Annotated in this window: 54 protein-coding genes (2 of these 54 running past the window's edge); 19 read left to right on the top strand and 35 right to left on the bottom strand. The window is 67.4% G+C overall.

The genetic code is table 11. The features are described 5' to 3' along the window. A protein-coding gene (locus ACI1V7_RS12015; protein ID WP_404531988.1) for a FimV/HubP-related protein crosses the window boundary here: on the bottom strand, nt 1-535 show its 5' portion. Its footprint begins 851 nt before the window's first position; only the first 535 of its 1,386 coding nucleotides appear in the window; its start codon is at nt 533-535; the stop codon falls past the left edge of the window. A gap of 96 nt (nt 536-631) precedes the next feature. Between ACI1V7_RS12015 and fumC the strand changes: the two genes are divergently transcribed. The 3 genes from fumC to ACI1V7_RS12000 all read left to right on the top strand — a co-directional run bounded on the left by fumC (nt 632) and on the right by ACI1V7_RS12000 (nt 2,846). After that, nucleotides 632-2,026 (top strand): class II fumarate hydratase, encoded by a 1,395-nt coding sequence (fumC, locus tag ACI1V7_RS12010; protein WP_404531987.1) that lies wholly within the window; start codon nt 632-634, stop codon nt 2,024-2,026. Between the two features lie 172 nt (nt 2,027-2,198). Then, nucleotides 2,199-2,411: an RNA-binding S4 domain-containing protein gene (locus tag ACI1V7_RS12005; RefSeq protein ID WP_290411786.1), complete on the top strand. Its 213-nt coding sequence runs from the start codon at nt 2,199-2,201 to the stop codon at nt 2,409-2,411. 147 nt (nt 2,412-2,558) lie between these two features. After that, on the top strand, nt 2,559-2,846 hold the full coding sequence (locus ACI1V7_RS12000; protein WP_314546806.1) for a DUF883 family protein: 288 nt from the start codon (nt 2,559-2,561) through the stop codon (nt 2,844-2,846). 40 nt (nt 2,847-2,886) lie between these two features. Here ACI1V7_RS12000 and bufB read toward each other — a convergent pair whose 3' ends face one another. The 7 genes from bufB to ACI1V7_RS11965 all read right to left on the bottom strand — a co-directional run bounded on the left by bufB (nt 2,887) and on the right by ACI1V7_RS11965 (nt 8,996). Beyond that, on the bottom strand, nt 2,887-4,572 hold the full coding sequence (gene bufB / locus ACI1V7_RS11995; RefSeq protein ID WP_404531986.1) for an MNIO family bufferin maturase: 1,686 nt from the start codon (nt 4,570-4,572) through the stop codon (nt 2,887-2,889). 4 nt (nt 4,573-4,576) lie between these two features. Beyond that, on the bottom strand, nt 4,577-4,861 hold the full coding sequence (locus ACI1V7_RS11990; RefSeq protein WP_404531985.1) for a BufA1 family periplasmic bufferin-type metallophore: 285 nt from the start codon (nt 4,859-4,861) through the stop codon (nt 4,577-4,579). A 341-nt stretch (nt 4,862-5,202) separates the two neighbouring features. Then, nucleotides 5,203-5,403: a YjfB family protein gene (locus ACI1V7_RS11985; RefSeq protein ID WP_404531984.1), complete on the bottom strand. Its 201-nt coding sequence runs from the start codon at nt 5,401-5,403 to the stop codon at nt 5,203-5,205. 66 nt (nt 5,404-5,469) lie between these two features. Continuing rightward, nucleotides 5,470-5,979 carry a molybdopterin-guanine dinucleotide biosynthesis protein B gene (mobB, locus tag ACI1V7_RS11980; protein WP_404532523.1) on the bottom strand — a complete coding sequence of 170 codons (510 nt, stop codon included), beginning with the start codon at nt 5,977-5,979 and terminating at the stop codon, nt 5,470-5,472. A gap of 73 nt (nt 5,980-6,052) precedes the next feature. Further along, nucleotides 6,053-6,814, bottom strand: a complete 762-nt coding sequence (locus ACI1V7_RS11975; protein ID WP_404531983.1) for a general secretion pathway protein GspB — start codon at nt 6,812-6,814, stop codon at nt 6,053-6,055. 15 nt (nt 6,815-6,829) lie between these two features. After that, nucleotides 6,830-8,458: an AAA family ATPase gene (locus ACI1V7_RS11970; protein WP_404531982.1), complete on the bottom strand. Its 1,629-nt coding sequence runs from the start codon at nt 8,456-8,458 to the stop codon at nt 6,830-6,832. 16 nt (nt 8,459-8,474) lie between these two features. After that, entirely contained in the window at nt 8,475-8,996 is a 522-nt protein-coding gene (locus ACI1V7_RS11965; protein ID WP_404531981.1) for a hypothetical protein, read from the bottom strand. A gap of 213 nt (nt 8,997-9,209) precedes the next feature. Here ACI1V7_RS11965 and ACI1V7_RS11960 point away from each other — a divergent pair, with 213 nt between their 5' ends. The 10 genes from ACI1V7_RS11960 to ACI1V7_RS11915 all read left to right on the top strand — a co-directional run bounded on the left by ACI1V7_RS11960 (nt 9,210) and on the right by ACI1V7_RS11915 (nt 21,004). Continuing rightward, nucleotides 9,210-11,180 (top strand): CocE/NonD family hydrolase, encoded by a 1,971-nt coding sequence (locus tag ACI1V7_RS11960; RefSeq protein WP_404531980.1) that lies wholly within the window; start codon nt 9,210-9,212, stop codon nt 11,178-11,180. Nucleotides 11,181-11,416: 236 nt separating this feature from the next. Then, complete coding sequence (htpX, locus tag ACI1V7_RS11955) at nt 11,417-12,289, top strand: protease HtpX (RefSeq protein WP_404531979.1); 873 nt, start codon at nt 11,417-11,419, stop codon at nt 12,287-12,289. A gap of 204 nt (nt 12,290-12,493) precedes the next feature. Continuing rightward, on the top strand, nt 12,494-13,405 hold the full coding sequence (locus ACI1V7_RS11950; protein ID WP_404531978.1) for a glucosamine kinase nucleotide-binding domain-containing protein: 912 nt from the start codon (nt 12,494-12,496) through the stop codon (nt 13,403-13,405). Between the two features lie 23 nt (nt 13,406-13,428). Beyond that, nucleotides 13,429-14,532: an N-acetylglucosamine-6-phosphate deacetylase gene (gene nagA / locus ACI1V7_RS11945; protein WP_404531977.1), complete on the top strand. Its 1,104-nt coding sequence runs from the start codon at nt 13,429-13,431 to the stop codon at nt 14,530-14,532. Nucleotides 14,533-14,551: 19 nt separating this feature from the next. Beyond that, nucleotides 14,552-15,562 (top strand): SIS domain-containing protein, encoded by a 1,011-nt coding sequence (locus ACI1V7_RS11940; protein ID WP_404532522.1) that lies wholly within the window; start codon nt 14,552-14,554, stop codon nt 15,560-15,562. Between the two features lie 21 nt (nt 15,563-15,583). Beyond that, nucleotides 15,584-17,083, top strand: coding sequence for a beta-N-acetylhexosaminidase (nagZ, locus tag ACI1V7_RS11935; protein WP_404531976.1), 1,500 nt, complete (start codon nt 15,584-15,586; stop codon nt 17,081-17,083). Between the two features lie 302 nt (nt 17,084-17,385). Next, on the top strand, nt 17,386-18,687 hold the full coding sequence (locus ACI1V7_RS11930) for a tetratricopeptide repeat protein (protein WP_404531975.1): 1,302 nt from the start codon (nt 17,386-17,388) through the stop codon (nt 18,685-18,687). A gap of 142 nt (nt 18,688-18,829) precedes the next feature. Further along, nucleotides 18,830-19,897: a flavodoxin family protein gene (locus ACI1V7_RS11925; protein ID WP_404531974.1), complete on the top strand. Its 1,068-nt coding sequence runs from the start codon at nt 18,830-18,832 to the stop codon at nt 19,895-19,897. A gap of 77 nt (nt 19,898-19,974) precedes the next feature. Further along, nucleotides 19,975-20,715 carry a GntR family transcriptional regulator gene (locus ACI1V7_RS11920; RefSeq protein WP_404531973.1) on the top strand — a complete coding sequence of 247 codons (741 nt, stop codon included), beginning with the start codon at nt 19,975-19,977 and terminating at the stop codon, nt 20,713-20,715. A 19-nt stretch (nt 20,716-20,734) separates the two neighbouring features. Further along, entirely contained in the window at nt 20,735-21,004 is a 270-nt protein-coding gene (locus ACI1V7_RS11915; RefSeq protein ID WP_404531972.1) for a hypothetical protein, read from the top strand. A 75-nt stretch (nt 21,005-21,079) separates the two neighbouring features. Here the strand turns inward: ACI1V7_RS11915 and ACI1V7_RS11910 are convergent, their stop codons facing one another. The 10 genes from ACI1V7_RS11910 to rpsP all read right to left on the bottom strand — a co-directional run bounded on the left by ACI1V7_RS11910 (nt 21,080) and on the right by rpsP (nt 29,918). Continuing rightward, nucleotides 21,080-21,871: an SDR family oxidoreductase gene (locus ACI1V7_RS11910; protein ID WP_404531971.1), complete on the bottom strand. Its 792-nt coding sequence runs from the start codon at nt 21,869-21,871 to the stop codon at nt 21,080-21,082. Nucleotides 21,872-22,000: 129 nt separating this feature from the next. Further along, on the bottom strand, nt 22,001-24,745 hold the full coding sequence (locus ACI1V7_RS11905; RefSeq protein ID WP_404531970.1) for a M16 family metallopeptidase: 2,745 nt from the start codon (nt 24,743-24,745) through the stop codon (nt 22,001-22,003). Nucleotides 24,746-24,877: 132 nt separating this feature from the next. Next, nucleotides 24,878-25,327, bottom strand: a complete 450-nt coding sequence (locus ACI1V7_RS11900; RefSeq protein WP_404531969.1) for a CBS domain-containing protein — start codon at nt 25,325-25,327, stop codon at nt 24,878-24,880. An 81-nt stretch (nt 25,328-25,408) separates the two neighbouring features. Beyond that, nucleotides 25,409-25,762 carry a DUF3579 domain-containing protein gene (locus tag ACI1V7_RS11895; protein ID WP_404531968.1) on the bottom strand — a complete coding sequence of 118 codons (354 nt, stop codon included), beginning with the start codon at nt 25,760-25,762 and terminating at the stop codon, nt 25,409-25,411. A gap of 134 nt (nt 25,763-25,896) precedes the next feature. Beyond that, entirely contained in the window at nt 25,897-26,856 is a 960-nt protein-coding gene (locus ACI1V7_RS11890; RefSeq protein WP_404531967.1) for a CobD/CbiB family protein, read from the bottom strand. A 205-nt stretch (nt 26,857-27,061) separates the two neighbouring features. Then, nucleotides 27,062-27,727, bottom strand: a complete 666-nt coding sequence (locus ACI1V7_RS11885) for a CoA pyrophosphatase (RefSeq protein WP_404531966.1) — start codon at nt 27,725-27,727, stop codon at nt 27,062-27,064. A gap of 60 nt (nt 27,728-27,787) precedes the next feature. Then, nucleotides 27,788-28,171: a 50S ribosomal protein L19 gene (gene rplS, locus ACI1V7_RS11880; RefSeq protein WP_290412440.1), complete on the bottom strand. Its 384-nt coding sequence runs from the start codon at nt 28,169-28,171 to the stop codon at nt 27,788-27,790. A 90-nt stretch (nt 28,172-28,261) separates the two neighbouring features. Further along, entirely contained in the window at nt 28,262-29,041 is a 780-nt protein-coding gene (trmD, locus tag ACI1V7_RS11875) for a tRNA (guanosine(37)-N1)-methyltransferase TrmD (RefSeq protein WP_404531965.1), read from the bottom strand. Nucleotides 29,042-29,083: 42 nt separating this feature from the next. Beyond that, nucleotides 29,084-29,650 carry a ribosome maturation factor RimM gene (rimM, locus tag ACI1V7_RS11870; protein ID WP_404531964.1) on the bottom strand — a complete coding sequence of 189 codons (567 nt, stop codon included), beginning with the start codon at nt 29,648-29,650 and terminating at the stop codon, nt 29,084-29,086. A gap of 19 nt (nt 29,651-29,669) precedes the next feature. Beyond that, nucleotides 29,670-29,918, bottom strand: coding sequence for a 30S ribosomal protein S16 (gene rpsP / locus ACI1V7_RS11865; RefSeq protein WP_290412437.1), 249 nt, complete (start codon nt 29,916-29,918; stop codon nt 29,670-29,672). Between the two features lie 252 nt (nt 29,919-30,170). On the opposite strand from rpsP, the gene ACI1V7_RS11860 reads away from it, so the two are divergent. After that, a complete protein-coding gene (locus ACI1V7_RS11860) occupies nt 30,171-30,590 on the top strand; it encodes a TM2 domain-containing protein (RefSeq protein WP_404531963.1) in 420 nt (139 codons plus the stop codon). 102 nt (nt 30,591-30,692) lie between these two features. Here ACI1V7_RS11860 and ACI1V7_RS11855 read toward each other — a convergent pair whose 3' ends face one another. From ACI1V7_RS11855 to ACI1V7_RS11820, 8 genes are all read right to left on the bottom strand, one after another. Continuing rightward, entirely contained in the window at nt 30,693-32,483 is a 1,791-nt protein-coding gene (locus ACI1V7_RS11855) for an acyl-CoA dehydrogenase (protein WP_404531962.1), read from the bottom strand. Nucleotides 32,484-32,668: 185 nt separating this feature from the next. After that, complete coding sequence (locus ACI1V7_RS11850) at nt 32,669-33,601, bottom strand: electron transfer flavoprotein subunit alpha/FixB family protein (protein WP_404531961.1); 933 nt, start codon at nt 33,599-33,601, stop codon at nt 32,669-32,671. Between the two features lie 24 nt (nt 33,602-33,625). After that, the gene (locus ACI1V7_RS11845) at nt 33,626-34,375 is read right to left on the bottom strand and encodes an electron transfer flavoprotein subunit beta/FixA family protein (RefSeq protein WP_290412433.1); all 750 of its coding nucleotides are present in this window, start codon (nt 34,373-34,375) and stop codon (nt 33,626-33,628) included. A gap of 218 nt (nt 34,376-34,593) precedes the next feature. After that, entirely contained in the window at nt 34,594-34,821 is a 228-nt protein-coding gene (locus tag ACI1V7_RS11840; protein WP_036238555.1) for a sulfurtransferase TusA family protein, read from the bottom strand. A 228-nt stretch (nt 34,822-35,049) separates the two neighbouring features. Further along, entirely contained in the window at nt 35,050-37,665 is a 2,616-nt protein-coding gene (gene alaS / locus ACI1V7_RS11835) for an alanine--tRNA ligase (protein ID WP_404531960.1), read from the bottom strand. 142 nt (nt 37,666-37,807) lie between these two features. Beyond that, on the bottom strand, nt 37,808-38,032 hold the full coding sequence (locus ACI1V7_RS11830) for a hypothetical protein (protein WP_404531959.1): 225 nt from the start codon (nt 38,030-38,032) through the stop codon (nt 37,808-37,810). Nucleotides 38,033-38,072: 40 nt separating this feature from the next. After that, complete coding sequence (gene ugpQ, locus ACI1V7_RS11825; RefSeq protein ID WP_404531958.1) at nt 38,073-38,837, bottom strand: glycerophosphodiester phosphodiesterase; 765 nt, start codon at nt 38,835-38,837, stop codon at nt 38,073-38,075. A 12-nt stretch (nt 38,838-38,849) separates the two neighbouring features. Beyond that, the gene (locus ACI1V7_RS11820) at nt 38,850-39,149 is read right to left on the bottom strand and encodes a DUF1294 domain-containing protein (protein ID WP_404531957.1); all 300 of its coding nucleotides are present in this window, start codon (nt 39,147-39,149) and stop codon (nt 38,850-38,852) included. 690 nt (nt 39,150-39,839) lie between these two features. Between ACI1V7_RS11820 and ACI1V7_RS11815 the strand changes: the two genes are divergently transcribed. After that, nucleotides 39,840-40,271 carry a DUF3597 domain-containing protein gene (locus tag ACI1V7_RS11815; RefSeq protein ID WP_404532521.1) on the top strand — a complete coding sequence of 144 codons (432 nt, stop codon included), beginning with the start codon at nt 39,840-39,842 and terminating at the stop codon, nt 40,269-40,271. A 127-nt stretch (nt 40,272-40,398) separates the two neighbouring features. Here the strand turns inward: ACI1V7_RS11815 and ACI1V7_RS11810 are convergent, their stop codons facing one another. Then, the gene (locus tag ACI1V7_RS11810; RefSeq protein WP_404531955.1) at nt 40,399-41,448 is read right to left on the bottom strand and encodes a serine endopeptidase; all 1,050 of its coding nucleotides are present in this window, start codon (nt 41,446-41,448) and stop codon (nt 40,399-40,401) included. A gap of 120 nt (nt 41,449-41,568) precedes the next feature. Continuing rightward, nucleotides 41,569-42,591, bottom strand: a complete 1,023-nt coding sequence (gene trpS / locus ACI1V7_RS11805) for a tryptophan--tRNA ligase (RefSeq protein WP_404531953.1) — start codon at nt 42,589-42,591, stop codon at nt 41,569-41,571. A gap of 294 nt (nt 42,592-42,885) precedes the next feature. Here trpS and ACI1V7_RS11800 point away from each other — a divergent pair, with 294 nt between their 5' ends. Continuing rightward, nucleotides 42,886-45,213, top strand: coding sequence for a family 1 glycosylhydrolase (locus ACI1V7_RS11800; RefSeq protein ID WP_404531952.1), 2,328 nt, complete (start codon nt 42,886-42,888; stop codon nt 45,211-45,213). Nucleotides 45,214-45,312: 99 nt separating this feature from the next. Here the strand turns inward: ACI1V7_RS11800 and ACI1V7_RS11795 are convergent, their stop codons facing one another. Further along, complete coding sequence (locus tag ACI1V7_RS11795) at nt 45,313-46,377, bottom strand: acyltransferase family protein (protein ID WP_404531951.1); 1,065 nt, start codon at nt 46,375-46,377, stop codon at nt 45,313-45,315. Between the two features lie 241 nt (nt 46,378-46,618). Here ACI1V7_RS11795 and ACI1V7_RS11790 point away from each other — a divergent pair, with 241 nt between their 5' ends. Together ACI1V7_RS11790 and ACI1V7_RS11785 are read left to right on the top strand one after the other, a co-directional pair. Continuing rightward, a complete protein-coding gene (locus ACI1V7_RS11790) occupies nt 46,619-48,382 on the top strand; it encodes a cation:proton antiporter domain-containing protein (RefSeq protein WP_404531950.1) in 1,764 nt (587 codons plus the stop codon). A gap of 37 nt (nt 48,383-48,419) precedes the next feature. After that, nucleotides 48,420-49,640: a CaiB/BaiF CoA transferase family protein gene (locus tag ACI1V7_RS11785; protein ID WP_404531949.1), complete on the top strand. Its 1,221-nt coding sequence runs from the start codon at nt 48,420-48,422 to the stop codon at nt 49,638-49,640. A gap of 138 nt (nt 49,641-49,778) precedes the next feature. On the opposite strand, the gene ACI1V7_RS11780 is transcribed toward ACI1V7_RS11785, so the two are convergent. The 6 genes from ACI1V7_RS11780 to ACI1V7_RS11755 form a co-directional block, all read right to left on the bottom strand. Then, nucleotides 49,779-50,096 (bottom strand): hypothetical protein, encoded by a 318-nt coding sequence (locus tag ACI1V7_RS11780; protein ID WP_404531948.1) that lies wholly within the window; start codon nt 50,094-50,096, stop codon nt 49,779-49,781. Between the two features lie 160 nt (nt 50,097-50,256). Further along, complete coding sequence (locus ACI1V7_RS11775; RefSeq protein ID WP_404531947.1) at nt 50,257-51,483, bottom strand: MFS transporter; 1,227 nt, start codon at nt 51,481-51,483, stop codon at nt 50,257-50,259. Nucleotides 51,484-51,615: 132 nt separating this feature from the next. After that, on the bottom strand, nt 51,616-52,497 hold the full coding sequence (locus ACI1V7_RS11770) for a hypothetical protein (RefSeq protein WP_404531946.1): 882 nt from the start codon (nt 52,495-52,497) through the stop codon (nt 51,616-51,618). Nucleotides 52,498-52,514: 17 nt separating this feature from the next. Then, nucleotides 52,515-53,297, bottom strand: a complete 783-nt coding sequence (locus ACI1V7_RS11765) for a hypothetical protein (RefSeq protein ID WP_314541303.1) — start codon at nt 53,295-53,297, stop codon at nt 52,515-52,517. Next, on the bottom strand, nt 53,294-53,818 hold the full coding sequence (locus ACI1V7_RS11760; protein WP_404531945.1) for a hypothetical protein: 525 nt from the start codon (nt 53,816-53,818) through the stop codon (nt 53,294-53,296). Before ACI1V7_RS11760 ends, ACI1V7_RS11765 begins: the two co-directional genes overlap by 4 nt. Nucleotides 53,819-53,870: 52 nt before the next feature. Further along, entirely contained in the window at nt 53,871-54,161 is a 291-nt protein-coding gene (locus ACI1V7_RS11755; protein ID WP_404531944.1) for a DnaJ domain-containing protein, read from the bottom strand. Nucleotides 54,162-54,387: 226 nt separating this feature from the next. Here ACI1V7_RS11755 and ACI1V7_RS11750 point away from each other — a divergent pair, with 226 nt between their 5' ends. Next, on the top strand, nt 54,388-55,989 hold the 5' portion of the coding sequence (locus ACI1V7_RS11750; protein WP_404531943.1) for a glutamine--tRNA ligase/YqeY domain fusion protein. Its footprint extends 150 nt past the window's final position; only the first 1,602 of its 1,752 coding nucleotides appear in the window; its start codon is at nt 54,388-54,390; its stop codon lies off the right edge, out of view.

Raw genomic sequence — 55,989 nt, 5'->3', positions numbered from 1 at the left:
CCGCTTCCGCCGCGGTTGCCGGGACAGGAACAGGAGCAGCGACAGGGACCGCGGGCCGCGCCGCCGTCGGCGGCAGGACGATGGGCGCGGGGGCCGGTGCCGGCGCGGGCGGCGGGGCCGGATTCGGATCGGGCGTCAGCCACAGCGTCACGAGGCGCACCGCGCGCTGGCCCTTGTCGATGAGTTCCACGTACAGGTGCAGGTGGTCGGCGTCGACGGGGCGCAGCGTGGTCGCATGCAGGAACTGGCGGCCATCGCGGCGCATCACCGACAGGGTCAGGCCGGACAGCGCCGGCGGCACGGCGATGCCGGCGCCGCGGTACACCTCCGGGCTGGCCAGGCGCACCTGCACGGGCGCCGACGTATCGTCGATCATCGTCAGTTCGACGTCGGCGACGAGCTGCTGGCCGATGTGTGACGCGACCCGGGCGTCGCCCAGCTCGGCGGCACCGGCGGATGCGGGAAGGATACCCGCGACGGCGACGGCGACGGCGGTCAGGAGGGTGGAGATCGAGCGGCGGGGGCGGCGGGCCATGGGCATGCAAAAAGTAGGGGCTTCACCGTCATTAACGGCTGTTGCGGTACACTCTTTAACGACATTTCTGCCAACTCCGCAAAACAGGACACGTCTATGGAAAACAGGATCGAGAAGGACAGTTTTGGACCGATCGAAGTACCGAGCGGTCAACTCTGGGGCGCGCAAACCCAGCGCTCGCTGCACCACTTCCACATCTCCAGCGAGAAGATGGCGCCGGAGCTGGTGGCCGCGCTGGCCCAGGTCAAGCGCGCCGCCGCCGCCGTCAACCGCTCGCTGCACAAGCTCCCGCAGGACAAGGCCGACGCCATCATCAAGGCCGCCGACGAAGTGCTCGAAGGCCGTCATCCGGGCGAATTCCCGCTGTCCGTGTGGCAGACCGGCTCGGGCACCCAGAGCAATATGAACATGAACGAGGTGCTGGCCAACCGCGCCTCCGAGATCCTCGGCGGCGAACGGGGCGAGGCGCGCCTGCTGCACCCGAACGACCACGTGAACATGGGCCAGTCGTCGAACGACATGTTCCCCACCGCGATGCACGTGGCGGCCGCCATCGCCGTCGCCAAGGACGTGCTGCCGGCGCTGGCCCGCCTGCGCGGCACGCTGGAGATCAAGTCGCGCGACTTCGCCGACATCGTCAAGATCGGCCGCACCCACCTGCAGGACGCGACGCCGCTGACGCTGGGCCAGGAATTCTCCGGCTACGTGGCCCAGCTGGAATTCTCCGAGCACGCGATCAAGGCCGCCCTGCCCGGCCTGCTGCTGCTGGCCGCCGGCGGCACCGCCGTGGGCACGGGCCTGAACGCGCATCCGGAATTCGCCAACCGCATCGCCGCCGAGATCTCCTCGCGCACCGGCCTGCAGTTCAAGTCGGCGCCCAACAAGTTCATGGCGCTGGCCGGCCACGACGCCATCGTCGCGGCGCACGGCGCCTTCAAGACGCTGGCCACGGCCCTCATGAAGATTGCCAATGACGTGCGCTGGATGGCGTCCGGCCCGCGCTCGGGCCTGGGCGAGATCACGATTCCCGAGAACGAACCGGGCAGCTCGATCATGCCGGGCAAGGTCAATCCGACCCAGTGCGAGGCGCTGACGATGCTGTGCTGCCAGGTGTTCGGCAACGACGTCGCCATCACCGTCGGCGGCGCCCAGGGCAATTTCGAGCTGAACGTGTTCAAGCCGATGATCGCCCATAACTTCCTGCAGAGCGCGCGCCTGCTGGCCGACGGCATGCGTTCCTTCGACGAGCACTGCGCCAAGGGCATCGAGCCGAACCGCAAGCGCATCGGCGAGCTGATGGAACAGTCGCTGATGCTGGTGACCGCGCTGGCCCCGCATATCGGGTATGATCGCGCCGCGCAAATCGCCAAGACGGCCCAGCACAACGGCCTGACGCTGCGCCAGGCCGCGCTGCAGTCCGGCTTCGTCGACGAGGCGCAGTTCGACCAGTGGATCGTGCCGATCGAGATGACCCGGCCCGAACAGGCCTGAGGCCAGATCGCCCTGCCCCGTCGTCCCCGCGCAGGCGGGGGCCCAAGTTCTGCATGCATGTCGATGGCAGATGCTGAATTGGGTCCCCGCCTGCGCGGGGACGACGCATTTTCCGCCTGCCCAAATGGGCAGGCTCAACAGTACGCCGCCCGATAAAAACCAGGGATACAATATGCAAAAGACAACATTTGAACTGACATCGGAGTTCATCGAACTCAACCAGCTGCTCAAGCTCGCGGGCGTGGTCGATAGCGGCGGCGCCGGCAAGCACGTGGTCGCGAGCGGCGCGGTGTCGGTCGACGGCAAGAAGGAATTGCGCAAGACGGCCAAGATCCGCGCCGGCCAGGTCGTGACGCTGGGCGACATCCGGATCGACGTGCGCTGATGGCTGCGCTTGCGGCTTGTCCGATGCGCCCGGTGGGGGCGCCGGACTAGCCGTCCCCGGCTGGAAATTGCCGGTTTGCGCGCAGACAAACTTGGGCAGACCTCCTTCTTTATATTGAATACGTAACATTCGCCAAAGGTGAAGAAGATGGATACCCCGGACTACAGCCCAACGACGCAGCAACGACTGATCGGCGACCTGCGTCTCGTCATCGAGAACGCGGAAGAACTGCTCAAGAACACCGATCACTACACCGGCATGGTGTACCAGAACGCCCGCGCGAAGCTGGCCACGGCGCTCACCGCAGCAAACGAGGAACTGGCCCGTTTCGAGGAGGATCAGCTGAACCGCATGATGGAAGCGACGCGCGCCGCAAACGAACTGCACCACGACGACAGCGGCGAAGCACGCATCCTGCGCGCCTTCTACCACTGAGCACCCTGCCGGCGCCGCGCTCGCGGCGCCGTTCTTCCTCCTAGATTTCCCCGTCCACGATCGCCGTCACGCAGCCGGGCGCCAGCCAGCGCCGCAGGGCCGCGCCCACGTCGAATCCCTCGTCCATCCCGAACGCCGCGTCCAGCGCCTGGCCGAACGTGCCGCCGTGCCGCAGGCAGGCGAGCGCCGCGTGCTCGGCCGCAGCGAGGGGCACCACTTCCACGTGCCAGCCGCGCCGCCGCACCAGTGCGTGGCCGGCGCACTGCAGCGCGGCCGGCATGTCAGTCGCGCCGTCCTGGTGCGCCAGCCACACGGCCGGCGTCGCCCAGGGCGAGGCGTGCAGGCGCAGCGCGGGATGCAGGCGTGCACGGCTGGCCTCGAAGCGGACCGGATCGAGCCCCTCCACGGCCGGCGCCGCATCCGCATCCGCTTCCTTATTGTCGTCGGCAGCGGGCGCGTAATGCGCCTCGTGCACCAGCCATTCGAGGCGCGCCACGTCCGGCAGGTAAGGATGATCGGCGGCCGGTGCGAATCCGTCCAGGAAGGCCGGCAGCGTGGCGCCGAAACGGTTGAGGTCGGGATCGAGCGACGGGTGGGCGCGGCCGTAGACACGCGCCAGTCCCGCGAAAAAGTCGTCGCCGACCAGTCGGCGCAGCACGGGATAGGCATTCGACAGCGCGCGCTGCCAGTTGGCCGCCAGGTTGCCGCGGTAGATGCCGAGCCGGTCCGGGTCGCCCTTCAGCCAGGGGGCGATGGCGGCATCCCGGGCACGGTCGAACAGCGCGGCGCCGAACGCGTGCTGGACCGTGGCCAGGTCGGCGGCGGCAGGGACGCGGATCGGAACGGTTTGCCGCACCGCTGCGTGGCCGTCCACGGACAAGGCCGGCGCCCCGCCGTCCCGTGCGATCAGCCGCGCCGTTTCCGCTTCTTCCAGCAGCACGTCCAGCGCCGGGATGTCCGTATCCCACTCGACCAGCGTCGGCACCGCGCCGAAGCGCGCCAGCGCCGCGCGGTACAGCGCCCAGACGGGCGCGGCGACGCGGTCGCCATGGTGGTCGATCAGCAGCGATCCCGTGTCCAGGTGGCCGCCCAGGTGCAGCTCGCCAACGCTGCCCGGCGGCAGCGCGGCCAGGGCGGCCAGGGCAGCCAGCGCATCCTCGCCGTGGTTGCGCTGATTGACGTACAGGTTGTTCACGTCGAGCAGGATGCCGCAACCCGTGCGACGCACCAGTTCGGCCAGGAATTCCGCCTCGCTGACGGCATCGACGGTGAACCGCAGGTAGGTGGAGACATTCTCGACGAGGATGCGGCGCCCCAGCGCGTCCTGCACGTGCGCGACGCGGCCGGCCACGAGGGCCAGCGCCGCATCGTCGAGCTGCAGCGGCAGCAGGTCGTTCAGCTGGCGGTCCCCGAGCGCGCCCCAGCTCAGGTGTTCCGAGACGAGGGCCGGCTCGACCGCGCGCACCAGGTCGGCCACGCGGCGCAGGTGTTCTTCGGAAAAGCCGGCGGCCGAGCCGAGCCCGAGGCCGACGCCGTGCAGGCTGACGGGATAGTCGCGCCGCAACGTGTCGAGCACGTGCCAGTCGCGGCCCGACCGCGCCAGGTAATTCTCGGTATGGACTTCGATGAAGCCGACGCCGGGACGCCGGTCGAGGAAGGCGCGGTAGTGCGGTGCGCGCAGGCCGATGCCCACGCCGCTCGCCGCGGGATGGGGGGCCTGCGCCATGGGATTACTTGTCCTGCCTGGGCTGCTGGGCCTTCGGTTCGGTCAGTTTTCCGCCCGCTTTTTCGCAACTGCCCTTGGGCACCATCTTCCATTCGGCCGGATCGTTGTCGACGGCGGCCTGGCCCGCGCAGCCGTGCACGGACGTGCCGCAATCGTTCTGGCCGGCCTTGGCGATGCCAAAGCATTTTTCCTGGTCGGCGGCGGCCGTCCCCATCTGGCCCGATGCCGACGCATTGGCGGCGCACACGCCCGCGAGCGCCGCGGCCACCAGGGCTTGACGTTTGTTCATGTAGATCTCCATTCAGGCACGCGTCAATATACGCCAGCCGATTCTAGCGAATGCGGGGCGGATATTGAAGGGGAAAAGCGGCGATAGTGAAAAACGGAAACGGAAAGTGGAACGAAATGCGTACGCCGGCGGGGGCGGCCTTTGTGCGCCGTGGCGGCCAATGATGGAACATGGGCCGGGCACGGCATGGCGGGGCTCGAGCGGACTATATTGTGATGGCCTGCCCAACGCGCCGGGTACGTCAGCCGATAACGCGCGGGCCGCCGGTCCGTTGACAGCGACCGGTCGAAAATCTCCGTCGACGAACCGGGTCCTGGTCAGATGGTCACGCAGGCCGGGATTCAGGCCGTCGTATTGACGTGGTTGCCCAGGTGCGGCGGCAGGTTCGGTGCGGGCGCGGACGCCTGGACGGCTTCCAGCAGCTGGGCGGCGGACGATGCCTGGATGTCCTGTGCTTTCTTGAGCATGGTCATGCCGACTTCCTGACGCAGGCCGGTATCGGCGAGGCTGGTGGCGAGTTTGGCGATACCCATTGCATCCATGGTCTTCTCCTGTGTGGTCGGCCCGGTATGGGCTATCTACCATTAACGGCAACGCATCATTTAACTTTAGGCCGATCTTGCCGCCAGGCCGAGATAGGCCTTCATCCAGTCCAGCACGCCCTCCGGGTCGTCGAGGTCGAGCCAGGCGACGTGCGGCGCCAGCGCATTCGGCGCGGGCGCGCTCGAGGCCACGGCGACGATGTGCGGGTCGTCCGGGTACACGGGCGGCTTGCCGACCTCGGGACGGTAGACCTCCAGCTTGGGCAGCGGCTCCCATTTGTAGCCCTCGACGAGGGTCAGGTCGGCGGGCGACAGGCGTCGCAGGTGCTCGGCCAGCGGCGGCTCCTCGCTGCCGCGCAGCTCGCGCATGATCGCCGTGCGGTACGGCGAGGCGATCATCACCTCGGCCGCGCCGGCAGTGCGCATGCGCGCGCTGTCCTTGTGCGGCGGCTCCAGCACGATGTCGTGGTGGCTGTGCTTGATGACGTTGACGCGCACCCCCTCGCCCGCCAGGCGGCCGACGAGGAATTCCAGCAGCGTCGTCTTGCCGCTGCCGGACCAGCCGATCACGCCCATCACCTTGCCGCCAGCCGCCTCCTGCAGGCGCTCCGGGGTCGACGGGGCCGGCGCCGCCTTGCCGTCGACGCGATCAGTACGGGACACGGTAGCGGGTCCCACGGTAGTTCATGACGGCCGTCTTCGGCAGCAGTTTTTCCAGCACCAGGCCGGGCGCGACTTCCTCGCCTTCGCGGCGCAGCACCTTGTCGACGATCAGCAGGCGGTCGGCCGGATTGGCCGAGTACATATAGCCGCCGAAGGCCGGGCGCGGCACCTCGCTGCGCAGCGGCTCGGGCAGCTGCTGCAGGAACGGCAGGCTGTCTTCGGGCGCCGCTGTGGGGACAGCCGCGCGCGGCGCCGGCTGGGCGGCGGCCGGGGACGGCGCCGGCGACACGGGGGCTGCCGTTGCCGGCGTCCGTGCCGTTGCCGTCGCCGCGGGCGCCGCAACCGGTGCGGCAGGCGGCGGTGCGGTTGGTGCGGCAGGCGGCGGTGCCGATGGTGCGGCAGATGGTGCGGCAGGCGGTGCCGGTGGCGCGCTCACGTCGAGCGTCGGGGATGCGGCCGGCGGCGTCTTGGCGATGGGTGCGGCCGGCGCGGCCGGCGCCACGGCAGCGGCGGGTGCCGGCGTGGCAGCGGGAGCGGAGGCAGGAGCAGGAGCGGAGCCCGCACGCCAGAACAGCAGCGCGCCCGCCGCCACGACCAGCGCGCCCGCGCACAGGCCGAGCAACAGCGGCTTGCGCGCCGTCGCACGGGCCGGGGCGGCCTGCGCGGCCTGCGGCGCGTGGATCGTCGGCGCGTCGCCGAGCTGGCGTTCGGCCTGGGCCTTCTTCAAGGCTTCGAGGATGTATGACATGGGATCCTTCTTGTTCTACTTTTCAGCTTTCTTGTCCACGGCAGCGAGCAGGCGCGGTTCGTCCACGCCGCCCAGCTGGTTCAGGCGCATCCAGGTACGCGGGCCGGTCACGCCGTCCGCCTTGAGGTTCTGTTTTTCCTGGAAGGCGCGCAGCAGGCGCCGGGTGGCGGCGTCGAACGGCTGGCCACCCGGCGGCGCCGGATGCTTGTCCAGGCTTGCCAGCTGTGCCGCGATCCAGTCGACGTCGGCGCCCGTGTCGCCCGGATGGACCTCGTCGCGGAACGCGCGCGGCGCCTTCCACAGCGTGGTGAAGGCGCCGTCGAACCGCGTGGCCAGCGCGCCCAGGCTCACCTTCTGGCGCTGGCCGTTGATGGCCAGCGTGGCGCCCTGCCCGTCCATGCCCGTCAGCACGGCATAGCCGACACGCTGGCCGTCGTGCAGCGCGACGATGGCGGGCCGGTCCAGCAGGCGCAGTTCGTACAGGCCGCCGCGGCCCTGGTAGCAGCGCAGCCCCAGGCGCGGCGCACCGGCGCACGGGGTGCCGGCCGGCAGCTTCTGGCCCCACAATTCTCCCAGTTCGCGCAGCGCTTCTTCCTCCGTGGCCAGCTCGAGCGGCTTCGAAGGCGCCGCCGGTGCCGCCATGGGCGCCGGCGCAGGTGCGGGTGCACGCGCCGGCAGGCCAGCCGCGGCGACCTGCGCGGCCGGCGCCGGCGCCACGCGCGGCACCGCCTGCCAGGCCGCGGCGCTGAGCGCCGCGCCGGCCAGCACGCCGCCCGCCACCAGCGGCCAGCGCGGGGACCGGCGGCCATCCTGCAGCGGGGTTTCGCCCGCGAACACCTCGCGCGCGGCGCGGCGCAGGATCTTCGGCGTCACCTCGCGCGCATTCTCGACGTAGGCGCCGAGTAGCGCGCGGTCGCACAGCAGGTTGATGCGGCGCGGCACCCCGCCCGTCAGGCGGTGCACGAGCGCCGCCAGCGACGGCGGAATCGGCGTGCCGGCCTGCACGCCGGCGACGGCCAGGCGGTGCGCGACGTAGGCGCCCGTCTCGGCCACGGACAGCGGTCCCAGGTGGTAGCGCGCGATCACGCGCTGGGCCAGTTGTTCCAGTTCGGGCCGGGCCAGCATCGTGCGCAGTTCCGGCTGGCCGATCAGGATGATCTGCAGCAGCTTGCGCTCGCTGGTCTCGAGGTTCGTCAGCAGGCGCAGCTGTTCCAGCACCTGGGGCGACAGATTCTGCGCCTCGTCGATGACGAGCACGTTGTTGTTGCCCTGGGCATGGCTGGCCAGCAGGTAGGCATTGATGGCGTCGACGTAGCCTTTCACGCCGAGGCTCCCCGCCGCGGCCGGCGGCAGGTCGATTCGGAACTCGTCGCAGATCGTCAGCAGCAATTCCTCGACCGTCAGCTTCGGATTGAAGATGTAGGCGAGGCGGCAGTTGTCGGGAATCTGCTCGATGAAGCAGCGGCAGACGGTGGTCTTGCCGGCGCCGATTTCCCCGGTGAGCAGCACGAAGCCGCCGCCGCTGCCGATGCCGTACAGCAGGTGCGCCAGCGCCTCGCGGTGGCGCTCGCTCATGAACAGGTAGCGGGGATCGGGCGCGATGGAAAACGGCGCCTGCTTCAGGTGAAAGTAATTCGTGTACATGGGTTCCCGCCGCCGGTCAGGGACGTGGCGGCAACGATTTGAACTTCGCGCAGTATATTTTGCTTTTGGTATTGTAGTAAGCGATCTTGCTGCCGGGATTGGAGACGCGCACGGGATACGGCGACGCATCGGCGGCCAGGTAGCGGATGCCCACCGCCTTGCGGATCGCCCCCTCCAGCTCGTCCGGCGGCACTTCTGAGACCGCCGCGACGAAGGCGAGTTCGCTCGTGTCGTCGCTGACCATGACCTCGCTCACCGGCGTGCCCCACAGCGACGCGTCGTTCGTGCGGAACCAGTAGGCGCCGCCCTCGTGCTTGTAGGCGGGACCGAAGAGGCGGGTCAGCCAGGCGTGGAAATAGGCGTTGTCGATCTGGTCGCGGCACAGCAGCGCGCTGCCGATGACGGCGCTGAACGTCGACGGCGGTTTCTCGCCGGCCTGGGCGTGCGCGGGCCCGGCACCGATGGCGCCGCACGCGGCCGCCAGCACGATGGCCGCAGCGTACTTACCGAACCTTCCTGTTCCTGCGTCGCGCGTCACGCTTCCCTCCGATCGAACGGCCCATTATGACACCGGGGCCATCCGCAAGCCAGGAAACGGGCGTTTCCCTTTGTCATGCCGGGATGGCGCGGAGGGGACGGACCGCGCCCGCGTTGTCCTCGAACCACATGGGCGGCAGCGCGCCGGACCCGGCTTGTCCTTGTGCTAAGGTTACGGCGCAATTGACGACAAGAACAACCAGCAAGGAAGTCCATGCCCCTCTCTCCCGCCCGCCTGCGCGCGGCCGCCGCTGCCGTCGCCGCCATCGCCGCCGCTGCGCTGTCGGCCAGCCTCGCCCACGCCCAGACCGCCGCGCCGCAGTACCCGGCCCTCCCCTCCGAGACCCCGGCCGAGTTCAGCGCCCCCACGCCCGGCTACAACTACGTCAAGCGCAGCGTGATGATCCCCATGCGCGACGGCACGCGCCTGAACACGGTCATCATCGTCCCCAAGGGCGCCACGAGCGCCCGCAAGGCGCCGATCCTGCTCACGCGCACGCCCTACGACGCCGCCGGCATGACGAACCACGCCGAGAGCTCGGACCTGGAAACCATCCTCACCGGCTACGACAATGCCGCCGACGTGATCGTCGAGGGCGGCTACATCCGCGTCGTGCAGGACGTGCGCGGCAAGTACGGATCCGAAGGCGACTACGTGATGAACCGCCCGCTGTCCGGCCCGCTGAACCCGACGCCCGTCGACCATGCGACCGACACCTGGGACACGATCGACTGGCTCGTGCGCAACGTGCCGGAAGCGAACGGCCGCGTGGGCATCATCGGCATTTCCTACGACGGCTTCCTGCCCCTGATGGCGCTCGTGAACCCGCACCCCGCGCTGAAGGCGGCCGTGCCCATGAACCCGATGGTGGACGGCTGGATGGGCGACGACTGGTTCCACCACGGCGCCTTCCGCCAGATCAATATGTCCTACATCCTCGAGCAGGTGGTCACGCGCGGCAATACGGCGAAATGGTTCACCTCGCACTACGACGACTACGACATGTACCTGGGCGCCGGCTCGGCCGGCGAGCTGGGGCGCCAGCGCGGCCTGACGCAGAGCGGGTTCTGGAACAAGCTCGTCGCGCACCCTGACTACGACGCCTTCTGGCAGCAGCAGGCGATGGACCGGATCCTTGCGCGCCAGGGCGTCTCCGTGCCCACGCTGCTGGTGCACAGCCTGTGGGATGCCGAGGACATCTATGGCCCCATCGCCGTGTACAAGGCGATCAAGCCGAACGACAAGGACGGCAAGGTATTCCTGTCGATCGGACCGTGGGCGCATGGCGGCGCGATCGAGGACGGCAGCAGCCTGGGCGCGCTGAAGTTCGGCAGCGACACCTCGCTGCACTGGCGCCGCGCCGTGCTCAAGCCCTTCCTCGACCGCTACCTGAAGGACGATGCGGCCGCGCCCGCGATCGCGCCCGTCACCGCCTTCGAGACGGGCAGCAACCGCTGGCGCGACCTGCCGTCCTGGCCCAGCGCCGGCACCCAGCCGATCCGTCCCGTCGCCCTGCGCCTGGCGGCCGGCGCAAAGGCGGTGCTGGGCGGCGCGGCCGACGACCGGACGTTCGACGAATGGGTGTCCGACCCGGCCAAGCCGGTGCCGTTCCGCCAGCGCCCGATTCCTCCCTACGGCTACGACGAGGCCAAGGGCCAGAGCTGGCCGCGCTGGCTCGTCGACGACCAGCGCGAGGCCTCCGGACGCACGGACGTGGTCACGTTCACGTCGGACGTGCTGACGGCGCCCGTGCGCATCGCCGGCGAACCGGTCGCCCACCTCGTCGCGTCGACGAGCGGCACGGACAGTGACTGGGTCGTCAAGCTGATCGACGTCTATCCGGACCAGGTGGGCAGCCAGCCGGCGATGGGCGGCTACCAGCTGATGGTGGCCGGCGACATCCTGCGCGGCCGCTACCGCGAGGGCTACGACAAGCCGAAGGCGCTGGTACCAAACAAGCCCCTGGCCTACCGCTTCGGCCTGCCCACGGCGAACCACGTATTCCTGCCGGGCCACCGCATCATGGTGCAGGTGCAGTCGAGCTGGTTCCCCCTGTACGACCGCAATCCGCAGACCTTCGTGCCGAACATCTTCTTCGCCAGGCCGGGCGACTACAAGAAGGCCACGCAGCGCGTCTACCATGGCAGCTTCGTCGAATTGCCGGTGGTGCAGGCAGGCCCGTAAGCGAGCGCTCACGATATCCGTGACCTCCAACCCGTCGTCCCTGCGAAGGCAGGGATCCAATGTCGCATGCGTGGCTACTCGCAGAAAATTGGGCCTCTGCCTTCGCAGGGGCGACGGTGATTTATCTCCAACCTTCCGATTTTCCGAATATATACTTCGAATAACTTCGCTTTTCCCGATGTTGCAGATCAATTAGACTTTCCATCATTCATTACCAACCATGACGGAAAGTCATCATGAAACGCATCGTCCTTTTTCTCGCTACCAACCTCGCCATCATGCTCGTGCTGGGCATTTCGGCGAGCCTGCTCGGCGTTAACAAATTCCTGACGGCCAACGGCCTGAATCTCGGCATGCTGCTGGGCTTCGCCGCGCTGATGGGTTTCGGCGGCGCCTTCATTTCGCTGTGGATGTCCAAGCCGATCGCCAAGTGGTCGACCGGCGCCCGCGTCATCACGCAGCCGTCCAACGCCACCGAAGCCTGGCTGATGAACACCGTGGCCGCCCAGGCGCAGAAGGCCGGCATCGCCATGCCCGAAGTCGCCGTCTATCCGGGCGAACCGAACGCGTTCGCGACCGGCGCGACCAAGAATGCCTCGCTCGTCGCCGTGTCCACGGGCCTGCTGGAATCGATGACGCACGATGAAGTGGAGGCCGTGCTGGCCCACGAGGTGGCGCACATCGCCAACGGCGACATGGTCACGCTGACGCTGATCCAGGGCGTGGTCAACACCTTCGTGATCTTCCTGGCGCGCGTCGTCGCCTACGGGGTCGACCAGTTCCTGCGCAAGGACGAGGAAGAAAGCAGCGGTCCGGGCATCGCCTACTACGTGACCTCGATCGTCTGCGACATCCTGTTCGGCATCCTGGCGAGCATCATCGTGGCCTGGTTCTCGCGCCAGCGCGAATACCGCGCCGACCGCGGCGCGGCCAGGATCATGGGCACCCCGCGTCCGATGATCGCGGCCCTGCAGCGCCTCGGCGGCATCGCCCAGGTCGACCTGCCGAAGAACCTGACGGCGTCGGGCATCGCAGGCGGCGGCGTGCTGTCGCTGTTCTCCAGCCACCCGTCGACCGAGCAGCGCATCGCCGCCCTGCAGCGCGGCTGATGCAGAGTTGCGGCCCCGTCCATGCGGCGGGGCCGCAAAATACCACTTTCAATACCAATTCCCACCGTCCCGCCTTTCTCGCTCCCAGACGGAACGTACCAGTTTCCCGCACCATATCAGCAGCAGGCAATACCACTTGCATACCTGTTGACAAGCCTGGCGGCCCCTCCTATAGTGCGCTGACCTCCACCGGCACACTCTCCCATGATCGACTTTCTCATCGGCGTCGACGGCGGCGGCACCGGCACCCGCGTGCGCCTCGCCCGTGCCGCGCCCCGCTCCAACCAGCCTGCCGCGCCGCGCGGCTACACCGAACTGGCCCAGGGCAGCGCCGGCCCGTCGGGCCTGGGGCTGGGCATCGCCAATGCCTGGGCCGCGGTCGGTGACGCCATCGCCCAGGCCTTCGACGCCGCCGGCCTCGAACGGCCCGGTCCCGCGCGCACCGCGATCGGCCTCGGCCTGGCGGGCGTGCACAACAAGCAGTGGGCGCAGGCATTCACGGCGGCGAATCCCGGCTATCCGGCCCTGGTGCTCGAGACCGACGCCTTCACGACCCTGATGGGTGCGCACGGCGGCCATCCCGGCGCCATCGTCGCCATCGGCACGGGCAGCGTCGGCGAGGTGCTGCTGGCCGACGGCACGCGGCGCGAAGTGGGCGGCTGGGGCTTCCCGGCCGGCGACGAGGCGGGCGGCGCCTGGATCGGCCTGCGCGCCATCAACCACGTCCAGCAGGTGCTGGACGGCCGCCAGCCGCGCGGCGCCCTGGCCGACGCCGTCGTCCATGCCTGCGGCGGCCACCGCGACACGGTCCAGGCCTGGCTCGGCGGCGCCACCCAGACCGCCTACGCCAGCCTGGCGCCGCTGGTGCTGCGCCATGCCGACGATCCCGTCGCCGCCGCCATCCTGCGCGACGCGGGGCGCGAAGCGGCCGCCATCGCGCGCGCCCTCGACCCGCAAGGCACGCTGCCGCTGGCGCTGTGCGGCAGCCTGGGCCAGGCCCTGCGTCCCTGGATGCCGGCGGAACTTGCCGCGCGCGCCGTCGCTCCCGCGGGCGATTCCGCCGCCGGCGCGCTGTGCGTGATCGCGCAGTACCTGGCCTACCACCCGGTCCAATGAGTTTTCCTTCACAGAGGCTGCGCATGCAAGGCAATATCCTGACTCCCGGCGGCTGGATCCGCGGCACGCTGCACGCGGATGCCGACGGCACCATTGCCGCCATCGACGGCACGCCCGTCGATCCGGCCGCCAACGGCGACGACTACATCCTGCCCGGCTTCATCGACCTGCACGTGCATGGCGGCGCCGGACGCGACATGATGGAAGGCGGCGACGCCGCCCGCACCATCGCGCGCCTGCATGCGCGCCACGGCACCACGAGCCTGCTGGCGACGACGATGACGGCGCCGCTCGAGGACATCGACCGCGCCCTGTCCGCCATCGGACAGGCGTGCCGCGAGCGCGGCGCCGGCGAGGCGCGCATCCTGGGCGTGCACCTGGAAGGCCCGTACATCAATTCCGGCAAGCTGGGCGCCCAGCCGCCGTACGCGCGCGAAGCGAGCATGGCCGAGGTGAAGCGCTTCGACGCCCAGGCGCCGATGCGCCTGATCACCGTGGCGCCCGAGATCGACGGCCACCTGGCCCTGGTGCGCGAGATGGCCGACGCCGGCATCCGCGTGCAGATCGGCCACACCACGGGTTCCTACGAGGACGGCGTCAAGGCGCTCGAACACGGCGCGGCCGGCTTCACCCACCTGTTCAACGCCATGCCCGGCCTGCACCACCGCGACCCCGGCATGGTCGGCGCGGCGCTCGCGCACGCGCAGTACGCCGAGATCATCCCCGACCTGCTGCACGTGCACCCGGGCGCCATCAAGGTGGCGCTGCGCGCGATCCCGCACCTGTACTGCGTGACCGATTCGACGGCCGCCGCCGGCATGCCGGACGGCCAGTACATGCTGGGCCGCCAGGTCGTCCACAAATGCATGGGCGGCGTGCGCCTGGCCGACGGCACGCTGGCCGGCAGCACGCTCACCATGGACGGCGCGCTGCGCAACCTCGTCAAGATCGGCCTGGACCTCGCCGACGCCTCGCGCCGCGTGTCCACCAATGCCGCCGACTACCTGGGCGAGACGCGCCGCGGCCGGCTGGCGCCGGGCTGCCATGCCGACCTGGTCGTCCTCGACCGCAACCTGAACCTCAAAGCCGTCCACATCGAAGGAGAAGCGATTGACCTGCGCAGCTGATTCCACTACCGACTCCCTGATGCTGCAGGAAGCCCGGTCCGCCGCCGACTGCGTCGCCCTGCAACTGGCCAACGACGTCGAGCGCTACGCGGAACTGGGCCGCGTGCTGCGCGCCGGCGCCTTCCACAACGCCGTGACCGTGGCGCGCGGCAGCTCGGACCATGCGTCGAACTACCTGGCCTACCTGATCATGTCGCGCATGGGCCGCCTGGTGACGTCGCTGCCGATGTCGCTGGTCACGCTGTATAAGGCGCCCCTGCGCGCCGACGGCGTGCTGGCGATCTCCGTGTCGCAGTCGGGCCAGAGCCCGGACGTGGTCGAGCCGATGCGCTACTTCCGCGCCGGCGGCGCCACCACGGTCGCGCTGGTGAACGCCATCGATTCGCCGCTGGCGGAGGCGGCCGAGTGGGCGTTGCCGCTGCGCGCCGGCAAGGAGCAGAGCGTGGCCGCCACCAAGAGCTTCATCACGAGCCTGACGGCCGGCGCCCGCCTGGTCGCCGAATGGCAGGAGGATGCCGAACTGAAGGCCGGCCTGGCCGCCCTGCCCGACGCGCTGCGCCGCGCGGCGGACGTGGACTGGTCGGCCGCGCTGGACGTGCTGGCCCCGGCGCGCAACATCATGGTCGTGGGCCGCGGCATCGGCTTCCCCATCGCGCTGGAGGCGGCGCTGAAATTCAAGGAAACCTCGGCGCTGCAGGCCGAGGCGTTTTCCGGCGCCGAGATCAAGCACGGCCCGATGGCGCTGATCGACGAAGGCTATCCGCTGCTGATCTTCGCCACCCGCGGCCCCACCCAGGCCGGCCTGGTGGCGCTGGCCGAGGAAATGCGCGGCCGCGGCGCGCGCGTGCTGCTGGCCGCGCCCGAGGACGTGCCCTCGCGCGACCTCGACCTGCCGGTGGCGCCCCACCCCGACCTCGACCCGGTCGTCGCGATCCAGGCGTTCTACGTGATGGCCGCGCGGCTGTCGAAGGCGCGCGGGCTCGACCCGGACAAGCCGCGCCACCTGAGCAAGGTCACGAAGACGAACTGAAGACGAACTGAAGACGCACGCATGACGAACGAAGCTTACCGCCGCCTGGCCGGCCGCCTGATCATGATCCGCCTGTTCGGCACGCAGCTCGATGCCGACACGGACGCCTTCATCCGCGCCAACGCCATCCGCGGCGCCTGCCTGTTCCGCCAGAACATGACGGATGCCGCCCAGCTGACCGCGTTCACGGGCGGCCTGCGCGCCGCGATGGGAGAACGTGCACTGATCGCCATCGACCAGGAAGGCGGCGCCGTCGTGCGCGCGCTGTGGGTGCCGCCGCCGCCGTCGGCGATGGCCCTGGGCGCGGCCGCCGACGCGGACCTGGCGCGCGACGTCGGCGCGGCGGTGGCGCGGGCGATCCGCGCGCTGGGGTTCAACTGGAACTTCGCGCCGGTGCTGGACCTGAACAACAATCCGCGCAATCCCGTCATCGCCGAGCGCTCGTTCGGCGCCGACCCGCAGACGGCGAGCCGCCTGGCGCTGGCCTGGATGGCCGGCAGCGAGGGCGAGGGCGTGGCCTGCTGCGTCAAGCACTTCCCCGGCCACGGCGACACCCACGTCGATTCGCACCGCGACCTGCCGACCGTCGCCAAGTCCGTCGACGAACTGGAACGCTTCGAGTTCGCCCCGTTCCGCACGGCCGCCCAGGCCGGCGCGCCGGCGATGATGACGGCCCACATCGTGTATCCGGCACTCGACCCCGAGCGTCCGGCGACGATGTCGCGCCCCATCCTGCACGGCCTGCTGCGCGAGCGCTGGGGCTACGCGGGCGTCATCATCACGGACGGCATGGACATGCATGCGATCGCCCAGCGCTGGCCGGCCGGCGAAGCGGCCGTCAACGCGCTGCTGGCCGGCGCCGACATGGTGATGGCGATCGGCAGTCGCGCCACCCAGGAAGAGACGCTCGACGCCATCGCCGCCGCCATCGCCGACGGCCGCCTGCCCGTGCACGAAGTGGAAGCGCGCCTGGCGCGGCTGGACGCACTGGCCGCGCGCCACCCTGCCGCCGGCGGCGCTTACGCCACCGACGAGGAAGACCGCGCGCTGATGGCGCGCGCCTGGGGCCGCGGCCTCACCGCGCGCAGCACCGCCCAGGCGGCGCCGCGCCGCCCCGCGCCGGGCAGCCGCGTGCGCCTGGTGGCGCGCCAGGACGTGGTCAGCGACGGCGTGTCCGAGGCCGGCGTGCCGGCCGCCGCCATCGCCGCCTCGCTGGGCCGGCTGTACGACGTCGACCTGGTCACCTTTGCCGATGCCGACACCTTCGACTGGAGCGCGCTGCCGCAGGACGGCCGCTTCACCGTGCTGGCCTCGACCTCGCGCCGCCGCTACGGCGCGTACGCGCGCACGAGCTGGCGCCCCGACCTGCACCTGGCGCTGTGGAACCCCTACCAGGCGCTGGACATCGACGCGCCCGCGCTGATGACCTACGGCTTCGCGCCGCCGGCGCTGGACGCCGTGAATGCCTGGCTGGCGGGCGAGATCGAAGCCGAAGGACGCTGCCCGGTGCCGGGTTTCTGATGCCAGCCTGAATACCGTCGCCCCTGCGGAGGCAGGGGCCCAATTGCTGCATGCGTCGCCATGACGCTTGCAAGATCGGGGCCCTGCCTTCGCAGGGACGTCGTGATCACGTTGAACACACGCCTTCCATCCCGGCCGGGTAACGCGATGTAACGGTGCCCCCTCCCCCTGCACGGCTGAGGCACAATGGACGCGCCCGAAATGGCACTTTGTGGGACAATGCACGACTTGTCCGTATTGGCACAACGACACTGTCCGAGCTCCGGCCGGTGCATTCACTAGTCATCAAGAGAGGATTATTCATGTCCCAGTTCCGTTTTGCCCGCGTGGCACTGATGCTGGCCGCGATCGGCCTGAACGCCGCTCCGGCGTTGATGCATGGCGCCCATGCGCAGAACAAGGGTGCCGCACCGGCAGCCGCCCCGGCGGACGCCGTCCGTCCCGAGTTGTTCAAGCTGCTCGACCCGGCCCAGATCAAGCCGCTGATGGATGCCAAGAACTACGGCGAAATCCAGAACCGCGTCACCCAGGCCGAAGCCGTCCCGAACCGTACGCCGTACGAGGACTACGTCCTGAACCGCATGAAGCTGACGCTGGCCACCAGCACCAACAACGATGCGATGGCGACCCAGGCGCTGGAAGCGATCCTGGCCACCGGCAAGCTGCCGGAAGCCGACAAGGCCAACTTCACCCAGGCGCTGGCGACCTACTACTACAACGCCAAGAACTATCCGAAGGCGATCGAGCTGTACAAGCAGATCCAGGCATCGGGCAAGGCCACGGACGCCGTCAATTCGGCCATGATCCGTTCCTACTACCTGAGCGGCGACTACGCCACCGCGCTGAAGCTGCAGCGTCCGGTGCTGGATGCGATGGAACAGGCCGGCAAGACCCCGACCCAGGAAGACCTGCGCCTGTACGCCTCGGCCGCCAACAAGGCCAAGGATGACACCGCCTACCTGAACGGCCTGGAAAAGCTGGCCTCGTTCTACCCGAGCGACGACTTCTGGACCGACCTGATCAGCCGCGGCATCGTGCGCAAGCCGGGCTTCCAGGAAGCCAACGTGACCAACGTGCTGCGCCTGCAGTTCGCCGCCGTCAAGCAGCTGTCGCCGGAAGGCTATACCGAACTGGCCGAACTGGCGCTGAAGGACGGCTTCCCGACCGAGGCGAAGAAGGTCGTCGACGCGGGCTTCGCCGCCGGCGTGCTCGGCACCGGCAGCGGCGCCGCCCAGCACCGCCAGCTGCGGGACCGCGCCACCAAGGGCGCGGCCGACGACGCCAAGAACATCGCCGCCGGCGAAGCGAGCGCCAGCAAGGCCAAGAACGGCGCCGGCCTCGTCAACCTGGGCTGGGCCTACGTCACCATGGACCAGTTCGACAAAGGCATCGGCTTCATCGAGCAGGGTATCGCCAAGGGCGGCCTGAAGTCGCCGGACGAAGCCAAGCTGCGCCTGGGCATGGCCCAGGCCCGCGCCGGCAAGAAGGACCAGGCGATCTCGACCTTCGAAAGCGTGAAGGCGGGCGGCGGCCTGTCGGACACGGCCAAGTACTGGATCCTGCTGCTGAAGCACCCGAGCGGCGTGACCACCGTCGTCAAGTAATCGCCGTCCCTACCGGCGCATCGGAAAACGGTGCGGGCCTTGCGGCCCGCACCGTTTTTTTATGATCAATGTTATGTGCCGTACCGGCTGGGCTCCCCTGCTTGCCGATAATCGTCGGGAACCCCCACGAAAAGGCCGCAGCATGACTACCGTACGCAAAGGACAGGCGCCCGCGAAACTGAACCGCGACGAGTTCCGCCTGGTATTTTCCCGCAACTTCTTCGGCCCGGCCTACGAGGCCGTCGGCAAGGAACTCGCCGCCGTCGAGGAAGTCGCCTGGCAATCCTATGTCGATTCCGAGAAATCGCCCGTGACCGTGAAGGCGGGCCCCGGCTTCGCCGACCCCGACTACGACCTGTCCGTCGAGTGGAAGGAGGCCAGCGACAAGCTGAAGGCGGCCGAGGCGCGCCAGAAGGACCCGGCGACGCGCAACCGCATCCTGCTCATCAACGGCTCGGCCCGCAACGACGGCAGCTGCCCCGGAGAGATCTCGAAGACCTGGCGCCTGGTCAAGATGTGCGAGGAATTGCTGACCCAGGAAGGCATCGACACCGACGTGCTCGACCTGTCGCGCCTGATCTCGGACTATGACCGCCACATCCACCCCTGCAAGGGCTGCGTGTCGACGGCGATGCCGCTGTGCCACTGGCCCTGCAGCTGCTACCCGAACCACTCCCTGCACCAGAACAATGACTGGATGAACGAGATCTACGAGAAATGGGTCTCGGCACACGGTGTCATCCTGTTCACGCCGACCTACTGGTACCAGTCGCCGTCCGTGCTGAAACTGATGATCGACCGCCTCGTCTGCGCCGACGGCGGCAACCCGGATCCCAGCTCCACGCACGGCAAGGAAGCCGAGGAAGCCAAGGCGCTCGAGCAGGACTGGGACTATCCGAAGCACCTCGCCGGCCGCGCCTATGGCGTCGTCGTGCACGGCGACGTGGCCGGCATCGAATCGACGCGCCGGTCGCTGTCCGACTGGCTCGACTGGATGGGCCTGATCGACGCGGGTCCGACCGCCCTGCTCGACCGCTACGTCGGCTACTACGAGTCGTATGCGGACAGCCACGAGACGCTCGACAAGGACACGGCGTTCCAGGAGGAAGTGAAGAACGTGGCGCGCTCGGTGTCGGCGGCCGTCGCGGCGATCCGCTCCGGCAAGCTGCTGCAGCCGGACCGCAAGCTGACCAATCCGCGCCCGAAATAATTCCCTGTGGGGCCGGCGCTGGACAGGCGGTCTGTTTTTGGTATCATCGGCGCACTTCGACGCCAACGGTCCACCGCATGTCCACTCTCGCGCAACTGATGCAGCACCTGGGCGCCACCAGCAACCTGCCGCTGTACCAGCAGCTGCAGCGGGCGCTGCGCGAGGCCATCGAGCGCGGCATCTACGGCCCCGCCGAGGCCCTGCCGGCCGAACGCCAGCTGGCCTCGGAACTGGACATCTCGCGCATCACCGTGCGCAAGGCGATCGACGGCCTCGTCGAGGAAGGCCTGCTGGTGCGCCGCGCCGGGTCCGGCAACTTCATCAATACCCGCATCGAAAAGAACTTTGCCAAGCTGACCTCGTTTTCCGAGGACATGCGCTCGCGCGGCCGCACGCCGCGCAGTGTCTGGCTCAAGCGGTCGGAAGGCACCGTCACGCCGGAAGAGGCGCTGCGCCTGCGCCTGTCGCCGGGCGCGGCCGTGTACCGCTTCAACCGCATCCGCTACGCCGACGACATGCCCATGTGCGTCGAGTACGCGACCATCAGCGCCACCGCCCTGCCCTCGCTGGACGCGGTCGACGTGTCGATGTACGAAGCGCTGGAAGCGGCCGGCAAGCGCCCCGTGCGGGCGCTGCAGCGGCTGTCGGCCCTGCTGCTGACGGCCGAGCAGGCGCGCTTGCTGCAATCGAAGGAAGGCGATGCCGGCCTGTGCGTGGAGCGCCTGGGTTTCCTGCCGGACGGGCAGGCGGTAGAATTCTGCCGCTCCTACTTCCGCGGCGACATGTATGATTTCGTCGCGGAGCTGAGTGCCGTTTGAAACCTTATCCAGGACCCCGATGAATTACTTGACCTACGAAGCCTACCTCGACGAAGTCGCCACCCTGCTCACCGAGATCTACGACCTCGACGACAACACGGCGATCAAGCTGGTGGTCGATGCCCAGGAAGCCGAGTACTTCTCGCCGCACGACGACCACGAGGACATGCGCACGCTCGAGCGCGCGAAACAGGATGCCGCGACGCTGTTCAAGGCGCGCCAGAACCGCGTGCAGACGCAGCAGAAACAGCAGCGCAGCGTGCACCGCAAGAGCCGTCCGCCGCGTTGATGCCGTGGTGGGCACGTGGTGCCCACACTACGACGCGGTAGGGTGGGCATCACATGCCCACCACAAGGGACTCGCTCAGATCGCCGTCAACCCGCCATCGATCGCCAGCTGGTGCCCCGTGACGAACGAAGCCTGCTCCGAGCAGATCCACAGCGCCGCCGTGGCGATTTCGTAGGGGTCGGCGATGCGTCCCATCGGGTGCGCCGACTTGAGCTTCTTGTCGCGGCCCGGATCGCGTTCCAGCATGCGCGCCAGCATCGGCGTCTTGACGGCGCCCGGGCACAGGCTGTTCACGCGGATGCCCGACTTGGCGTATTCGACGGCGGCCGTCTTCGTCAGGCCGATCACGGCATGCTTGGATGCCGCGTAGATGGCGCGGTTCGGCGCGGCCACCAGGCCGCCGGCGTCGGCCACGTTCAGGATCGTGCCGCCGCCTTCCTGCTTGAGCATCTGGCGCAGCTGGCCCTTCATGCACAGCCAGACGCCCTTGACGTTGACGTCCATGATGCGGTCGAACTGCTCGTCCTCGCCCTCGGCCAGCGGCAGGTATTCGTCCTCGACGGCGGCGCCGTTCACGGCGACGTCGATGCGGCCGTAGTGCGACACGGCCTTCTCCAGCAGCGCCTCGACCTCGTGGGCGACAGTGACGTTCGTCTTCACGAACAGGGCCTTGCCGCCCGCTTCCACGATCAGCGCGGCCGTCATGTGGCCGCCGTCGACCGACGTGTCGGCCACGACGACGCAGGCCCCTGCGCGTCCGAATGCCAGCGCCATGGCGCGGCCGATGCCGCTGGCGGCGCCCGTCACCAGCACAACCTTGCCGGCGTAGGAGATCCCACTCGGCGGTTGCTTGGTCATGCCCTTCATGATGCTTCCTTTACAATAACATGATGCAATGTTTGCTTCCTATGAGCAATACTTCTATAGGGCAACATCATAGCGCTCATGCGGGCATTGACCAAGCTTCTCGACCATTCCTCGTCGTGAGTGTTGCAATCAGGGTGCAGGTTTCGTTGCGGTCCCCATTTTCGAGCGGTCGCCGGCCATCACGACCGACAGCTTGGCCGGGTCGATCGCCTTGCGGAACGCGGCGTTCAACTCGGGCAGCGTCACCGCGGCCAGGCGCTTCTCGAACTCGGCCGACCAGGTGAAGGTGCGGCCCAGGTACAGGTAGTTGGTCCAGCCCGAGGCCAGGCCATCGTCGGTGGCGCGGGTCTGGATGCGCTGCTGCAGCAGGCCCGACTTGGCGCCGGCCAGTTCGGCCGCCGTGAAGCCGTCCTTGCGCACCCGCTCCAGCTCCTCGCGCACGGCCGCGTCGACCTTGGCCAGGTTCTGCGGCGCGGCGATCGCCTGGATGCCGAACTTGCCGGCACGGTCGAGGTCGCCAGGCGCCAGGTAGGAGCTCCCGCCATAGGACAGGCCATCCTTCTGGCGGATGCGGTCCATCAGGCGCGATTTCAATCCGCCGCCGCCGAAGATGTAGTCGGCCAGCATCAGCGCCGGGTAGTCCGGATCGTCGATGTTCAGGTCCAGGTTCAGGCGCGCCACATAGAAGCCGTTTTCCTTTTCCGGGGTGTTCAGCACCTCGTGGATGGGCTGGATGTCCGCAGGTTTCTCCAGCACGGGGGCCACCGCCATCGGCGCTTTCCAGGCGCCGAACAGCTGGTCGACGAGGGGCTCGACGGCCTTGGCGTCGAAATCGCCGACGATGGCGATCTCGGCCGGTACGGTGCCGTAGTAGTCGCGGTGGAAGGCCTTGACGTCGTCCAGCGTGGCCGCCTTGATCTCGGCGATCGTCTCGTCCAGCGACGGGGTATAGCGCGGATCGCCCTTCGGATAGGTGTTGAAATGCTGGTTCAGGGCCCGCGTCGCCACGCTCGGCGGTTCGTTGCGGCTCGCCTCCAGGCCGACCAGGGCCTGCTTGCGCATCTGCTCGAACTCGGCCGCGGGGAAGTTCGCTTCGCGCAGCACGTGGGCGACCAGCTTCAGCGCTTCCGGCAGGTTTTCGCGCGTGGTCTGGAACTGGTGCAGGTCGCCGGCGAACTTCAGCTTCTCGAACGCATCGGCCAGCTCCGTGCGGCTGTACTTGCTGGTACCGCGCGTCAGCATCGCCATGCTCAGGCCCTGCGCCGTCGCCTTGCCGAACAGGTTCTTTTCGTCGCCCATGTGCTGGCGCAGGCTGACGGTCACGGTCTGGCCGCGGTTCTTCTTCGGCAGCAGCGCCAGCTTGACGCCGCCGGCCGTGACCACCGTGGTGCGCTTCATGATGTTGGCCTGGCTGGGGTCGAAGTCCTCGGCGTTCGAGGCGCCGACCTGCGGCTTGAAGTCCTTCAGCACGCTCTGCAGGCTGGGCGCCGGCGGCACGACGGCGCGCTGCGGATCCTCGTCGGGGATGAAGCTGCCCGTGACGCGGTTGTCGCGGCGGAAGTAGCGGCTGGCCGCCGACGCCACCTGTTCCGACGTCACCTTCGCCATGCTGTCGCGCTCGGCGAAGAACAGGCGCCAGTCGCCCAGCGCGATGGTTTCCGACAGCGCCAGGCCGACCTGGGCCGGATCGGCCAGGTTGCGCTCGACCTCGTTCAGGTAGGCGCGCTTGGCGCGTTCCATCTCTTCCGGCGTGGGCGGGTTCTTGGCGAAGCCTTCGACGGCCTGCGTCAGCGCTTCACGCACGGGCGCGAGGTCCTCGTCCTTCTTGACGACGGCCCCCACGTATTCCAGGCCCGGCGCGTAGCCGGTGAACGGGAAGGCGAATACCTGGCTGGCCTTGCCGGAGTCGACCAGCAGCTTGTGCAGGCGGCCCGTCGGCGTATCGCCCAGGATGGTGGAGGCGTAGTTCAGCGCATTGCTGTCGGCGTGCAGGCTGGCCGGGATCTTGTAGCCGAGCATCACGACCTGCATATCCCCCTGGCGCCGCACGGTGAACGAGCGCTCGCCGTCCTGGGTCGGCTCGACGGTCCAGAACTGCGGCAGCGTGCGCTTGGGTTTCGGGATCGCGCCGAACAACGTCGTGATCGATGCCAGCGTCTTGCCGGCGTCGAACTTGCCGGCGACGAGCAGCACGGCATTGTCGGGCTGGTAGTAGGTGCGGTAGAACGCCTGCAGGTTCTCGATCTTGACGTTCTCGATATCGCTCTTGTTACCGATCGGCATGCGCGAGTACGCATGCCAGTCGAAGGCGACGCTCTGCATGCGCTTCATGAGCACATTGGTCGGGGAGTTCTCGCCGTTCTCGTATTCGTTGCGCACCACCGTCATCTCGGAATCGAGGTCCTTCTTGGCGATGAAGGAATGCGTCATGCGGTCCGCCTCCATCCGCAGCGCCCAGTCCAGGTTGTCCTGCGATGCCTGGAACACCTCGTAGTAGTTGGTGCGGTCGAACGAGGTAGTACCGTTGAACTGCATGCCGCGGTCGGAGAACTGGCGCGTGATGTCCGGGTGCCCCTTGCTCCCCTTGAACATCAGGTGCTCGAGCAGGTGGGCCATGCCGGTCTCGCCGTAGTTCTCGTGGCGCGAGCCGACCAGGTAGGTGACGTTGACGGTGATCGTCGGGCGCGAGGCGTCCGGGAACAGCAGCACCTTCAGGCCGTTGGGCAGGCGGTATTCCGTGATGCCCTCGACCGACGGGCCCTGGACCACGCCCTTGGGCAGGTCGGCGGCCCAGGCCGCGCCGCACGTCACGAAGGAAAGGCCGCCGACGACCGCATAGGCGGCCAGGCCGCGCTGGAAGAACTTCAAGTTCATGTCACCTCGTCTGTATCTGTCGATGATCGAAGCCGCCGCCATTATTTGTTGCGGCGACAATGATTCATGGTAACAGACCGAGGCTTAGCCGGGGCTTAGCAAAGTTTGTATGGTGAAACGTTTCACGACCGGCTAGCGGCGTGCCTGGCGCTCGTGCTGCTGCTGGTGCGGGCTGATGCGGGCGAGTTCGTTCATCTCCTCGGCCAGCCAGCCCAGCAGGTCGTCGGCGCTGACGATGCCGACCAGGCGGCCGCCCTCTCCCACCACGGGGACGCGCCGGATGCCGCGCAGGCGCATGCGTTCGATGGTGGCGTCGACGTCGTCGCCTGCCTCGGCGAGCAGCAGGTCGTCGCTCATCACGTCGCCGGCCAGCAGGCCCAGCGGGTCTAGGCCGAGGGCGACGACGGAGACGACGATGTCGCGGTCCGTGAGGATGCCGACGGGAGTGCGCTCGCCGTCCGGATCGTCGACGACGACCACGTCGCCCACGTGGTGCTTGCGCATGAGCAGGGCCGCGGCCTGGATCGTTTCGCCGCGGGCGCAGCAGACGGTGTCGACGGTGCAGAGTTTCCCGACATTCATGGTATCCCCCAGGTCAAGCAACCACGCTAGCCTGCAGGACGATGGCAACTTTGAGCTGACTCAAAGCTGCGTCGGGGATGATCAGGATTTTTTGGCGCTGTCGTCAGCGGGCTGGACGGCGTTCGCGTCCACGACTTGCAGATCGTTGTCCTTGGCGAAATTGACCACGAAGTGGTACGCCAGCGGTTCGATATTGCGGATGGCATTGTTCACGACGACGGCCTTGACGCCGTTGACGAGCGTGGGATAGACGTAGGGGGAATAGCGGATGTGGGCGTTCGGTCCGCGGCTGCTGCCGGGCGGCTTGAAGCACGACATGACGCCGCACAGGCGCTCGGCCCAGTCGGACGGGCGGAACTGCCTGCCCTTGCTCGTAACGCCGAGGATGACGAACTCGTCGGCGTGTTCTTTCCCGGTTTGCGGTAACTCGGCCATAGTGCGGCTTACTGAAACATGAAGCGTGGATGAGAACAACGCCGGTATTATATCTTATAGAAGACTTGCGGACGAGACTTGACAGTCGGGAATCATCCGGCGGGCAAAATCCCCCGCCAGACGTCCGTGCCAGCTCAGCCCAGCAATACGGCGCCGGACAGTAACAGCAGAAGCAGCATCCATAATAGCAGCGCGCGCCAAACCAGGCCGACCGTGCTCTGCAATGCCCGCACGCTCGGCTCCTCGCCGGGCAATTCATCCGCTTCGCTGTCGGACAAATCGACGGCGGCCGCGTCCGCCGGCACGAAGCGCGGCGCGTTCTCGGCCGGGGAGCCGAGGCGCACGCCCATGGCGCCGCCGCCGGCGGCCAGGATGATGCCGCGCGACTCGTCCGTCCAGCGGTCGGCGAAATTGCGCCAGGCGTAGATGGCATCCTCGAAATTGCCGACCACGGCAAAGGCGATGGCCGTCAGGCGCACGGGAACCCAGTCGATCCAGTAGAAGGCGCGCGCGGCGAATTCGCCGAACGCTTCGTTGCGCATGTGGTCCGGCTCGTTCCAGGCGCGCGCCAGGTATTCCGACACGCGGTACATGACGGCGCCGGCCGGGCCCAGCGGCATCAGGAACCAGAAGAACACGCCGAACACGTTGCGGTGCGTGGTGATCAGGGATTTCTCGACGGCGATGCGGGCGATCTCGCCGGCGTCCATGCCCACCGTGTCGATGCGTGCCCATTCGGCCAGCAGCGTGCGCGCCGTCGCCTCGTCGCCCGCGTTCAGCGCGAACTGGATCGAGGTGAAGTAATGGCTGTAGTGGCGGAAGCCGAGCGTCAGGTAGACGATCAGCACGTTCCAGGCGAAGGCGGCGAACACCCAGCCGTAGTGCAGCAGCGTCCAGTAGATGAGCCCCGTCGGCAGCATCAGTGCGCCCATCATCAGGAACCAGCCCATGCGGCCATGGCTGACCTGGCCGGCATTGAACCAGGCCTCGATGCGCATGGCCATGCGCTTGATCTCGGCGTAGATCTGGTTATCCGCGCGCAGCGGCTTGAGTTGCTCGATGAGCAGCGCGCACAGGATGGAAAAGAATGTCATTCAGGGTCCCCGCTATTGTTGCCACACTTCATTGCCCGCTACGATAGCGCAGAGGGACGGTAGACGCAATGAACGGCAGCCTCGATACCGTCGCCCCTGCGCAGCCAGGGGTCCAATTTCCGCGTGCGCTGCGGTCATCAGCAAATAAGCGCCAGCAAATAAGCGCCAGCAAACTTGGGCCCCTGCCTTCGCAGGGGTGACGTCGCTATGCGCGCAGCAGGTGGAACAAGTTGCGCAGCATTCCCGCCGTCGCGCCCCAGATGAAGAAGCGCTCGTAGGGCATCGCGTAGAAGCTGCGCCGCCCGGTCCCGTCCGGCAGGTCGAAGGACATGCGCTGGTGGTGCATGCCGTCCATCAGGAAGCCCAGCGGCACCTCGAAGATCTCGGCGACCTCGTTCGATTCCGCGACCAGGTCGAACGGCGGGGTCACCAGCGCCACGACGGGCGTCACCACATAGGCCGACGCCGTCACGTGGTCGGGCAGCACGCCCACGATCTCGATGTGGCGGCGCCCCAGGCCGATCTCTTCTTCCGTTTCGCGCAGCGCCGTCTCGATGGCCGAGGAATCGGCCTCCTCGGCGCGGCCGCCCGGGAAACTGACCTGGCCGCCATGGTTGGCCAGGTGCGCCGTGCGCTGCGTGAGCAGCACGGTGAGGCCCTCCTCGCGCCGCACCAGCGGGATCAGGACGGCGGCGCGGCGCAATTCCGGAAAGCGTTGGCGTATATCGTCGGGCAATTCCGGCTCCCAGGGCGCCGGATGGGCCAGGCGCGCGCGCAGCCAGTCCGCCTGCAGCCGCTCCGGCGGCAGCGCGGGTTCGCCGGCGATGGCGTCGACGGGCAGGCGCTGGGGATCGATGTGTACTTTTGCCAACGGCTTCTCCAAAAAGAAAAAGGCATCCGCGTGGATGCCTTTTTCATACTACACGTGCTATTACTCAGCGGTAGCAGCAGCGGCCTTGCGGTTCGGCAGCTTTTCTTTGATACGTGCCGATTTGCCCGAACGCTCACGCAGGTAGTACAGCTTGGCGCGACGGACGTCACCGCGGCGTTTCACTTCGATCGAAGCGATCAGCGGCGAGTACAGCTGGAACGTACGCTCGACGCCTTCGCCCGACGAGATCTTGCGAACGATGAAGTTCGAGTTCAGGCCGCGGTTGCGGCGCGAGATCACGACGCCTTCGTATGCCTGGGCGCGCTTGCGGTTGCCTTCGACGACGTTGACGCTGACGACGACGGTGTCGCCCGGTGCGAAATCAGGGATGTTGCGGCCGAGGCGCGCAATTTCTTCTTGCTCGAGTTGCTGGATCAGATCCATGGATGACTCCTGTAACCATCTTGCCGGCGCTGTACGGTGAAAGGCCCGGTAGAGGATGGGGTTGAACATGCGGTTGCCCGCGTTTTTCGCCTACTGCTGCGAATCCTGCGGCGGCTCGACATCGTCGAGACTCGCCAGAAACTTTTCGTCGGCCTTGCTCAGCTGACCGGCGCTGCGCGCCTTGTCCAGCAGATCGGGCCGTTTCTTCGCGGTCGCTTCCAGCATGCGCTGGCGGCGCCACTTCATGATTTCCGCGTGGTTGCCGCCCATCAGCACGGGGGGCACGGCCACGCCTTCGTACACTTCCGGACGCGTGTAGTGCGGCGAGTCGAGCAGGCCGTTGACGAAGCTGTCCTCGACCGCCGACGCATCGTCGCCCAGCACGCCGGGGATGTGGCGCACGACGGCATCCATCAGCGCCATCGCCGGCAATTCCCCGCCCGACAGCACGAAGTCGCCCAGCGAGATTTCCTCGTCGACGACCCGGTCCAACAGGCGCTGGTCGACCGCTTCGTAGCGGCCGCACAGCAGCACGAGGCCCGGCTCGTCCTTCAACTTCATCACGCGTTCGTGCGTCAGGGGCTTGCCCTGCGGCGACAGGTAGATCACGCGCGGCGCCGGCAGGCCCAGATCGACCTGGCGCTGCTTCGCCGCGGCGATGGTCGCATCGAGCGGCCTGGCCAGCATCACCATGCCGGGACCGCCGCCATACGGCCGGTCGTCCACGGTACGGTGGCGGTCGCTCGTGAAATCGCGCGGATTCCAGATCGACAGCTGCCACAGGCCCTGCTCGTGCGCCCGCCGGGTCACGCCCGACTGCGTCAATGCGGCAAACATCTCGGGAAACAAGCTCACGACGTCAAACTGCATCGGGACCTCGTCTCGATCGAATCGGATCAAACATCCTGGGGGTCAATAATCCAGGCCCCAATCCAGGGTAATCAGCCTGGCTTGCAGGTCGACGGTACGGACGAACTGGTCCACGAACGGCACCAGCCGCTCGGACGCTTTCGCATCCTGTGCGGCGGTCGGATCGGCAGCGGGCGTGATGCGCAGGATCGATTGCGCGCCGTTGTGCATCATGTCGGTCACCTTGCCCAGGGCCTCGCCCTGCAGGTTCACGGCATCCATGCCGATCAGGTCGGTCCAGTAGTACTCGTCTTCCGACAGCGCAGGGAAGTCCGCGCGCGACACGCGCACGACCGCGCCTTTCAGCGCTTCCGCCGCATCGCGATCGGACAAGTCCACCAGCGTGGCAGTGACATCGCCACTGTGGAATTTCGCATTGCGCACCTGGACGGCGCGCAGTGCCGGCTTGTCGAGCCACCAGGTCTTGACGTTCAGCAGCGCATCCGCATCCGTGGAGTGCGGCGTCACGCGGACGCCGCCGCGCAGCCCGTAGGCACCCGAGATATACCCGACCTCGATGAGGTCGTCCGGGACGTTCCCCGTTGCCGGGGTTGCTGCTGAAGCGGTCAAACCGGTCTACCGTGCCTGATTAGGCAGCGGCCTTTTGCGAAGCGACCAGGCGAGCAACGGTCGGCGACAGTTGTGCGCCAACGCCTTGCCAGTAAGCCAGACGGTCGGCGGTGATGTTCAGGCCGACTTCCTGGCCCGATGCCATCGGGTTGTAGAAGCCGATGCGCTCGATGAAACGGCCATCGCGACGGTTGCGCGAATCGGTTGCAACGATGTTGTAGAACGGGCGCTTCTTGGCACCACCGCGAGCTAAACGAATAACGACCATAATATTTCCAAAAAATTGTGCTGGACGGAGAAAGCCGACGATTATAGCGCGCAATACCGTACAGCAGCAAGTACTAAAGCCTGCTGAGACAAAGGACGCGCAGTCCCGGCGGAATCCAGCATTATGGCCTATTTCGCATCGAAGCGCTACCTGTAATGGCGACTTCCCCCGTACGCGCGCATGAAAACACGTGCCCGGCCCCGCGTTTTGCCCGATACTGATGGCTTTCCTGCCAACAATTTCCGAGTCCGCATGCCGAGCACGCCGCACAAGAACAAGACCGTCGCCACCGCCCTCGCCTTCTTCCTCGGCGGCCTGGGCGTCCACCGCTTCTACCTACGCGGCCCCGTCGACAGGCTCGGCCTGCTGCACGTCTGCAGCATTCCAATCGCCGGCATCGTGTACGGTGCCGGACGGGCCCCGAATCCCTTCTGGGTGCTGTTGCCGCTGATCGTGTCGTGGCTGGTGGGGTTCATCGAAGCGCTCGTCATCGGCCTGACGCCGGACGAGAAATGGGATGCGCGGCACAACGCCGCCTCGGGAACGACGTCGCGCTCGCACTGGGTGCTGGCCGTGCTGCTGGTGCTGACGATGCTGGTGGGGACGACGGCGCTGATCGCGACGATTTCGCGCCTGTTCGATCTTTTGTATACCGGAGGCGCGTACGGTTGAACAACCGCCCTGCAAAGCAACGTCGCCCCTGCCCAGGCAGGGGCCCGATTGTGCTCGCTGCACGCGAACCTGGGCCCCTGCCTGCGCAGGGGCGACGGCATATCAGAACTGCTCGACGTCCAGCGCCAGCACGCCCGCGCTGCCCTCCACGATCGCGTGGCGCATGCCCTCCGCCTGCGACAGGATGTGGTCGGCGAAGAAGCGCGCGGTGGCGATCTTGGCGCGGTAGAACGTCGCATCGCCGTCGCCCGCGGCCAGTTTCGCTTGCGCGACGAGGGCCGCGCGCGCCATCTGCCAGCCGCCCAGCACGATGCCGGCCAGCTTCAGGTAGGTGACGCTGCCCGCGAACACGGCGCGCGGATCCGCCTTGGCATTGGCCACCACGAAGTCGACGACGGCGTCCAGCGCATCGGCGCCGCGCGCCAGTTGCGTGCGGATGGCGGCGGCATCCGGGCCCTGGGCATCGCCCAGCTGGTCGGCCGTGGCGCGCACTTGCGCGAGGATGGACTTGGCCACCGCGCCGCCGTCGCGCACGGTCTTGCGGCCGACCAGGTCGTTGGCCTGGATCGCCGTCGTGCCTTCGTAGATCGACAGGATCTTGGCGTCGCGGTAGTGCTGGGCCGCGCCGGTTTCTTCGATGAAGCCCATGCCGCCATGCACCTGCACGCCGTCGCGCGCGACCTGTTCGCTCATCTCCGTCGACCAGCCCTTGATGATGGGGACCAGGTATTCGTAGACGGCCAGGTTGGCCGCGCGCGTCGCCGCATCCGGATGGTGGTGCGCCAGGTCCGACAGGCCGGCGCCGACGTAGGCCAGCGCGCGCGCGGCTTCCGTCTGGGCGCGCATCGACATCAGCATGCGGCGCACGTCCGGGTGGTTGATGATGGCCACGGGGCCGCTGGAACCCTCGACGGCGCGCGATTGCACGCGCTCCTTGGCGAACGCGGCCGCCTGCTGGTAGGCGCGCTCGGCCAAGCCGATGCCCTGCATGCCGACGCCGAAGCGGGCCGCGTTCATCATGATGAACATGTATTCGAGGCCGCGGTTCTCCTCGCCCACCAGCGTGCCGATGGCACCGCCGTGGTCGCCGAACTGCAGCACGGCCGTCGGGCTGGCCTTGATGCCCAGCTTGTGCTCGATCGACACGCAATGCACGTCGTTGCGCTCGCCCAGCGAACCGTCCTCGTTCACCATGAACTTCGGCACGATGAACAGCGAGATCCCCTTCACGCCCGGCGGCGCGTCCGGCGTGCGCGCCAGCACCAGGTGGATGATGTTCTCGGCCATGTCGTGCTCGCCGTAGGTGATGTAGATCTTGGTGCCGGAAATCTTGTAGGTGCCATCGCCCTGGGGCACGGCGCGGGTGCGCACGGCGGCCAGGTCGGAACCGGCCTGCGGCTCGGTCAGGTTCATCGTGCCGGTCCACTTGCCGGTCAGGAGGGGCTCGATGTAGAGGGCCTTCTGGGCGTCGCTGCCCGCCGTCAGCAGCGCTTCGACGGCGCCGTCGGTCAGCAGCGCGACCAGTGCGAACGACAGGTTGGATCCATGCAGCATCTCGATGCACGGGGTCGCCACCAGTTTCGGCAAGCCCTGGCCGCCGAATTCGGTGGGGTGCTGCACGCCCTGCCAGCCGGCGTCGGCGAAGGCGCGGAAGGCTTCCTTGAAGCCCTTCGAGGTCGTCACCTGGCCGTCGTGCCAGAAGCTCGGCTCCTTGTCGGCCGGGTGGTTCAGCGGGGCGATGACTTCGCCGCAGAACTTGGCGTTTTCTTCCAGCACGGCTTCGACCGTGTCCGGCGTCGCGTCCTCGCAGCCGGGCAGCGCGTGGACGGCGGACAGGTTCGCCAGTTCGTTCACGACGAACAGCATGTCTTTCAGGGGGGCGTTGTAGCTCACCGTTGTCTCCTACTTTTTTATATCGTCAAAATAAAAACGTCGTTCCTGCGAAGGCAGGAACCCAATTCCTCAGCGCAGCCACGACGGCGGACGCTGTCGACATGCGTAGAACTTGGGTTCCCGCCTGCGCGGGAACGACGTAGGTTTTTGCAGGTGGACATTCACGCCATCCACCTTCGGCGTTGTCAGCCCAGTTCCTTGACCAGCGCCGGCACTACCTCGAACAGGTCGCCCACGATGCCGTAGTCGGCCACCGAGAAGATCGGCGCTTCCGGATCCTTGTTGATGGCGACGATGGTCTTCGAATCCTTCATGCCGGCCAGGTGCTGGATCGCGCCGGAGATGCCGACGGCGATGTACAGCTGCGGGGCGACGATCTTGCCGGTCTGGCCGACCTGCCAGTCGTTCGGCACGTAGCCGGCGTCGACGGCGGCGCGCGAGGCGCCCATGGCGGCGCCCAGCTTGTCGGCCAGCGGTTCCAGGATCTTGAAGTTGTCGCCCGAGCCCATGCCGCGGCCGCCGGAGACGACGATCTTGGCGCCCGTCAGTTCCGGACGATCCGACTTGGCCAGTTCGCGGCCCACGAAGGACGACTTGCCGAAGTCGGCGGCGGCGGCGACCGTTTCCACGTCAGCGGAGCCACCCTCGGCGGCGGCGGCGTCGAAGCCGGTGCCGCGCACGGTGATGACCTTCACGCTGTCCGTCGACTGCACGGTGGCGATGGCGTTGCCGGCGTAGATCGGGCGCTCGAAGGTGTCCGGCGAATCGACCTTGGTGATTTCCGAGATCTGGGCCACGTCCAGCTTGGCGGCGACGCGCGGCAGGATGTTCTTGCCGAAGGCCGAGGCCGGGGCCAGGATGTGCGAGTACGAACCGGCAATTGCCAGCACCTGCTCGGCGACGTTCTCGGCCAGGCCGTCGGCGAAGTACGGCGCGTCGGCGACCAGCACTTTGGCGACGCCGGCGACCTTGGCGGCCGCTTCGGCGACGGCGCCGCAGTTGCTGCCGGCGACGAGCACGTGGACGTCACCGCCGCACTGGGCGGCCGCGGTGACGGTGTTCAGGGTGACGGCCTTCAGCGAGGCGTTGTCGTGTTCTGCAATGACGAGTGCGACCATGATGTTCCTTGTCCGTTTGTTCTATCAGATGACCTTGGCTTCGGTGCGCAGCTTCGCCACCAGCGTCGCGACGTCCGGCACCTTCACGCCGGCCGAGCGCTTGGCCGGCTCGGCGACCTTGATGGTCTTCAGGCGCGGGGTCACGTCGACGCCCAGGTCTTCCGGCTTGATGGTTTCCAGCGGCTTCTTCTTGGCCTTCATGATGTTCGGCAGCGTCACGTAGCGCGGCTCGTTCAGGCGCAGGTCGGTGGTGACGATGGCCGGCAGCGACAGCGCCACGGTTTCCAGGCCGCCGTCCACTTCGCGGGTCACGGTGACCTTGCCGTCTTCCAGCACCACCTTCGAGGCGAAGGTCGCCTGCGGCCAGCCCAGCAGGGCCGCCAGCATCTGGCCGGTCTGGTTCGAATCGTCGTCGATCGCCTGCTTGCCGAGGATGATCAGCTGCGGCTGCTCCTTGTCGGCCAGCGCCTTGAGCACCTTGGCCACGGCCAGCGGCTCGATGGCGGCATCGGTCTCGACCAGGATGCCGCGGTCGGCGCCGATGGCCATGCCGGTGCGCAGGGTTTCCTGGGCCTGGGTGACGCCGCAGGTCACGGCCACGATCTCGGTGACCTTGCCGGCTTCCTTCAGGCGCGTGGCTTCTTCCATCGCGATCTCGTCGAACGGGTTCATCGACATTTTGACGTTGGCGATATCGACGCCGCTACCGTCGGACTTGACGCGGACCTTGACGTTGTAGTCGACCACGCGCTTGACGGGTACCAGGACTTTCATAGTGTGCCTTTGAAAAATATGGTGATTGTGGCTCTAAAAATGCTCTGAATTATAAAAGCAAATACCGTTCGAGACAGAATTAAAGCACGATCGTGCGATTTCTGGCTAGAGGAACTGCCCTAATCGTGCGCGCCCTGCATTTTTGCTCGGTGGGAAAACGGGTGGGAAGCGTGCGACGGGGCCATGTTGCCGCCCCGCCAGGGACATACGAGGAAGGATTACTTACGGCGCAGCCAGAAGGTGAATTCGCCGTTGATGTGGGTGTGCGCCAGCAGCGCATTGCCGGTTTGCTTGGCGAACGCCTGGAAGTCGCGCACGGAACCGGTATCGGTCGCGACGATGCGCAGCACTTCGCCGCTGGCCAGTTCCGCCAACGCCTTCTTGGCCTTGAGGATCGGCAACGGGCAATTCAAGCCACGCGCATCCAGGTCCTTCTGGACCTCGATGGTGCCGGTGTCGATTATGGTTTCAGTCATCGATTTGCCTGCGGGTTGTGGGCCTACGCCCGAATACTACTCCAATTACGGGATTATGACGCGGCGCACCAAATTTTGGTATCCGTGTTGTGTTGCAACAACAGCAAGAACTTGACAGACGGGATCAACGGTCGAGCGACCGGAAGGAAGGGTTTGTTGACGGCATGGTGGGCACCACGTGCCCACCATGCATGCCGATTACGCCGAGACGCGCTCGCCGACCCAGCCGGCCACGCCGGCCAGCGCCTGCGGCAGGCCCGAAGGATCGGTACCGCCGGCTTGCGCCATGTCAGGACGGCCGCCGCCCTTGCCGCCCACCTGCTGGGCGACGAAGTTGACGAGCTCGCCCGCCTTGACCTTGCCCGTGGCGTCCTTGGTGACGCCGGCGATCAGGCTGACCTTGCCGTCGGATACCGACGCCAGCACGATGGCCGCCGTCTTGAGCTTGTCCTTCAGCTTGTCCATGGTCTCGCGCAGCGTGCCGACGTCGGCGCCTTCCATCGTCGCGGCCAGCACCTTGATGCCGTTCACGTCGATGGCCTTGGCCAGCATCTCGTCGACCTGGCCGGCGGCCAGTTTCGACTTCAGCGCGGCGATTTCCTTTTCCAGCGACTTCACCTGGTCCTGCACCTGGGCGATGCGCGACGGCAGTTCGTCCGGGCTCGTCTTGAGGGCGCCGGCCGCGTCGTTCAGCTTGCGGTTGATCGACTGCACCAGGGCCAGTGCGCCCTCTCCCGTCACGGCTTCGACGCGGCGGATGCCGGCGGCCACGCCCGATTCGGACACGATCTTGAACAGGCCGATGTCGCCCGTGCGGGTGACGTGCACGCCGCCGCACAGTTCCTTCGACGAGCCGATGTCCAGCACGCGCACGGTGTCGCCGTACTTCTCGCCGAACAGGGCCATGGCGCCGTGCTTGATGGCGTCGTCCATCGACATGTGCTGTGCCTGGGTCGCGTGGTTTTCCAGGATCTCGCGGTTGACGATCGCTTCCACTTGCGCGATCTGCTCGGCCGTCATGGGCGCGTTGTGCGAGAAGTCGAAGCGGGTCTTGTCCGGATCGACCAGCGAGCCCTTCTGCTGCACGTGGCTGCCCAGGACTTCGCGCAGGGCCTTGTGCATCAGGTGGGTGGCCGAGTGGTTGCGGATGGTGCGCGCGCGCTTGACTTCATCGACTTGCGCGTCGACCGTGTCGCCCACTTTCAGCGAGCCCGACTGCAGCACGCCGTGGTGGCCGAACACCTCGGCCTGGATCTTCAGCGTGTCCTCGACCTCGAACACGCCGCCGGCCGCCTTGATCACGCCCTTGTCGCCGACCTGGCCGCCCGATTCCGCATAGAACGGAGTGGTGTCCAGCACGACGATGCCGTCCTGGCCGGCTTTCAGTTCCTGCACCGACACGCCGCCCGCGTACAGGGCCAGCACGTGGGTGTTGTGCACCAGCGATTCGTAGCCGACGAACTTGGTCTTCTCGCCCGCGTACTCGACGTTGGCGGCCATTTTGAACTTGCCGGCCGCGCGCGCGGTCTTCTTCTGCTGCTCCATGGCGGCGGCGAAGCCCTCCTCGTCCAGCGTGACGCCGCGCTCGCGGCAGATGTCCGCGGTCAGGTCGAGCGGGAAGCCGTAGGTGTCGTACAGCGTGAAGGCGGTGGCGCCGTCCAGGTTCTTGGGATCCTTCTGCAGCTGGGCTTCGAGGATCTTCATGCCGTTTTCCAGCGTCTCGCCGAAACGCTCTTCCTCGGCCTTCAAGGTCTGCATGACGCGCTCTTTCGCCTCGTGCAGTTCCGGATAGGCGCTGCCCATCTCGATGTCGAGGTCTTCCACCAGCTTGTAGAAGAACGGCTTGGTCTGGCCCAGCTTGTGGCCGTGGCGCAGCGCGCGGCGGATGATGCGGCGCAGGACGTAGCCGTGGCCTTCGCTGCTGGGGATGATGCCGTCGACGATCAGGAAGCTGGCCGCGCGGATGTGGTCGGCGATGACCTTCAGCGAGTTGTTGTTCAGGTCGGTCGCGCCGGTTTCGCGGGCGGCGGCCTTGATCAGGTTCTGGAACAGGTCGATCTCGTAGTTCGAGTGCACGTGCTGCAGCACGGCGGCCAGGCGCTCCAGGCCCATGCCCGTGTCGATCGACGGCTTCGGCAGCGGGGTCAGGACGCCCTGTTCGTCGCGGTTGAACTGCATGAACACGAGGTTCCAGATCTCGATGAAGCGGTCGCCGTCTTCCTCGGCCGAACCCGGGGGGCCGCCCCAGATGTCGGCGCCGTGGTCGTAGAAGATCTCCGTGCACGGGCCGCAGGGACCGGTGTCGGCCATCTGCCAGAAATTGTCCGATGCGTAGCGCGCGCCCTTGTTGTCGCCGATGCGGATGATGCGTTCCTTCGGCACGCCGATTTCGTTGGCCCAGATGTCGTAGGCCTCGTCGTCCTCGAAATAGACGGTGATCGTCAGCTTCTCGGCGGGCAGGTTATAGACCTTGGTCAGCAGTTCCCAGGCAAAGTTGATCGCGTCGCGCTTGAAATAGTCGCCGAAGCTGAAGTTGCCCAGCATTTCGAAGAAGGTGTGGTGGCGCGCGGTATAGCCGACGTTTTCCAGGTCGTTGTGCTTGCCGCCGGCGCGCACGCAGCGCTGCACGGTGGTGGCGCGCTTGTACGGACGCGTGTCCAGGCCCAGGAATACGTCCTTGAACTGCACCATGCCGCTGTTGGTCAGCAGCATCGTCGGGTCGTTGCCCGGCACGAGCGGGCTGGAGCGGACGATGGTATGGCCTTTGGATTCAAAGAACTTGAGGAACTTCTCGCGAATTTCGGAGGATTTCATGTCGTAAGGGCGAATGAGGGCAGCATGCTTATAAAGAAAATGATTATAGCGTGTCAGCGAATACAGCAAGGCCTATATCGGCATTGCACCCATTCGCCATTGCCAAATCCGCAACACTGACGTCATGCCCTGACGTTTCCCCCTAACGCAGCAATGCCGGCACCGCCGTCGGCTGCCCGTTCGCCTGCCTCATGACCGCCGCTGCCGCCTGCTGCAGGATCTGTGCGCGCGTCATGGCCGGCAGGATGGTGCCGTGGCTGCCATCGCCAGGCGCCTTCCCGGTCAGGCGGGCGAACAACAGGGCCGCCTGCACGATGTGCACGGGCGGATCGTGAGGCAGGAAGGTCGGATCGATTGGCGCGTTCATGTACCGGTAACGGTAGGCGCCGGATTTTCTTGAAAGGTTTTTAGCGAAAACCCGGTCCGATCAGGTCGATGCGGTCCGTGCAGAACGCGTCCACGCCCCAGCCCAGCAGTTCGCGGGCGCGCGCCGGCTCGTTGACGGTATAGCAGAACAGGCCCAGGCCGGCGGCCTTGACGTCCGCCGCCTGCGCCGCCGTCAGCGCCAGGTGGTCGACGTGCAGCGCGGCGACGTCGAGCGCGGCCGCCCGTTCGCGCCAGTCCGGGGGCAAGGCGTCGACCAGCAGCGCGCGCGGCAGCCGCGGCGCGGCCACGCGGGCCGCTTGCAGGGCCGCCTCGCTGAACGAGGACAGCAAGGGCACGCGCGCCGCCTGCCCGCTCGCCGGCGCATGGTCTAACTCCTCGGCGAACAGCGCCGCCGTCATGCGCGCGACCGTCGTGCCGGTGGCGGCGTCGAAGCCGGGTGCGGGCTTGAGCTCGATGTTCATCCAGACGCCGTGCGCCTTGCAGTACTGGGCGAACTCGGCGAACAGCGGCACCGGCTCGCCCGCGTAGCCGGGACCGAACCAGCTGCCCGCATCCAGCGCCGCCAGCGCCAGCGCGTCGTAATCGGTCACGCTGCCCGGCGCCGCCACCGTGCGGCCCAGCACCGGATCGTGCAGCACCACGGGCACGCCGTCGCGCGCCAGCATCACGTCGTATTCGATCGCCCGGAAGCCCGCCACCATGCCGCGCCGGACGCCGGCCAGCGTGTTTTCCGGGGCCAGCGTACCGCCGCCGCGGTGGGCGAGAATCCTGGGATAGGGCCACATGGTCATCTCCATTCAGGTCCAGATCGGCAAGGCCCACACCAGCCAGGCGCAGGCGGCCACGTTCAGCGCGACCGTCAGCCAGAACACGCGCTGGAACGCCGCCTTGGACGTCTTGTGGCGCAGCCGGCGCTGGGCAATCAAGGCACCCGGCCAGCCGCCCAGCAGGGCCAGCGCCAGCAGCGTGCGTTCGGGCGTGCGCCGGCCGCCGCGCCGGGCCGCGGCCTTGTCGTTCGCGTAGACGGCGAAGCAGACGACGCTCAGGCCCAGGTAGGCGAGCGCGAGCAGCGATGCGATGGAATGCAGGGAAGTCATGGCAGGAGCTTACGTGCGCCCGTCTCTCATGTCCATATGGAAATCTCGATACCCGCGCTGGGTTCGGCAACGAACGGAGCATCTCCCGTGCGTGGCCTACGCTCGACCTTCGATGGATTATTCAAGGAGGACAAGATGGGTTTTGATTTCGGAAACCTGCTGCAGCACTACCTCGGCGGCAATGCCAATCCGGCCCAGGCCGAGAACGATTTCGACAACGTCGCGCAGAACGCGCCGCGCGCCTCGCTGGCGCAGGGCGTGACGGAAGCGCTGCGTTCCGGCCAGACGCCGCCGTTCGCGCAGCTCGTCGGCCAGCTGTTCAGCAACGGCAGCCCGGACCAGCGTGCCGGCATGCTCAACCGCCTGATCTCGAACATCAACCCGTCCGTGCTGGCGACCGTCGCCGGCGGCGTGCTGGGCAACCTGAAAGGCGCCGAGCAGGGCCACATCTCGCCGGAGCAGGCGGCGCAGCTGTCGCCGCAGACGGTCCAGGAACTGGCGGCCCGCGCGGAACAGGACAACCCCGGCATCGTCGAACGCATGGGCGACTTCTACGCCGAACACCCGACGCTGGTGAAGACCATCGGCGGCGCCGCGCTGGCGGTCGCGCTGGGCTATATGGCCAAGGGACTGCAGAACCGCGGCAACGACACCACCAACCAACCCGCAACCACCGACAAAGGAGCAAACATGGGCATCCTCGGCGACATCTTCCACAAGATCTTCCCGGCCAAGCATCCGGCCAACACCACCCCGGCCCAACCGGCCCCGACACAAGCCGCGCCCGCCCCGGCGCCGGCCGCGCCACAGCCGGTCCCCCAGGCAGCGCCCGCCCCGGCCCCCGCCCCGGCCGCCGCGGTGCCGCAGGTGGACGTGGAACAGGTGCTGGCCACGATGCAGCAGCAATCCGGCCAGCAGCTGAACTGGCGCACGTCGATCGTCGACCTGCTCAAGCTGCTGGGCCTGGACAGCAGCCTGCAGGCGCGCAAGGAACTGGCGGCCGAGCTGCACTACACCGGCGATACCAACGACTCGGCCAGCATGAACATCTGGCTGCACCGCCAGGTCATGAACAAGCTGGCGGCCAATGGCGGCAAGGTGCCGGCGGATCTGAAGGACTGAGTCCGGCGCCATTGATGGCATAAGAACGTCGTCCCTGCGCAGGCAGGGACCCAATTTCTGCTGGCGCTGTCGCTGCGCACACAAGATTGGGTCCCTGCCTGCGCAGGGACGACGGCGTTTCAGGTCCTCAATCGGCCAGGCTCGCATTCGCCGCCGTCCCGCACGAGAAACAGTAGCGCATGAACGCGTTCTTGCGCGTGCCGCACCCGGCGCAGCGGTCGAACAGGCCGATGCCGCAATGGGGACAGTTGTTCAGCGTGCCGTCGCGGAAATCCGTGACGCGCTCGCACGACGGGCAGACGTTCTTGCGGATGCGTTCCAGCGCCACGTCGTAGCGCATCGTCGTGCGCCGCTCCTGTTCCGGCAGCGCCTCGGCCGCCTTCTGCCGGGCCAGCCAGGCATTGAGCCAGCGGATCGCGTAGCGCCCGACGAGGACGGTGACGACGATCCCGACGCCGTAGCGCACATAGCCACCGTAGCTGGGCAGGTACGGGACCAGCTCGACGAAGAAGGCGAACAGCGCGAAGAAGATGAAGCCCCAGGCGAACGGCCAGTAGGTGCTGTTGCGCTTGTGCTTGAACAGCCAGCCGGCCGCCAGCAGCAGCGGCAGCGTCAGCGCGAGGCGGTACAGAAAGACCTTGCGCTGTGCCCGTTCGGCGGCATCGGCGGCCGCCTTGCGCGCCGGTGCCAGCAGTGCCTCGTAGGCGTTGGTGGCGCGGCGTTGCGCCTGACTGGCATCGAGGGCGACCTGCTGCTGGTCCTGGACGGCGGCCAGCGCCGCGCGTTCGGCGGCGACGAGGCCGTCCAGCTGGCGGGTACGCTCGACAAGTTCGCGGTCCTGGTCCGGCCGCGCCGTCGTCTGGCGCGTCGCGATCCAGTTGCCGAAGGCCTGGCGCGCGCTGCGCGTGTTGGCCTGCGCCACCTCGTGCTTCTGGCGCGCCTGTGCCAGGGCCTGGCTCGCCGCATCGTGCGCCCTGCGGGCGCGTTCGATGTCGGCGCGCAATGCGGCGCCGCGGGAAGCATCGATCAATTGCTCGGCCGATGGCAGCGTCTCGAGGTCGGCCATGTTGCCGACGATCTTGCCGCCCAGCCCGATCAGGAAACCGGCAAACACGATGGCGACGAGCCACAAGGCCCGCCGCATCCACTGCTCGGTCAAGCGCAAACCCTTGTTCATTCGACGGCTCCCATGATTGAAAATCACAGGTTGTCATCAAACAACTAGCGGGTAAATAAAGAAGTCTCGGACACCTGCTTTGCGCTACCGCAGGTGCCGCACCGTGCTACCTCAGACGAATTAGAAGTAGCTCAGGCCCAGCGCCTTGCGCACTTCATCCATGGTCTGCGCCGCCACTTCGCGCGCCTTGAGCGTGCCTTCCTTGAGGATCTGCAGCACCTGGCCCTTGTCCTTGGCCAGTTCCTCGCGGCGCGTGCGGATCGGCTCGATCAGTTCCTGCAGGATGCCTTCCAGGCGCTTCTTGACGACGGAGTCGCCCAGGCCGCCGCGCTGGTAGTGCGCCTTCATCTCGGCCAAGCCTTCCTTGTCCGTGTCGAACGCGTCCAGGTACAGGAAGGCGACGTTGCCTTCGATGTGGCCCGGGTCCGAGACCTTCAGGTGCAGCGGGTCCGTGTAGACCATCTTGACGGCGGCGCGGATCTCGTCGGCAGTCGCGCCCAGGTTGATCGTATTGCCCAGCGACTTGCTCATCTTGGCCTTGCCGTCGATGCCCGGCAGGCGGCCCACTTCCGGCACGATCGCCTTGCACTCGACGAGGATGTCGCGGCCGGCGTCGCGGTTGAAGCGGCGCACGATCTCGTTGCACTGCTCGATCATCGGGATCTGGTCTTCGCCCACCGGCACGATCGAGGCCTTGAACGCCGTGATGTCGGCGGCCTGGCTGGCCGGGTAGACGAGGAAGCCGGCCGGGATGTCGCGCTCGAAGCCGCGCAGGATGATTTCCTGCTTGACGGTGGGGTTGCGCTCCAGGCGCGACACCGTCACCAGGTTCAGGTAGTAGAAGGTCAGCTCGGCCAGCTCCGGGATCTGCGACTGCACGAGGATCGTCGACTTGGCCGGGTCGATCCCCACGGCAAGGTAATCGAGCGCCACTTCCACCACGTTCCGGTGTACCTTACCGATGTCATCCATGTTGTCGGTGAGCGCCTGGGCGTCCGCGAGCATGATGTACTGACGGTATTGATCCTGGTAAGTGACGCGATTGCGGAGGCTGCCGACGAAGTGGCCCAGGTGCAGCGGCCCGGTGGGACGATCGCCGGTCAGGATGACAGGCGCGGGAGCGTTCGAGGTTTGCTGACTCATCGAGTTTCCTTAAAAACGGTGTTTCAAGCCTCGATCCGCGCGTAAAAAAACGCCACCTGAATCGAGGCGGCGTTTAGTCGAGATACACATCCATACCCTGGCCGCGCGCTGTCAGCGGCGCCACCAGGACTGTACGGATTGTGGATACGAAAAATTCATGGGCTGCATGGTTGCAGGTTGACGCAGCGCTGTCAACCGCCACGCGACATGGCCCCCGTCCCGCATCGCCTTTTTTCATGACGCGGGAAGGTGCTGGATTTTTTGTTGCAACAAAATTAACAAGATTGGTGAATTATGACTACGACAAAGAGCACGAACAGCCACGCCCGTCCCCTCGAACTGTGGGGCGGCCTCGAATGCACCGTCAATCGCGTCCGCGACGACTATCACCAGCAGCTCGAACGCAACGGCCACCACGACCGTGCCGACGACATCGAACGCTTCGCCGCCACCGGCATCCGCGCCATCCGCTATCCCGTCCTGTGGGAACGCACGGCCCCCGACGGCATCGACAAAGCCGACTGGACCTGGCCGGACGAGCGCCTGCCCGCCCTGCGCGAACACGGCGTGACGCCGATCGCCGGCCTGATCCACCACGGCAGCGGCCCGCGCCACACGAGCCTCGTCGATCCCGCCTTCGCCGGGCAGCTGGCCGAGTACGCCGGCGCCGTCGCCGCGCGCTATCCATGGCTCGAGTACTACACGCCCGTCAACGAGATCTGCACGACGGCCCGCTTCGCCGGCCTGTACGGCGTCTGGTATCCGCACGGCCGCGACGACCGCACTTTCATCCAGGCGCTGCTGAACCAGTGCCGCGCCACCGTGCTGTCGATGCGCGCGATCCGCGCCGTCAACCCGCAAGCAAAACTGGTGCAGACGGACGACTTGGGCAAGACCTACGGCACGCCCGAGATGGGCCGCATCGTCGAGTTCTACAACGAGCGCCGCTGGCTCGGCTGGGACCTGCTGTGCGGCATGGTCGACGAAGGGCACGCCTTGTGGAACTACTTGCTCAAGACCGGCATCCCGGCCGAGGAATTCCTGTGGTTCAAGGACAATCCCTGCCCGCCGGACGTCATGGGCGTCAATTACTACGTGACGAGCGAGCGCTGGCTCGACCACCGTCCGGAACGCTACCCCGAGCACCACCGCGGCGTGGCCGACGGCATCCCCTGCGCCGACATCGAAGCCTCGCGCGCACTGGCCACGCCGACGGCCGGCATCGCGCCGCTGCTGATGGAAGCCTGGGAACGCTACGGCATCCCGCTGGCCATCACCGAAGCCCACATCGACGCCAACCGCGAGGACCAGCTGCGCTGGCTGCTCGAGATCTGGGAAGGCGCCAAGGAAGCGCGCGGGGGCGGCGCCGACGTGCGCGCCGTCACCGTCTGGTCGCTGCTGGGCGCCTTCGACTGGAACAGCCTCGTCACCCAGGCCCGCGGCTACTACGAGTCGGGCGCCTTCGACGTGCGCTCGCAGCCGCCGCGCCCGACCGCGGTGGCGCGCATGATGCGCGAACTGTCGTCCGGCACGCCGCTGTCGCACCCGGTGCTGCGCGCCCAGGGCTGGTGGCGCCGCCCGGGGCGCTTCCTGTGCCAGCCGGTCGCCACGCCCGACGCCATCACGTCGATCACGGCCGACGGCCACGTCCAGGTCCCCGGCGACGTGCGCCCCGTGCTGATCACGGGCGCCACCGGCACGCTGGGCCGCGCCTTCGCCCTCGCCTGCCACCGCCGCCGCATCGCCTGCCGCCTGCTGTCGCGCCAGGACATGGACATTGGCGATGCCGACTCCATCGAGCGCGCGCTGGCGCAGTACCGTCCCTGGGCCGTGATCAACACGGCCGGCTACGTGCGCGTGGACGATGCCGAGCGCGATGGCGAACGCGAACGCTGCATGCGCGAGAACGCCGACGGCGCCGCCAACCTGGCCGCCGCCTGCGCGCGCCACGGCGTGCACCTGACCACGTTCTCCAGCGACCTCGTGTTCGACGGCGCCAAGGACACGCCCTACGTCGAAAGCGATGCCGCCGCGCCGCTGAACGTCTACGGCCGCAGCAAGCAGGACGCGGAACGGCGCGTGCTGGAAGCGCACCCGGGCGCCCTCGTCGTGCGCACCAGCGCCTTCTTCGGCCCCTGGGACCGGCACAACTTCGTCACCCTGGCGCTGCAGGCGCTGGAGCGCGGCGAGACCTTCCGCGCCGCGTCCGACCTGACCGTCTCGCCCACCTACGTGCCGGACCTGGTGCATACCTGCCTCGATCTCGCCATCGACGCGGAAGCGGGCATCTGGCACCTGGCCAACGCGGGCGCCGTCACCTGGGCCGAGCTGGCGCGCAAGGCCGCCGACGCCGCCGGCATCGATGCCGCCACGTTGCAGGCCGTGCCCGCAGCCGAACTGGGCATGGCCGCGGCGCGCCCGCGCTACGCCGCCATGACGAGCGAACGCGGCATCCTGCTGCCGCCGCTGGACAACGCCATCGCGCGCTACCTTGAGCTGCGCAATCAGGACGATCCGGAGATGGAAGAGCTGATCCGCACGGCGGAAAGCCGCCAGCCGCAGGCGGGCGAGCGCCAGCTCGAACAAACCCCGGTGGACGCGCTGCAGGTCAAGCGCAGCTGAAGTAAAGGCCCGCAAGGCGGACCGCCGCAGGAAGTCGCCGGCATGCCGCCCGGGCTACCCGGGCCATCGCCGCATGCGGGCGGCAGCGCCGTCCCCCGTTCAGCGCGCCGGCACGGCGCCCACCGGTTCCACGCCGGCGGGCGCCTCCGGCTTGCGCGCGCGTCCGCCCACGAGAACGCAGAACGTCCTCGGCATCGCGCGCATGGCCACCGCGTAGGCGAGCGGCGTGATCCCGACGAGCACCAGGAAGGTCGGCGCCGCGTAGCCGATATCGAGCACGCTGGCCCCATAGTGGGCGCACAGGTTTTCCGCCAGGCGGATCAAGGGTGTATGCGTCAGGAACAGCAGGAAGCTGTATTTGCTGTAGTTCGCCGCCCAGTCGCCGAAGCGTGTGCCGAGCAGTAGCGACGATGCCGGCCAGACCGCCAGCGGGGCCGTCAGGTAGATGTAGACGTAATCGTCGACCCTGAAGTAGATCGTGCCGATGCAGACGGCCGCCAGCAGCGCCAGCGCGGGCACCGCGAAACGGTCCAGGCGCCTGACGTCCCAGCGGCCCGTCGCCGCCATGCCGCCGATGTAGAACAGCACTGCCATCGTATTGCAGTTGACCAGGTGGCCGTCCAGGTCGTTCATGAAGACGGCGATGACGAGGATGAGGCCCAGCGTCGGCATGCGCCGCATGAAGTAGCCGAACAGCGGCGCCAGGAGGACCAGGACGAACAGGTCGCGCAGGAAGTGCAATGCCCCGTTCAGCGGGATGCCATCGTAGTTGAACAGGTAATTGAGAATCTGATGATCCGGCTTGCTGACCAGCAGGTACAGCGGCGCCCATCCCGTCGTGTATTCGATCCCGTACTGCACGGCGAAATAGACGATATTGAAGAAAAAGAACGGTACCAGCAGCGTCCGGATCTTCTTCGCGTACAGCTTGAGCGGTGCCAGGTCGAGTCCGCTGGCAAATAGCAGGTAGCCGGACACCATCGTCAATGTCGGCACGGCCAGCCTTCCCAGTTCGTCCTGGAAGAAAAACCTGGCCAGCTGCAGCAGGTCGTTGCCGTCCAGGGCCTTTACGTTGGGCGTACCGATGTGCAGCAACACGACGAACAGGATAAGCACCGTGCGCAGGATCGAAATACGTTTCGCGATATCAGGGGCGAGATGCATGGTTTTCTACGATGAATCACGAGGCTAGTTTGTTAAGCAAATAACATGCCCGAGAAATATTTTCCTTTTTTAACAATTGCTTAGAAACACATTTTGGTCAGCCAGTAGGGCCGGTGTAAAAAAGTCCGACATATTGCTTGCGTTCCGCGCTTGACAACCGATCCGGCTACCCATGGTTTGCGCCCCCACCGCCATCATGTTTACAATGGCAAGCGCCACCATTTCCTGTGCCAAGCCGCCCGTGCAAGAGCAACACGCCTTCCCCTTCCTACGGGAAATCCTCCTGTTCCTGACCCTGTCCGGCATCCTGATCCCCACGCTGCAGCGCCTGCGCATCAACCCGGTGCTGGGCTTCCTTGCCGTCGGCGCCCTGCTCGGCCCCTTCGGTCTCGGGCGCATGGCCGAGGACCTGCACTGGCTCGGCTGGTTCACCTTCCCCAACAACGAGGACGTCGCGATGCTCGCCGAGCTGGGCGTGCTGTTCCTGATGTTCATGATCGGCCTGGAGCTGTCGGCCGCGCGGCTGTGGGCGATGCGGCGCTGGGTGTTCGGCATCGGCGCCGCCCAGGTCGTGCTGTGCGCCGCGCTGGTCGGCGGCGCCGTGGCCCTGCTGCTGGCACCCGGCATGGATGCGGCCCTCGTGCTGGGCCTGGTGCTGTCGCTGTCCTCGACGGCCGTCGTCATGCAGTTGCTGGGCGAGCGCCACGACACCGGCTCGCCCCTGGGCCAGGCCACGTTCGCCGTGCTGATGTTCCAGGACCTGGCCGTGGTGCCGATCCTGATCCTGATCGGCGCGCTGGCCGGCGGTGGGGCAGCCGGCGGCGCGGACATCGCGCTGCAGGTGCTGATCGCAATGGCCAAGGCGGCCGTCGCCATCGCCCTCATCTACCTGGTCGGCGGCCGCGTGGTCCGTCCGCTGTTCCGCGCATTCGCCCGCAACCGCCAGCCGGACGTGTTCATGGCCCTGATCCTGCTGTCGACCTTCGGCATCGCAGGCCTGTGCTGGATGGCCGGACTGTCGATGGCGCTGGGCGCGCTGATCGCGGGCCTGCTGCTGGCGGAGACGGAGTTCAAGCACGAGGTCGAGCTGATGATCGAACCGTTCAAGGGCCTGCTGATGGGCCTGTTCTTCATGACGGTCGGGATGGGCATGGACGTGCTGCAGGTCGTGCAGGCGCCCGTGTGGCTGGCCGGCGCGGTGCTGGGACTGGTGCTGTGCAAGACGGCCGTGATCGCGCCGCTGCTGCGCGCGGGCGGCCTGTCGTGGGGCCGCGCCGTCGAGGGTGGACTGCTGCTGGGCCAGGGCGGCGAGTTCGCCTTCATCGTGATCGGCTACGCCGTCGCCAGCCGGCTGCTCGACGCGGCGCTGGGCGGGCGCGTGATGCTGGCCGTCGGCCTGTCGCTGTTCATCACGCCGCTGCTGGCGAAACTGGGACGCGCCATCGGCGAGCGCTGGGAAGCGCGCGCACGCGCGCACACCCTGCCGCAGGCGGATGCGCTGCCGCCGTCGGCGGGCGGCCGCGTGATCATCGCCGGCTTCGGGCGCGTGGGCCAGCAGCTCGCCAAGCTGCTCGCCAGCCAGGGCATCCCATGGATCGCGTTCGAGACCGACGCCAAGCTGGTGGCGCAGCAGCATGGGGCCGGCGCGCCCGTCTATTTCGGCAATGCGGCGCGCGCCGAACTGCTGCGCCGCGTGCATGCGGGCGAGGCGCCGGCCATCGTGCTCACGATGGACAATCCGGCGGCGGCATTGCAGGCCGTGCGCGGCATCCGGCGCGAATTCCCGCACGCGCGCCTGTTCGCCCGCTCGCGCGACGAAAAGCATGCGCGCACCCTGAAGCGCGCGGGCGCCAGCGTAGTGGTGCCGGAGACGCTGGAAGCGAGCCTGCAGCTGTCGGCCTTCGTGCTCGGCTCCCTGGGCCTGGACGCGCACAGCGTCGACGTGGCCGTCGACAACGAGCGCAGCCTGTTCGCGGCGTCGCTGGAGGCAGAGGCCGGACTATAATCCGCCGAGCCATACAACGACAAAACGAGGAGACAATATGAAGGCATTGGGCCACATCAGGGTCCTGGACCTGTCGCGCGTGCTGGCCGGTCCCTGGTGCGCGCAGAACCTGGCCGACCTGGGCGCCGACGTCATCAAGATCGAACGTCCCGGCGCCGGCGACGACACCCGCGCCTGGGGTCCGCCCTACGCGCCGGATGCCGCGGGCGCGCCGACCACGGAAGCGGCCTACTACCTGTCCGCCAACCGCGGCAAGCGCTCCGTCACCGTCGATATCGCCAGCCCGGCCGGCCAGGCGCTGCTGCGCGAACTGGTCCTCCATTGCGACGTCGTGCTGGAAAACTTCAAGGTCGGCCACCTGGCGCGCTATGGCCTGGACTACGCATCGCTGCGCGCGCTCAAGCCTGACCTCGTGTACTGCTCGATCACGGGCTTCGGCCAGGACGGCCCCTACGCCGGCCGCGCCGGCTACGACTTCCTGGTCCAGGGCATGGGCGGGCTGATGTCGGTCACGGGCGAGCGCGACGACCTGCCCGGCGGCGGCCCGCAGAAGGCCGGCGTCGCCCTGACGGACCTCATGACGGGCATGTATGCGACCGTGGCGATCCTGGCCGCGCTCACGCACCGCGACCGCACGGGCGAAGGCCAGCACATCGACATGTCGCTGCTCGACACGCAGGTCGCCATGCTGGCCAATGTCGGCAGCAGCTACCTCGCCAGCGGCAAGCGTCCGCGCCGCTGGGGCAATGCCCACGCCAGCATCGTGCCCTACCAGACCTTTGCCTGCCTGGACGGCCACCTCATCGTCGCCGCCGGCAACGACGGCCAGTACCGCAAGTTCGTCGAGGCGGGCGGCCGGCCGGAACTGGCGCACGACGCGCGCTTCGCCACCAATCCGCTGCGCGTGCAGAACCGCGATGCGCTGGTGCCGCTGCTGGCCGAGATGGTGCTGGAAAAACGCCGCGACGAATGGATCGCGCTGCTGGAGGAACAGGGCGTGCCGTGCGGACCGATCAACGAGCTGGACGAGGTGTTCGCCAACGAGCAGGTGCGCGCGCGCGGCATGGAGATCGCATTGCCGCACCCCGCCGCGGGCAAGGTGAAACTGGTGCGCAGCCCGATGAAGCTGTCGGCGACGCCGGCGACGAGCGACATGGCACCGCCGCTGCTGGGCCAGCATACGGACGAGGTGCTGCGCGAGGTGCTGGGCAAGAACGGCGAGGAGATCGCCGCCCTGCGGGCGCGCAACGTCGTCTGAGAACCTCGCACAGAAACGCCGTCGCCCCTGCGCAGGCAGGGGCCCAAGTTCGCGTGCGGCGAACAGAATTGGGCCCCTGCCTGCGCAGGGGCGACGCGCTGTCGATTCAAGCGGACGGCATTGCCGCCCACAGAGTTCTTAGTGCAGCTTGTGCTTCAGGTCCGACAGCTCGGCGTGCACGCGGGTCACTGCCGCTTCCAAGTGGGCAGGCATCTGCGGCAGCGAGCGGCTGATGCGCTTGGCTTCGTCGCCCATGTCTTCCAGGCGGTCGACGTATTCGATCACGCGCTGCTGGTCGTTCGATTGCACCACGTCCTTCGCCTGCTGCGCTTCGCGCGACAGCTTCTCGATGCAGTCGCGGATTTCGTTCGGCGCGTCGCCCAGCGCCTGCTGCGCTTCGCCGATGGTTTGCTGAATATGCGTGAATCGCTGCTGGATTTCGTTTGCTTGCAACATGACGTACTCCTTCGCATGGATGGTGAGTGTCCGCACTGCGTGAAGTGCGGGCCTGGAATCGTCATATTAAGCTTTTTACAGCAAAGCTGGCGCACGAAACATACGGAAGAGTGGGGAAACTCAGCAATAATGTGCCCGTATATTTACCGGATTTGATTGACTATTGCGCTTCGGACACAGGCTTGGCGGGCAGCGGCGCCAGCGGCGCAAGGCCGCGCAGGCGCAGCGCGACGCCCACCGCGGCCGCCAGGATCGCACCCAGCAGCGTGACGACGCCAGCCCAGCCGCCATGCGCCCACAGGATGCCGGCAAGCCAGCCGACGACGCTCGAACCCAGGTAGTAGAAGAACAGGTACAGGGCCGAGGCCAGCGCCTGCGGCGGCCGCGCGCGCCGCCCGACCCAGCTGCTGGCCACCGAATGGGAGGCAAAGAAGCCGAAGGTGAACAGGCCCATCCCGACGACGACGAAGGCCAGCGGCGCGGCCAGCGTCAGCAGCAGGCCCGCCAGCATCACGCCCATCACCAGCCACAGCACGTTGCGCCGCCCCAGGCGGTCGGCCAATTTGCCGGCCCAGACGGAACTGAAGATGCCCAGCAGGTACAGCACCGACAAGGCGCCGACGGCGCTCTGGCGCAAGGCGTACGGCGGCGCCAGCAGGCGGTAGCCGATATAGTTGTACATGCTGACGAAAGAACCCATCAGCAGGAAGGACAGGCAGAACAGCCAGGGCAGGCCCTCGTCGCGCAGGTGCCGGATCGTGCCGTGGAACAGGGCAGCGAAGCCGCCCTGCCCCTGGCGGAAGCGGCGCGACGCCGGCAGGCTGCGGTTGAATTCGAACGCGGCGTACAGGCCCGCCACGCCCATCACGCCCATGGCGACGCGCCAGTCGTAGAAATCGCTGATGAAGGACGACAGCACGCGGCCGGCCATGCCGCCGAACGCGCTGCCGCCGATGTACAGGCCCATCGAATGGCCCAGCGAGGGACCGTCGATCTCTTCGCTGAGGTAGGCCATCGCCAGCGCCGGCATCCCGCCCAGCAGCAGGCCGAGCAGCGCGCGCAGCGCCAGCAGCTGCGGATAGCTGTGGGCGAACGCGGCCAGCAGCGTGAGCACGCCGCCGGCGAACATCGAGCCGGCCATGAGGGGCTTCCTGCCATGGCGCTCGGACAGCACGCTGGAGACCAGCAGCGATACCGCCAGCGCGGCGGTGGCGACGGACAGCGCGAGGCTGCTCTGCGCCGGCGTGAGGGAAAAATCGCGCGCCAGCAGCGGCATCAGTGGCTGCACGCAGTACAGCAGGGCGAAGGTGGAAAAGCCGCCGAAGACCATGGCGCGGTTGATGCGCTTGAATTCGGCGCTGCCGGTGGTGATGGGGGGATGGGACATGCGGATGGATCCTTTTTACGGCCAATCATAGCCGCAAACGGGGATCGGCATGTCCATACGGGCAGGGAACGATGGCGCGGCGGAACACCGGGGTCAGCGTCCAACCATCAACACCGGACCCTGACCCCTGGACTACGGATACTCGGCGTCGATCTCGGAACCGGCGTAGTTTTCCAGCTCGACGAACAGCTGCGCCAGCGGCACCTTGCCTGCGATGTTCTTCAGGAAGGTGCTGTCGCGGTAGGCCTCGATGCGCTTGGCGATGATGGCCTGCTGCGGCGCCGGGATGTTCTCCAGCAGCCTGGCCCAGCCGGCCTGGAAGTCCGGCTGGGCCTTCCTCACCGCGTTCACGAAGCGCTCGAACTCCTTCTGCCCCGTGCGCGCCACGATGCGGCCGCTGCCGTCGATGCCGAACACGATCGCCAGCGCGATCACGCCCTCGGCGTTCAGGTCCGGATCCTGGACGGCGCCTTCCCAGTGGTGGCGGCGCAGCCACTGGGCGGTGCGCACGACGGCCTGGGTTTCCTGGCGCTGCTTGAGCTGGCCCAGGTAGCGCTGGTGACCGGTCCAGGTCTCGCCCGGGTCGGCGGTGCAGATGTCGACGAACAGCTCCTTCAGGCGGCGCTGCGCGTACACGGGATCGTTGTCGAACTCGCCCAGCAGCGTGTCTTCCGGCAGCGCGGCCAGTTCGCGGATCATGCGGAAACCCGCCTGGAACACGAGCTCCGCCCCCTCGCTCACCAGCACGCCGACGGCGGCTTCGTCGCCCACCTCGTCCGGCTCGTCGCCGACCAGGTCTTCCAGGCCCAGCGACACGCAGCCGATGGTGAGCAGCTGGGCGCGGCCGATGCCCTCGGCCGTGCGGTCGTTGGTGAATTTTTCCGCGACCATGGCGGTGATGCCCGCCAGCTCGTCGGCCAGGCCGGCCGCTTCCTCGGCGCTGGCCCGGCCCGGGATCAGGCGGATCGCGCGCACCAGGCGCGGCAGTTTCTCGATGACGATCGCTGGCAGCATGCTCGCTTGTACCCCGCTCACGAGAAGATGTCCGTGCCCATGCTGCGGCGGCCGCTGCGGCGCGGCTGGCTGCGCACGGACGGCACCTGCTTGCGCAGGCGGTACAGCAGTTCGCGCGTCGTGCGCTGCTGGAATTCCGGCTCCTCGTCCGGGTCGTCCGGCAGCTCGACGTCGGCCAGGTCGGCCGTGTTGCGGTACTCCGGGAACAGCTCGAGCAGCGAACGCTGCCAGCCGTCCTCGCTGGCCTTGGCCAGGTCGACGGCCAGCGGCACGATGTCGCTGTCGGACGTCGTGTGCACGTTGATGTGCGGGCCGCGGTTGTTGATCTCGCCGGCCACCTCGAGGATCTCGCGCGGCGCCAGCGACCACACGATGGCGAACGCGGTGGCGCCGTAGTCGGTGGCCGAGGCCTCGGCGAGCAGCTCGTGGCGGCGGTCCTCGTCGTCCGTCGCGTAGACGACGCCGTGCAGGTGGTTGAACAGGCCCTCGGCGATGCGCTCGGGATCGTCCTCGATCATGTCGTCCGGCCAGGTCGCAGCCAGGTAGGCCAGGCTCTCGGCCCAGGCCTTGGGCGGCACCAGCAGCGTCGCCAGCGAGGTCTTGGCGCCGTCGAAGCCGGCCAGGTGCAGCGCGGTCACCTGCGGCGGGAGCGTCGACAGCACTTCGGCCACGGCGTAGTCGCCGTGCTCGTCGGCCGCCTGTGACAGCGCTTCCTCGGCGTGCTGCAGCGAACCGGCCAGCACCAGGTCGCCGACCTGCTTGGTCAGCGCGGGCAGGTTGGATTTGTTCTCGTCGCTCATTCGCGTTCGCCTCCATCCTGGTCGAACAGGTCGACGAAGTCGTCGCCGGCGGCGCCGGCTGCCGTTTCGTCGAGCTCGTCGTCGTCGCCCTCGTCGTCGCGCGCCAGCTGGTCGAGCGACTGGTCATCGTCTTCCCAGCGCGCCTGGTTCTTGTACAGGAAGGCGGTGACGATGGCCTGGCGCGCCAGTTCCGGATGGTTGGCGCAGATCGCCTCGTACATGGCCTTGCCTTCCTCGTCGCCGTCGCAATTGGCCATCGAGAACACGTGGGCCGGGTCGCCGCCCTCGTAGTCATAGGCTTCGCGGATCAGGCCCTTGGGATCGGTGAAGCGGATGCGGTCGACCAGGGCGAACGCCATCATGTTGACGTCGTCCAGGCCGTCGCCGCTGGCATATTCGGACACAAGGGCCTGCACCATCATGTCGTAGTTCTTGCGGTTGGGCGGATCGCCCAGCGTGCCTTCGATCTGGCCTTCCAGTTCGCGCGACTGGAAAGCGAATTCCGGATGTACTTTTTTCATGTTCGACTCGTATTCTGTTGGGGTGTGGGGGCGCGGGGCCGGCCCTGCGCGGTCACGCCGCGATGTTGACGCCGTTCAGCGCGAACAGCGAGCGCCACAACTCGAACGCTTCCGCCTCGGCATCGAGCACGATGCGGTGGTTCACGCTCTGGTCGTACTCGGCCCGCCGGGCCGGATCGGACAGGACCTCGTAAGCCTTGGTGACGGCCTTGAAACGCGCTTCCGCGCCCGGCGCCTGGTTGCGGTCCGGGTGGTAGCGCATCGCCAGCGAGCGATAAACCTTCTTGATGTCGTCGTCGGTGGCGTTCGGCGCGACGCCGAGGATCGCATATAGATTTTCCACTTGGAACTCTCCGGCTATGCCGAAAAAAAAATGTCAATCCGAGATTATGCTATAGAAAGCGCCATCTTGACAGGTTCGCCATGGCCGCTTCGCCCGCCGGAAGGCAAGGCGCGTCCAGTATCCGTCCTGGGTGGCGCGCCAAACCGTGCGCTTGCCCACATAGGCGGCCCGGTCCCGTGTATCTACGGTAAAATGCCTGGATATTACCTATCCAGAACTAGTCTCCATGAGCAACGACAAGAACTCCGCGGCGGCACCTGCGCCGTCGTCGAATTTCGTACGCGCGATCGTCGAATCCGATCTCGCGGCGGGCACCCACGCCCGCGCAGGCATGCCCCCGGTCATCACGCGCTTCCCGCCGGAGCCGAACGGCTACCTGCACGTGGGCCATGCCAAATCGATCTGCCTGAACTTCGGCCTGGCGCGCGACTACGCCGGCCGCTGCCACCTGCGCTTCGACGACACCAATCCCGAAAAGGAAGACCAGGAGTACGTCGACACCATCATGGACAGCGTCAAGTGGCTGGGCTTCACCTGGGAACAAGGCGGCCAGGAATACCTGCACTACGCCAGCGACTACTTCGACAAGCTGTACGAGATGGCCGAGTACCTGATCAAGGAAGGCAAGGCCTACGTCGACAGCCAGAGTGCCGAGGAAATGGCGAAGAACCGCGGCAACTTCGGCACGCCGGGCACCAACTCGCCGTTCCGCAACCGCCCGGTCGAGGAATCGCTGCAACTGTTCCGCGACATGAAGGCCGGCAAGTACAAGGACGGCGAACACATCCTGCGCGCCAAGATGAGCGAGGACGCGATGGCCTCGCCCATCATGACCAACCGCGACCCGGCCCTGTACCGCATCCGCCATGCGCACCACCACCGCACGGGCGACAAATGGTGCATCTACCCGATGTACGACTACACGCACCCGATCTCGGATGCGCTGGAAGACATCACCCATTCGCTGTGCACGCTGGAATTCACCGACCACCGCCCCTTCTACGACTGGCTCGTGGAGACACTGGCCGACGGCGGCTTCTTCACCCGTCCGGTGCCGCGCCAGTACGAATTCTCGCGCCTGAACCTGACCTATGTCGTCACCTCCAAGCGCAAGCTGCGCCAGCTGGTCGACGAAAAGATCGTCACGGGCTGGGACGACCCGCGCATGCCCACCATCGTCGGCCTGCGCCGCCGCGGCTACACGCCGGAATCGATCCAGCTGTTCTGCGAGCGCATTGGCGTGTCCAAGGTCGATGGCTGGATCGACATGAGCACGCTGGAAGGCGCGCTGCGCGACGACCTCGATCCGAAGGCCCCGCGCGCGATCGCCGTGCTGCGTCCGCTGAAGCTGATCGTCGATAACTTCCCCGAAGGCGAAGTCGTCGAGTGCAGCGCGCCGGTCCACCCGCACCATCCGGAACTGGGCAGCCGTTCCTTCCCGTTCACCAAGGAACTGTGGATCGAGCAGGAAGACTTCATGGAAGTGCCGACCAAGGGCTACCACCGCTTCACCCCGCCCACGGCCGACAAGCCGGGCGCGCGCGTGCGCCTGAAGTACGGCTTCGTGGTCGAGTGCACGGGCTTCGACAAGGACGAGCAGGGCAACGTGACGGCCGTCCACGTGAACTATTTCGAGGATTCGAAATCGGGCACGCCGGGCGCCGACAACTACAAGGTCAAGGGCAACATCACCTGGGTCAGCGCCTCGCACGCGCTGCAAGCCGAGGTGCGCCTGTACGACCGCCTGTTCACGGAACCGCAGCCGGATGCGGGCGGCCGCGACTTCAAGTCGGTGCTGAACCCGAACGCGCTGGAAACCGTCACGGCC

Origin of the sequence: Massilia paldalensis (assembly GCF_044901715.1) — a bacterium.
Classification (GTDB): Bacteria; Pseudomonadota; Gammaproteobacteria; order Burkholderiales; family Burkholderiaceae_D; genus Telluria; species Telluria paldalensis.
Note: the sequence above shows the minus strand (reverse complement) of the source record. Positions and strands in the feature narration are given on the sequence as shown.

What these genes read in the sequence shown, in the direction of transcription:
- ACI1V7_RS11830 (WP_404531959.1), bottom strand. Translation starts at nt 38,032, where the DNA reads ATGAACGCGCCAATCGATCCGACCTTCCTGCCTCACGATCCGCCCGTG.
- ACI1V7_RS11970 (WP_404531982.1), bottom strand. Translation starts at nt 8,458, where the DNA reads ATGTACACGAATTACTTTCACCTGAAGCAGGCGCCGTTTTCCATCGCG.
- ACI1V7_RS11915 (WP_404531972.1), top strand. Translation starts at nt 20,735, where the DNA reads ATGAATTACTTGACCTACGAAGCCTACCTCGACGAAGTCGCCACCCTG.
- ACI1V7_RS11810 (WP_404531955.1), bottom strand. Translation starts at nt 41,448, where the DNA reads ATGAACAAGGGTTTGCGCTTGACCGAGCAGTGGATGCGGCGGGCCTTG.
- ACI1V7_RS11890 (WP_404531967.1), bottom strand. Translation starts at nt 26,856, where the DNA reads ATGACATTCTTTTCCATCCTGTGCGCGCTGCTCATCGAGCAACTCAAG.
- ACI1V7_RS11800 (WP_404531952.1), top strand. Translation starts at nt 42,886, where the DNA reads ATGACTACGACAAAGAGCACGAACAGCCACGCCCGTCCCCTCGAACTG.
- ACI1V7_RS11820 (WP_404531957.1), bottom strand. Translation starts at nt 39,149, where the DNA reads ATGACTTCCCTGCATTCCATCGCATCGCTGCTCGCGCTCGCCTACCTG.
- ACI1V7_RS11795 (WP_404531951.1), bottom strand. Translation starts at nt 46,377, where the DNA reads ATGCATCTCGCCCCTGATATCGCGAAACGTATTTCGATCCTGCGCACG.
- nagA (WP_404531977.1), top strand. Translation starts at nt 13,429, where the DNA reads ATGCAAGGCAATATCCTGACTCCCGGCGGCTGGATCCGCGGCACGCTG.
- ACI1V7_RS12005 (WP_290411786.1), top strand. Translation starts at nt 2,199, where the DNA reads ATGCAAAAGACAACATTTGAACTGACATCGGAGTTCATCGAACTCAAC.
- ACI1V7_RS11845 (WP_290412433.1), bottom strand. Translation starts at nt 34,375, where the DNA reads ATGAAAGTCCTGGTACCCGTCAAGCGCGTGGTCGACTACAACGTCAAG.
- ACI1V7_RS11785 (WP_404531949.1), top strand. Translation starts at nt 48,420, where the DNA reads ATGAAGGCATTGGGCCACATCAGGGTCCTGGACCTGTCGCGCGTGCTG.
- fumC (WP_404531987.1), top strand. Translation starts at nt 632, where the DNA reads ATGGAAAACAGGATCGAGAAGGACAGTTTTGGACCGATCGAAGTACCG.
- ACI1V7_RS11765 (WP_314541303.1), bottom strand. Translation starts at nt 53,297, where the DNA reads ATGAGCGACGAGAACAAATCCAACCTGCCCGCGCTGACCAAGCAGGTC.
- trmD (WP_404531965.1), bottom strand. Translation starts at nt 29,041, where the DNA reads ATGCAGTTTGACGTCGTGAGCTTGTTTCCCGAGATGTTTGCCGCATTG.
- ACI1V7_RS11850 (WP_404531961.1), bottom strand. Translation starts at nt 33,601, where the DNA reads ATGGTCGCACTCGTCATTGCAGAACACGACAACGCCTCGCTGAAGGCC.
- ACI1V7_RS11910 (WP_404531971.1), bottom strand. Translation starts at nt 21,871, where the DNA reads ATGAAGGGCATGACCAAGCAACCGCCGAGTGGGATCTCCTACGCCGGC.
- ACI1V7_RS11990 (WP_404531985.1), bottom strand. Translation starts at nt 4,861, where the DNA reads ATGAACAAACGTCAAGCCCTGGTGGCCGCGGCGCTCGCGGGCGTGTGC.
- ACI1V7_RS11860 (WP_404531963.1), top strand. Translation starts at nt 30,171, where the DNA reads ATGCCGAGCACGCCGCACAAGAACAAGACCGTCGCCACCGCCCTCGCC.
- ACI1V7_RS11905 (WP_404531970.1), bottom strand. Translation starts at nt 24,745, where the DNA reads ATGAACTTGAAGTTCTTCCAGCGCGGCCTGGCCGCCTATGCGGTCGTC.
- ACI1V7_RS11930 (WP_404531975.1), top strand. Translation starts at nt 17,386, where the DNA reads ATGTCCCAGTTCCGTTTTGCCCGCGTGGCACTGATGCTGGCCGCGATC.
- ACI1V7_RS12000 (WP_314546806.1), top strand. Translation starts at nt 2,559, where the DNA reads ATGGATACCCCGGACTACAGCCCAACGACGCAGCAACGACTGATCGGC.
- nagZ (WP_404531976.1), top strand. Translation starts at nt 15,584, where the DNA reads ATGACGAACGAAGCTTACCGCCGCCTGGCCGGCCGCCTGATCATGATC.
- mobB (WP_404532523.1), bottom strand. Translation starts at nt 5,979, where the DNA reads ATGGGCGTGATCGGCTGGTCCGGCAGCGGCAAGACGACGCTGCTGGAA.
- ACI1V7_RS11780 (WP_404531948.1), bottom strand. Translation starts at nt 50,096, where the DNA reads ATGTTGCAAGCAAACGAAATCCAGCAGCGATTCACGCATATTCAGCAA.
- trpS (WP_404531953.1), bottom strand. Translation starts at nt 42,591, where the DNA reads ATGAGTCAGCAAACCTCGAACGCTCCCGCGCCTGTCATCCTGACCGGC.
- ugpQ (WP_404531958.1), bottom strand. Translation starts at nt 38,837, where the DNA reads ATGTGGCCCTATCCCAGGATTCTCGCCCACCGCGGCGGCGGTACGCTG.
- ACI1V7_RS11975 (WP_404531983.1), bottom strand. Translation starts at nt 6,814, where the DNA reads ATGTCATACATCCTCGAAGCCTTGAAGAAGGCCCAGGCCGAACGCCAG.
- ACI1V7_RS11960 (WP_404531980.1), top strand. Translation starts at nt 9,210, where the DNA reads ATGCCCCTCTCTCCCGCCCGCCTGCGCGCGGCCGCCGCTGCCGTCGCC.
- rplS (WP_290412440.1), bottom strand. Translation starts at nt 28,171, where the DNA reads ATGGATCTGATCCAGCAACTCGAGCAAGAAGAAATTGCGCGCCTCGGC.
- ACI1V7_RS11770 (WP_404531946.1), bottom strand. Translation starts at nt 52,497, where the DNA reads ATGCTGCCAGCGATCGTCATCGAGAAACTGCCGCGCCTGGTGCGCGCG.
- ACI1V7_RS11940 (WP_404532522.1), top strand. Translation starts at nt 14,552, where the DNA reads ATGCTGCAGGAAGCCCGGTCCGCCGCCGACTGCGTCGCCCTGCAACTG.
- ACI1V7_RS11950 (WP_404531978.1), top strand. Translation starts at nt 12,494, where the DNA reads ATGATCGACTTTCTCATCGGCGTCGACGGCGGCGGCACCGGCACCCGC.
- ACI1V7_RS11920 (WP_404531973.1), top strand. Translation starts at nt 19,975, where the DNA reads ATGTCCACTCTCGCGCAACTGATGCAGCACCTGGGCGCCACCAGCAAC.
- ACI1V7_RS11895 (WP_404531968.1), bottom strand. Translation starts at nt 25,762, where the DNA reads ATGGCCGAGTTACCGCAAACCGGGAAAGAACACGCCGACGAGTTCGTC.
- rpsP (WP_290412437.1), bottom strand. Translation starts at nt 29,918, where the DNA reads ATGGTCGTTATTCGTTTAGCTCGCGGTGGTGCCAAGAAGCGCCCGTTC.
- ACI1V7_RS11925 (WP_404531974.1), top strand. Translation starts at nt 18,830, where the DNA reads ATGACTACCGTACGCAAAGGACAGGCGCCCGCGAAACTGAACCGCGAC.
- ACI1V7_RS11775 (WP_404531947.1), bottom strand. Translation starts at nt 51,483, where the DNA reads ATGTCCCATCCCCCCATCACCACCGGCAGCGCCGAATTCAAGCGCATC.
- alaS (WP_404531960.1), bottom strand. Translation starts at nt 37,665, where the DNA reads ATGAAATCCTCCGAAATTCGCGAGAAGTTCCTCAAGTTCTTTGAATCC.
- ACI1V7_RS11985 (WP_404531984.1), bottom strand. Translation starts at nt 5,403, where the DNA reads ATGGATGCAATGGGTATCGCCAAACTCGCCACCAGCCTCGCCGATACC.
- htpX (WP_404531979.1), top strand. Translation starts at nt 11,417, where the DNA reads ATGAAACGCATCGTCCTTTTTCTCGCTACCAACCTCGCCATCATGCTC.
- ACI1V7_RS11760 (WP_404531945.1), bottom strand. Translation starts at nt 53,818, where the DNA reads ATGAAAAAAGTACATCCGGAATTCGCTTTCCAGTCGCGCGAACTGGAA.
- ACI1V7_RS11815 (WP_404532521.1), top strand. Translation starts at nt 39,840, where the DNA reads ATGGGCATCCTCGGCGACATCTTCCACAAGATCTTCCCGGCCAAGCAT.
- ACI1V7_RS11900 (WP_404531969.1), bottom strand. Translation starts at nt 25,327, where the DNA reads ATGAATGTCGGGAAACTCTGCACCGTCGACACCGTCTGCTGCGCCCGC.
- bufB (WP_404531986.1), bottom strand. Translation starts at nt 4,572, where the DNA reads ATGGCGCAGGCCCCCCATCCCGCGGCGAGCGGCGTGGGCATCGGCCTG.